General features: G+C 66.9%; 54 protein-coding genes (2 of these 54 running past the window's edge). 35 read left to right on the forward strand and 19 right to left on the reverse strand.

What is annotated here, in order from left to right:
- Together AC5P5V_RS01155 and AC5P5V_RS01160 are read right to left on the reverse strand one after the other, a co-directional pair.
- Positions 1-263: the beginning of an ABC transporter ATP-binding protein gene (locus AC5P5V_RS01155; RefSeq protein ID WP_134969312.1), read on the reverse strand. The gene continues 661 nt to the left of window position 1, outside the view; only the first 263 of its 924 coding nucleotides appear in the window; its start codon is at positions 261-263; the stop codon falls past the left edge of the window.
- A gap of 20 nt (positions 264-283) precedes the next feature.
- Positions 284-1240: an HlyD family secretion protein gene (locus AC5P5V_RS01160; RefSeq protein WP_231352645.1), complete on the reverse strand. Its 957-nt coding sequence runs from the start codon at positions 1238-1240 to the stop codon at positions 284-286.
- A 441-nt stretch (positions 1241-1681) separates the two neighbouring features.
- Here AC5P5V_RS01160 and AC5P5V_RS01165 point away from each other — a divergent pair, with 441 nt between their 5' ends.
- The 6 genes from AC5P5V_RS01165 (at position 1682) to AC5P5V_RS01190 (ending at position 7052) form a co-directional block, all read left to right on the forward strand.
- The gene (locus tag AC5P5V_RS01165) at positions 1682-2668 is read left to right on the forward strand and encodes a PhoH family protein (protein ID WP_005415936.1); all 987 of its coding nucleotides are present in this window, start codon (positions 1682-1684) and stop codon (positions 2666-2668) included.
- A complete protein-coding gene (gene ybeY / locus AC5P5V_RS01170; protein ID WP_049412052.1) occupies positions 2665-3150 on the forward strand; it encodes an rRNA maturation RNase YbeY in 486 nt (161 codons plus the stop codon). Before AC5P5V_RS01165 ends, ybeY begins: the two co-directional genes overlap by 4 nt.
- Positions 3151-3257: 107 nt before the next feature.
- Positions 3258-3824 carry a hypothetical protein gene (locus AC5P5V_RS01175; RefSeq protein ID WP_265329936.1) on the forward strand — a complete coding sequence of 189 codons (567 nt, stop codon included), beginning with the start codon at positions 3258-3260 and terminating at the stop codon, positions 3822-3824.
- 64 nt (positions 3825-3888) lie between these two features.
- On the forward strand, positions 3889-4770 hold the full coding sequence (locus tag AC5P5V_RS01180; RefSeq protein ID WP_005408827.1) for a CorC family transporter: 882 nt from the start codon (positions 3889-3891) through the stop codon (positions 4768-4770).
- Positions 4767-6023, forward strand: a complete 1257-nt coding sequence (locus tag AC5P5V_RS01185) for a lipoprotein N-acyltransferase Lnb domain-containing protein (RefSeq protein ID WP_231352644.1) — start codon at positions 4767-4769, stop codon at positions 6021-6023. Before AC5P5V_RS01180 ends, AC5P5V_RS01185 begins: the two co-directional genes overlap by 4 nt.
- A gap of 6 nt (positions 6024-6029) precedes the next feature.
- Complete coding sequence (locus tag AC5P5V_RS01190; RefSeq protein WP_061478513.1) at positions 6030-7052, forward strand: magnesium and cobalt transport protein CorA; 1023 nt, start codon at positions 6030-6032, stop codon at positions 7050-7052.
- 173 nt (positions 7053-7225) lie between these two features.
- On the opposite strand, the gene AC5P5V_RS01195 is transcribed toward AC5P5V_RS01190, so the two are convergent.
- The 4 genes from AC5P5V_RS01195 to AC5P5V_RS01210 form a co-directional block, all read right to left on the reverse strand.
- A complete protein-coding gene (locus tag AC5P5V_RS01195; protein WP_134968426.1) occupies positions 7226-8590 on the reverse strand; it encodes an NAD-dependent succinate-semialdehyde dehydrogenase in 1365 nt (454 codons plus the stop codon).
- An 83-nt stretch (positions 8591-8673) separates the two neighbouring features.
- The gene (locus tag AC5P5V_RS01200) at positions 8674-9516 is read right to left on the reverse strand and encodes an ABC transporter permease subunit (RefSeq protein WP_021203562.1); all 843 of its coding nucleotides are present in this window, start codon (positions 9514-9516) and stop codon (positions 8674-8676) included.
- Entirely contained in the window at positions 9513-10445 is a 933-nt protein-coding gene (locus AC5P5V_RS01205; protein WP_061478516.1) for an ABC transporter permease subunit, read from the reverse strand. Before AC5P5V_RS01205 ends, AC5P5V_RS01200 begins: the two co-directional genes overlap by 4 nt.
- Positions 10442-11578, reverse strand: coding sequence for an ABC transporter ATP-binding protein (locus tag AC5P5V_RS01210; RefSeq protein WP_005415926.1), 1137 nt, complete (start codon positions 11576-11578; stop codon positions 10442-10444). Before AC5P5V_RS01210 ends, AC5P5V_RS01205 begins: the two co-directional genes overlap by 4 nt.
- A gap of 291 nt (positions 11579-11869) precedes the next feature.
- Here AC5P5V_RS01210 and AC5P5V_RS01215 point away from each other — a divergent pair, with 291 nt between their 5' ends.
- Complete coding sequence (locus AC5P5V_RS01215) at positions 11870-13258, forward strand: flavin-containing monooxygenase (protein WP_231352643.1); 1389 nt, start codon at positions 11870-11872, stop codon at positions 13256-13258.
- A 43-nt stretch (positions 13259-13301) separates the two neighbouring features.
- On the opposite strand, the gene AC5P5V_RS01220 is transcribed toward AC5P5V_RS01215, so the two are convergent.
- The 3 genes from AC5P5V_RS01220 to AC5P5V_RS01230 all read right to left on the reverse strand — a co-directional run bounded on the left by AC5P5V_RS01220 (position 13302) and on the right by AC5P5V_RS01230 (position 16658).
- Complete coding sequence (locus AC5P5V_RS01220; protein WP_134968425.1) at positions 13302-14411, reverse strand: polyamine ABC transporter substrate-binding protein; 1110 nt, start codon at positions 14409-14411, stop codon at positions 13302-13304.
- 91 nt (positions 14412-14502) lie between these two features.
- The gene (locus AC5P5V_RS01225; RefSeq protein ID WP_049416306.1) at positions 14503-15900 is read right to left on the reverse strand and encodes a glutamine synthetase family protein; all 1398 of its coding nucleotides are present in this window, start codon (positions 15898-15900) and stop codon (positions 14503-14505) included.
- On the reverse strand, positions 15897-16658 hold the full coding sequence (locus AC5P5V_RS01230; RefSeq protein WP_061478518.1) for a gamma-glutamyl-gamma-aminobutyrate hydrolase family protein: 762 nt from the start codon (positions 16656-16658) through the stop codon (positions 15897-15899). The genes AC5P5V_RS01225 and AC5P5V_RS01230 overlap by 4 nt, the downstream gene beginning before the upstream one ends.
- A gap of 161 nt (positions 16659-16819) precedes the next feature.
- Between AC5P5V_RS01230 and AC5P5V_RS01235 the strand changes: the two genes are divergently transcribed.
- Both AC5P5V_RS01235 and AC5P5V_RS01240 read left to right on the forward strand, forming a co-directional pair.
- A complete protein-coding gene (locus AC5P5V_RS01235) occupies positions 16820-18097 on the forward strand; it encodes an NAD(P)/FAD-dependent oxidoreductase (RefSeq protein ID WP_111202175.1) in 1278 nt (425 codons plus the stop codon).
- A 225-nt stretch (positions 18098-18322) separates the two neighbouring features.
- Positions 18323-19915, forward strand: a complete 1593-nt coding sequence (locus tag AC5P5V_RS01240; protein ID WP_134968424.1) for an MASE1 domain-containing protein — start codon at positions 18323-18325, stop codon at positions 19913-19915.
- Positions 19916-20073: 158 nt separating this feature from the next.
- Here the strand turns inward: AC5P5V_RS01240 and AC5P5V_RS01245 are convergent, their stop codons facing one another.
- Positions 20074-20460 carry a hypothetical protein gene (locus tag AC5P5V_RS01245; RefSeq protein ID WP_229298531.1) on the reverse strand — a complete coding sequence of 129 codons (387 nt, stop codon included), beginning with the start codon at positions 20458-20460 and terminating at the stop codon, positions 20074-20076.
- A 562-nt stretch (positions 20461-21022) separates the two neighbouring features.
- Between AC5P5V_RS01245 and AC5P5V_RS01250 the strand changes: the two genes are divergently transcribed.
- The 3 genes from AC5P5V_RS01250 (at position 21023) to AC5P5V_RS01260 (ending at position 24571) form a co-directional block, all read left to right on the forward strand.
- Complete coding sequence (locus tag AC5P5V_RS01250; protein ID WP_134968423.1) at positions 21023-22585, forward strand: MASE1 domain-containing protein; 1563 nt, start codon at positions 21023-21025, stop codon at positions 22583-22585.
- A 95-nt stretch (positions 22586-22680) separates the two neighbouring features.
- A complete protein-coding gene (locus AC5P5V_RS01255; protein ID WP_049416322.1) occupies positions 22681-24024 on the forward strand; it encodes a diguanylate cyclase in 1344 nt (447 codons plus the stop codon).
- A gap of 85 nt (positions 24025-24109) precedes the next feature.
- Positions 24110-24571 carry a bacteriohemerythrin gene (locus tag AC5P5V_RS01260; protein ID WP_049416324.1) on the forward strand — a complete coding sequence of 154 codons (462 nt, stop codon included), beginning with the start codon at positions 24110-24112 and terminating at the stop codon, positions 24569-24571.
- On the opposite strand, the gene AC5P5V_RS01265 is transcribed toward AC5P5V_RS01260, so the two are convergent.
- Positions 24552-25853, reverse strand: coding sequence for an MFS transporter (locus AC5P5V_RS01265; protein WP_134968430.1), 1302 nt, complete (start codon positions 25851-25853; stop codon positions 24552-24554). The genes AC5P5V_RS01260 and AC5P5V_RS01265 overlap by 20 nt on opposite strands.
- A 236-nt stretch (positions 25854-26089) precedes the next feature.
- Positions 26090-27586 carry an aldehyde dehydrogenase gene (locus tag AC5P5V_RS01270; protein WP_231352642.1) on the reverse strand — a complete coding sequence of 499 codons (1497 nt, stop codon included), beginning with the start codon at positions 27584-27586 and terminating at the stop codon, positions 26090-26092.
- A 104-nt stretch (positions 27587-27690) separates the two neighbouring features.
- On the opposite strand from AC5P5V_RS01270, the gene aptA reads away from it, so the two are divergent.
- From aptA to AC5P5V_RS01305, 7 genes are all read left to right on the forward strand, one after another.
- Positions 27691-29043: an omega-aminotransferase AptA gene (aptA, locus tag AC5P5V_RS01275; protein ID WP_134969128.1), complete on the forward strand. Its 1353-nt coding sequence runs from the start codon at positions 27691-27693 to the stop codon at positions 29041-29043.
- Positions 29044-29106: 63 nt separating this feature from the next.
- Positions 29107-29985 (forward strand): hypothetical protein, encoded by an 879-nt coding sequence (locus AC5P5V_RS01280; protein WP_061478525.1) that lies wholly within the window; start codon positions 29107-29109, stop codon positions 29983-29985.
- Positions 29986-30109: 124 nt separating this feature from the next.
- A complete protein-coding gene (locus AC5P5V_RS01285) occupies positions 30110-31396 on the forward strand; it encodes a DUF445 domain-containing protein (protein WP_134969127.1) in 1287 nt (428 codons plus the stop codon).
- Between the two features lie 243 nt (positions 31397-31639).
- Positions 31640-31954, forward strand: coding sequence for a DUF3649 domain-containing protein (locus AC5P5V_RS01290; RefSeq protein WP_053498676.1), 315 nt, complete (start codon positions 31640-31642; stop codon positions 31952-31954).
- Positions 31951-33588, forward strand: a complete 1638-nt coding sequence (locus tag AC5P5V_RS01295; RefSeq protein WP_231352641.1) for a PepSY-associated TM helix domain-containing protein — start codon at positions 31951-31953, stop codon at positions 33586-33588. The genes AC5P5V_RS01290 and AC5P5V_RS01295 overlap by 4 nt, the downstream gene beginning before the upstream one ends.
- Positions 33585-33914, forward strand: a complete 330-nt coding sequence (locus AC5P5V_RS01300; protein WP_134969126.1) for a DUF3325 domain-containing protein — start codon at positions 33585-33587, stop codon at positions 33912-33914. Before AC5P5V_RS01295 ends, AC5P5V_RS01300 begins: the two co-directional genes overlap by 4 nt.
- Positions 33915-33943: 29 nt before the next feature.
- Positions 33944-34417, forward strand: coding sequence for a hypothetical protein (locus AC5P5V_RS01305; RefSeq protein ID WP_231352640.1), 474 nt, complete (start codon positions 33944-33946; stop codon positions 34415-34417).
- Between the two features lie 121 nt (positions 34418-34538).
- Here the strand turns inward: AC5P5V_RS01305 and rlmKL are convergent, their stop codons facing one another.
- Complete coding sequence (rlmKL, locus tag AC5P5V_RS01310) at positions 34539-36677, reverse strand: bifunctional 23S rRNA (guanine(2069)-N(7))-methyltransferase RlmK/23S rRNA (guanine(2445)-N(2))-methyltransferase RlmL (RefSeq protein ID WP_061478530.1); 2139 nt, start codon at positions 36675-36677, stop codon at positions 34539-34541.
- A gap of 145 nt (positions 36678-36822) precedes the next feature.
- Positions 36823-37350, reverse strand: coding sequence for an alpha/beta hydrolase (locus AC5P5V_RS01315; protein WP_024958728.1), 528 nt, complete (start codon positions 37348-37350; stop codon positions 36823-36825).
- Between the two features lie 72 nt (positions 37351-37422).
- On the opposite strand from AC5P5V_RS01315, the gene AC5P5V_RS01320 reads away from it, so the two are divergent.
- A complete protein-coding gene (locus AC5P5V_RS01320; protein ID WP_061478531.1) occupies positions 37423-37989 on the forward strand; it encodes an N-acetylmuramoyl-L-alanine amidase in 567 nt (188 codons plus the stop codon).
- 303 nt (positions 37990-38292) lie between these two features.
- Here AC5P5V_RS01320 and AC5P5V_RS01325 read toward each other — a convergent pair whose 3' ends face one another.
- From AC5P5V_RS01325 to AC5P5V_RS01335, 3 genes are all read right to left on the reverse strand, one after another.
- Entirely contained in the window at positions 38293-39195 is a 903-nt protein-coding gene (locus tag AC5P5V_RS01325) for a sulfurtransferase (protein ID WP_134969350.1), read from the reverse strand.
- Entirely contained in the window at positions 39192-39995 is an 804-nt protein-coding gene (locus AC5P5V_RS01330) for a CoA pyrophosphatase (protein WP_134969349.1), read from the reverse strand. The genes AC5P5V_RS01325 and AC5P5V_RS01330 overlap by 4 nt, the downstream gene beginning before the upstream one ends.
- 144 nt (positions 39996-40139) lie before the next feature.
- Positions 40140-40841, reverse strand: a complete 702-nt coding sequence (locus tag AC5P5V_RS01335; protein ID WP_495215795.1) for an FKBP-type peptidyl-prolyl cis-trans isomerase — start codon at positions 40839-40841, stop codon at positions 40140-40142.
- Between the two features lie 167 nt (positions 40842-41008).
- On the opposite strand from AC5P5V_RS01335, the gene AC5P5V_RS01340 reads away from it, so the two are divergent.
- The 15 genes from AC5P5V_RS01340 (at position 41009) to rnt (ending at position 54093) form a co-directional block, all read left to right on the forward strand.
- Positions 41009-41791 carry an enoyl-CoA hydratase/isomerase family protein gene (locus AC5P5V_RS01340; protein WP_231352639.1) on the forward strand — a complete coding sequence of 261 codons (783 nt, stop codon included), beginning with the start codon at positions 41009-41011 and terminating at the stop codon, positions 41789-41791.
- Positions 41792-41795: 4 nt separating this feature from the next.
- Positions 41796-42155, forward strand: coding sequence for a hypothetical protein (locus AC5P5V_RS01345; RefSeq protein ID WP_231352638.1), 360 nt, complete (start codon positions 41796-41798; stop codon positions 42153-42155).
- Positions 42155-42844 carry an endonuclease III gene (nth, locus tag AC5P5V_RS01350; RefSeq protein WP_134969226.1) on the forward strand — a complete coding sequence of 230 codons (690 nt, stop codon included), beginning with the start codon at positions 42155-42157 and terminating at the stop codon, positions 42842-42844. Before AC5P5V_RS01345 ends, nth begins: the two co-directional genes overlap by 1 nt.
- A gap of 196 nt (positions 42845-43040) precedes the next feature.
- Positions 43041-44252, forward strand: a complete 1212-nt coding sequence (locus AC5P5V_RS01355; RefSeq protein WP_049411264.1) for an OprO/OprP family phosphate-selective porin — start codon at positions 43041-43043, stop codon at positions 44250-44252.
- A 222-nt stretch (positions 44253-44474) separates the two neighbouring features.
- Positions 44475-45491, forward strand: a complete 1017-nt coding sequence (pstS, locus tag AC5P5V_RS01360) for a phosphate ABC transporter substrate-binding protein PstS (protein ID WP_005415897.1) — start codon at positions 44475-44477, stop codon at positions 45489-45491.
- Positions 45492-45899: 408 nt separating this feature from the next.
- Positions 45900-46988 carry a phosphate ABC transporter substrate-binding protein PstS gene (pstS, locus tag AC5P5V_RS01365; RefSeq protein ID WP_061478537.1) on the forward strand — a complete coding sequence of 363 codons (1089 nt, stop codon included), beginning with the start codon at positions 45900-45902 and terminating at the stop codon, positions 46986-46988.
- Positions 46989-47070: 82 nt separating this feature from the next.
- A complete protein-coding gene (pstC, locus tag AC5P5V_RS01370; RefSeq protein WP_134969225.1) occupies positions 47071-48039 on the forward strand; it encodes a phosphate ABC transporter permease subunit PstC in 969 nt (322 codons plus the stop codon).
- Positions 48039-48902 (forward strand): phosphate ABC transporter permease PstA, encoded by an 864-nt coding sequence (pstA, locus tag AC5P5V_RS01375; RefSeq protein ID WP_005415894.1) that lies wholly within the window; start codon positions 48039-48041, stop codon positions 48900-48902. Before pstC ends, pstA begins: the two co-directional genes overlap by 1 nt.
- Before the next feature lie 19 nt (positions 48903-48921).
- Complete coding sequence (gene pstB, locus AC5P5V_RS01380) at positions 48922-49752, forward strand: phosphate ABC transporter ATP-binding protein PstB (protein ID WP_049411272.1); 831 nt, start codon at positions 48922-48924, stop codon at positions 49750-49752.
- A 58-nt stretch (positions 49753-49810) separates the two neighbouring features.
- Positions 49811-50524: a phosphate signaling complex protein PhoU gene (phoU, locus tag AC5P5V_RS01385; RefSeq protein ID WP_231352637.1), complete on the forward strand. Its 714-nt coding sequence runs from the start codon at positions 49811-49813 to the stop codon at positions 50522-50524.
- Between the two features lie 237 nt (positions 50525-50761).
- Complete coding sequence (locus AC5P5V_RS01390) at positions 50762-51121, forward strand: HvfA family oxazolone/thioamide-modified RiPP metallophore (RefSeq protein ID WP_057498351.1); 360 nt, start codon at positions 50762-50764, stop codon at positions 51119-51121.
- Positions 51108-51983 (forward strand): HvfB family MNIO-type RiPP peptide maturase, encoded by an 876-nt coding sequence (locus tag AC5P5V_RS01395; RefSeq protein ID WP_061478539.1) that lies wholly within the window; start codon positions 51108-51110, stop codon positions 51981-51983. Before AC5P5V_RS01390 ends, AC5P5V_RS01395 begins: the two co-directional genes overlap by 14 nt.
- Positions 51976-52731, forward strand: coding sequence for an HvfC family RiPP maturation protein (locus AC5P5V_RS01400; RefSeq protein ID WP_061478540.1), 756 nt, complete (start codon positions 51976-51978; stop codon positions 52729-52731). The genes AC5P5V_RS01395 and AC5P5V_RS01400 overlap by 8 nt, the downstream gene beginning before the upstream one ends.
- A 25-nt stretch (positions 52732-52756) precedes the next feature.
- Positions 52757-53278, forward strand: coding sequence for an HvfX family Cu-binding RiPP maturation protein (locus AC5P5V_RS01405; RefSeq protein WP_134969211.1), 522 nt, complete (start codon positions 52757-52759; stop codon positions 53276-53278).
- A 230-nt stretch (positions 53279-53508) separates the two neighbouring features.
- Complete coding sequence (gene rnt, locus AC5P5V_RS01410) at positions 53509-54093, forward strand: ribonuclease T (protein ID WP_005408782.1); 585 nt, start codon at positions 53509-53511, stop codon at positions 54091-54093.
- An 80-nt stretch (positions 54094-54173) separates the two neighbouring features.
- Here rnt and AC5P5V_RS01415 read toward each other — a convergent pair whose 3' ends face one another.
- Positions 54174-54311 (reverse strand): hypothetical protein, encoded by a 138-nt coding sequence (locus tag AC5P5V_RS01415; protein WP_181357917.1) that lies wholly within the window; start codon positions 54309-54311, stop codon positions 54174-54176.
- 12 nt (positions 54312-54323) lie between these two features.
- A protein-coding gene (locus AC5P5V_RS01420) for a ligand-binding sensor domain-containing diguanylate cyclase (RefSeq protein ID WP_134969212.1) crosses the window boundary here: on the reverse strand, positions 54324-56191 show its 3' portion. Its footprint extends 1159 nt past the window's final position; the window shows 1868 of its 3027 coding nt (coding positions 1160-3027); its start codon lies off the right edge, out of view; its stop codon occupies positions 54324-54326.

Consider the following 56191-nt stretch of genomic DNA (forward strand, 5'->3'; position numbering starts at 1 on the left):
AGGTCTTCGTACAGCGAGAAGCGCTGGGTCATGTAGCCGATGCGCCGGCGCAGTGCTTCGGCCTGCTCGGGAACCGCCAGGCCCAGCACCTCGATCTGCCCCGCACTGGGTTCCAGCAGGCCGCACAGCATGCGGATGGTGGTCGACTTGCCTGACCCGTTCGGGCCCAGGAAGCCGTACACCTGCCCGCGCGGGACGGTCAGGTCGACCGTGTCCACGGCCAGCAGTTCACCGAAGCGGCGGGTCAGGCCCTGCGCATGCACCGCGATGTCCGCACCGGTGTTCAGAAGCGCACCTGCACCGGCAGTCCGGCCGGAAGCGTCTGCATGTCGCTGGCTGCATCCACTTCGATCTCGGCGAGGTAGCTCAGGCGCTCGACGTCATCGCCGGTCAGTGCGTAGTACGGGGTGAATGAAGGCTCGCTGCGGATCGCGCGCACATGGCCCTTCAGTACGGTGCCCCCTCCCTCCAGCTGTATCTGCGCCGGCTGACCGACCTTGACCTGCAGGCGCAGCGGCTGCGGCAGGTAGACGCGCGCATAGGGGCGCTCGCCGACCAGCATCACCGCCAGCGGCGCCCCGATCGGTGCCTGGTCACCCTGCCGGTAGGGCAAGGCATCGATCACGCCATCGCGCGGTGCGCGCAGCTGCAGCTTCTGCAGGTTGACGCCCTGCACCACCTGCTGCGCCTGTGCGGCGTCGGCGGCCGCCTGGCCCTGGGCGATGTCCTGCGCGCGACTGCCGTGCACCCGTTCCAGCCAGGCCTGCTCGGCGGCACGCACGCTGGCCGCGGCATTGCCGGCGGCCGCCCGTGCACGGTCCAGCTCGGCGGCGGCGATCAGGCGCTGGCGTGCCAATGGTTGCACCCGACGATAGTAGGCAGTGGCTTCAGCAGACTGCGCGCGCAACGCGGCCAGTTGTGCCCGGGCCTGTGCTATCTGTTCCTGGCGCGGGCCGAGCTTCAGCTCTTCCAGCTGGGCCTGCGCGCGCGCCGTGTCGGCCTGCGCCGCCGCGAACTGCGCGTCGCCGCGGGCGGGATCGAGCTGCATCAGCACGGCCCCGGCCTTGACCCGCTGGCCCTCGCGCACCTCCACCGTGGCGATCACCTCGGCCGCCGGCGCCGGCACCGTGATCCGGTCCCACTCCAGCGTGCCCAGCGCCGTTGGCGTTGACTGCCCACAGCCCGCCAGCAGGCCGATGCCCGCCAGTCCGAGTCCACGCATCCCGTTGCCGATGCCCATGCCATCCCCTCCTGCGACGGCGACACGGTGCCACCTGCCCCGTGCACCTTCAATGATTCCGATCAGCCCTGACGGTTTTTTCGCCACGCGCGGGCAAGCCTTTTGCTGCAAGGTTCCTCGCCACCTATCCACAGCTTGATTCAGCATCATTCCACAGCCGGTGTGGAGAACCGGACGGGGGCGGCCGTACTGGCTGCCTGGCAACGGAAGATGCGCTGCCGTCACAGGCGCCGGCCGACCGTGACGGTTTTTTCACCACCACCTCATACGCCTTGTGGCACAAGCACTGCGAAGGCCTATCCACAGCTTTTCGCGCCCCCCGTCCACACCGGGTGTGGAAAACCGCGTATCGGCCCGCCGCTGGCCGCATGCCCGGTACGCGCGTAACCTTGTCACCCCGAGTCCATCGCGGTGGACGGCGACCCCGCCCCACCCCAAGCAATGAAAAGCATCGATCATCGAGACTTCACCCTGTCGCCGGAAGACAACGAGCGACTGGCCAACCTGTGCGGCCCCTTCGATGGGCACCTGCGCCAGATCGAGCTGAAGCTCGGCGTGGAGATCGCCAATCGTGGCTTCGTGTTCCGCATCAGCGGGCCCAACGAAGCCATCGTCGAGGCGCAGAAGCTGGTTGAAGCGCTGTACGCCGAAGCCGGCGAAACCACCTTCGACAACCACGCCATCCACCTGCGCCTGGCGCAGGCCAACGTCGAGCAGATCGCCGAACGCTCCTACGAAGCGCAGGACGTGGCGATCAAGGTCAAGCGCGGCACGGTACGTGGCCGCGGCGCCAACCAGGGCCGCTACCTGCACCAGATCGCCACGCATGACATCAACTTCGGCATCGGCCCGGCCGGAACCGGCAAGACCTTCCTGGCCGTGGCCAGCGCGGTCGAAGCACTGAACGAGTCGCGGGTGCAGCGCCTGATCCTGGTGCGCCCGGCGGTGGAAGCCGGCGAGAAGCTGGGCTTCCTGCCCGGCGACCTGAGCCAGAAGGTCGACCCTTACCTGCGACCGCTGTACGACGCCCTGTACGAGATGATGGGCGTGGAGAAGGTGGTCAAGCTGCTGGAGAAGAACGTCATCGAGATCGCGCCGCTGGCCTACATGCGCGGCCGCACGCTCAACGATGCGTTCGTGATCCTGGACGAGGCGCAGAACACCACCATCGAGCAGATGAAGATGTTCCTGACCCGCCTGGGCTACGGCTCCACCGCGGTGGTCACCGGTGACCTGACCCAGACCGACCTGCCCAAGCACGTGAAATCCGGCCTGCGCGATGCCATCGATGTGCTGCGCGAGGTCGAGGGCGTCAGCTTCACCTTCTTCGAATCCCGCGACGTGGTCCGGCATCCGCTGGTGGCGCGCATCGTCAGCGCCTACGACCGCCGCGACCTGCATCAGATCCAGCCTGGAGCAACGCCATGACCCGTGGTCCCGTGCGACTGGACGTCGCCGTCAGTTATGCCCTGCCGCGTACCGGGCTGCCGGCGGCAGTGAGCTTCCGCAAGTGGGTGGCCGCTGCGTTGAAGGGCCGCATCCGCGAGGCCGACCTGGCCATCCGCGTGGTCGATGCCAAGGAGGGGCAATCGCTGAACCGCCATTACCGCGGCAAGGATTACGCCACCAACGTGCTCAGCTTCCCGGCCGAAGTGCCCGAAGGCCTGCCCAAGGGCGTCAAGTTCCCGCTGCTGGGTGACCTGGTGATCTGCGCACCGGTGGTGGCGCGCGAAGCCGACGAACAGGGCAAGGCGCTCAACGCCCATTACGCGCACCTGACCGTGCACGGCGTGCTGCACCTGCTTGGCTGGGACCACGAGGACGACAAGGAGGCCGAGGCGATGGAACAGCTGGAACGGGAGATCCTGGCCGAGCTCGGCATCGCCGATCCCTACGCCGGCGAGCGCTGACGGCCTATGCAGCCGCGCCTACGCTCGGCTCCAATGCATCGCCCCCGCAAACCTGACCGAAATGCAGCCGAGCATGGGCTCGGCTCTACAACGGGAATTTCCTTGTGCTGCTGCGTATTGCCGTGCCCCTGCTGCTCGTCGCGTCCGCCCCGGCCGCTGCCTTGGATCTGCCGGCCCTGATCGAATGCCGCCAGGGTGTGGCCGAGCAGGCCGCGCTGGCGCCCCTGCTGGCTGATCCACTGAAAGCCGTCGCCCACGGCCTGCAGCCGCTGCCCCAGGGCAACCAGTTCATGAGCGAGTACCGCCTGGCCCAGCCGATCAGCGTGTTCGGCGTGACCACCGAACGGGTGGCGGTGGCCGGCGCCAGCATCATGGCCGTCCTCGACCAGGCCGACCCACGCCCGCTGGCCAAGCGCCTGGCGCTGGAGACCGGCTACGACCAGGACGGCAAGTTCATGGCCGGCCGCGAGCTGGTCAGCCGCGACGTGACCGACCCGAAGACCGGCGAGGCCCAGATCGAGTCGATCATCCTCAGCGTGTCCACCGTGACCTCCCATCCGGGGAAAACGCTGGCCGGCTGTACCTACAGCCTGGACCTGCCTGAAGAAGAAGCCCCTGCCCGGCCTGAACTGGCCCCGCCGCCGATCACCGGACCGGGCAGCGACGGTCACTGACAGGCCGCCACATCCTGCTAGACTTGGGCCAACGCCCGGCCTGCCGGGTGCCTTTTTTCCAGAGATGTCAGAAGACGACAGTAGTAGCTCCCCTGCGGAGCACAGTGAAAAGAAGCGCGGTTGGCTTGAACGCCTGACCTCGGCCTTCTCCGGCGAACCCCACACCCGCGACGAGCTGGTCGCTGTCCTGCACACCGCGCAGGAAGAGGGTCTGATCGCCGCCGATACCCTGAAGATGATGGAAGGCGCCATTTCGGTGGCCGAGCTGACCGTGGGCGACGTGATGATCTCGCGCTCGCAGATGGTCTCGCTGCCGGTCGAAGCGCCCTTCCTGGAACTGATGAAGCAGGTGGTCGAATCGGGCCATTCGCGCTTCCCGGTGCACGGCGAGAACAAGGACGACATCCTTGGCATCCTGCTGGCCAAGGACCTGCTGCGCGGCGTGGTCGCCGACAACGGCCCGGCCAACGTACGCGAGCTGCTGCGCCCGGCGGTGCTGATCCCGGAGGCGAAGAAGCTGAACGTGCTCCTGAAGGAGTTCCGCCTGTCGCGCAACCACATGGCCATCGTGGTCGACGAGTACGGCGGTGTCGCCGGCCTGGTCACCATCGAGGACGTCCTGGAGCAGATCGTCGGCGAGATCGACGACGAGCACGACGAGGCCGAGGATCCGTCCGCGCAGATCGCCATCCAGTCCGACGGCCAGTACGTGGTCGACGCGCTGACCCCGATCGGCGACTTCAACGAGCGCTTCGGCGCGACGTTCTCCGACGAGGACTACGACACCATCGGTGGCCTGGTCACCGAGGCCGTGGGCCATCTGCCGGAAGTCGGCGATGAGCTGGCGCTGGACCGCTTCATGTTCCGCGTGGCCCGCGCCGATGCGCGCCGGGTGCAGGCCTTCCACGTGACCGTGCTGCCGCCGGACGCGCAGGACGACGCTTGAAGCGCCGCGGTCTGATCCTCACGGCGTGGCTGGCACTGTGTGTGCTGGCCATGACCATGGCCCTGCCACTGGCCGCCTTCGCGCAGCCGGCGGCAGCCGTGCCCGCACCTGCCACCGCCAACGCCGAGGCCCCGGTCCCGCGTATCGGCGTGGTGACCATGCAGCCGGGCACCGTGTTCTTCGAACGCTTCGGGCATGACGCCATCGTCGTGGTCGATCCGGCCAGTGGCGAAGCGACATCGTACAACTTCGGCTACTTCGATCCGTCCGAGGACGACTTCATCAGCCGCTTCGTGCGCGGCGACATGATGTATTACCTGGTGGCGCTACCGCTGCAGCAGGACCTGTCGTACTACGACGAGACCGGCCGCGGTGCCAGCGTGCAGTGGCTGGACCTGCGCCCCGACCAGGCGCGTGCCCTGGCCGCTGACCTGGCCGAGCGGGCCAAGCCGGAAAACGCGCGCTACCACTACGACTACTACACCGCCAACTGCGCCACGATGGTACGCGACACGGTGGACAAGGCGCTGGGCGGCGGCCTGCAGTCGCAGCTGTCGGGGCGTTCGCGCGGCAACACCTACCGCAGCGAGTCGGTGCGCCTGGCCTCGCCCGCCCCGTGGATGTGGCTGGGCTTCGATGTCGGCCTGGGGCCGTTCGCCGACCAGCCGCTGTCGCGCTGGCAGGAAGCGTTCGTGCCGATGCGCCTGGCCGATGCGCTGCGCCAGGCACGCAACAGTGATGGCCGGCCGCTGGTGCAGTCCGAACAGGAACTGCTGCCGCACCGCATCGATCCGGAGCCGAAGGAGTTCGCGCGTCGCTGGTGGCCGTGGCTGCTGCTTGGTCTGGCCGTGGCCGGCGGCGTGCTGGTGCTGCGCAACCGCCCGCGCCTGCTGGCCGGGCTGGCCCTGCCGTTCTGGCTGTTGTGCGCCATCGCCGGCAGCCTGCTGGTGTTCCTCTGGGGCTTCAGCACCCACTACGCCGCCTGGGCCAACCGCAATCTGCTGCTGCTTTCGCCGGTGGCCGTGCTGCTGCTGCCCGGAGCAATCCGCCTGCTGCGCCGGCGCGTGCCGGGCCGCATGTTCAGGGTCGTGCTGTGGCTGCTGGCAGTGCAGGCCGTGGCGGCACTGGTGCTGCACTGGCTGAGCCTGCAGGCGCAGTACAACGTGCAGTGGATCGTGCTGCTGCTGCCCGTCCACGTCGCGCTGGCGTGGGTACTGGGGCGCCATCCTCACTTGTCCGAAACACGGCGCTGACGCACGATGGCGGGCATGTCATTGCCCGCCTCCGCTTCCGCCCCGGCTTCAGCCAACCCCGCCTGCGTCATCAACTGCGTCCACTACGATGACGAGGGCAAACGCCACGACATCACCCTGGACGCCATCAGCGATGTCATTGCCAGTGGCAATGGCTTCGTCTGGGTCGGCCTGTACGACCCCAACGACGATGTGCTGCTGAAACTGCAGGAGGAATTCTGCCTGCACGACCTGGCCATCGAGGATGCGCGCAACGCGCACCAGCGGCCCAAGGTCGAGACCTACGGCAATTCGATGTTCGTGGTGGTGACCACCGCGCAGATGGTCGACGAGCGCATCCAGTATGGCGAAACCCATGCCTTCCTCGGCCCGCGCTTCCTGGTAACGGTGCGCCACGGCGCCTCGCTGTCCTACGCGCCGGTACGTGCTCGGGTCGAGCGTGAGCCGCAGCTGCTGAAGATGGGCCCGTCGTACTGCCTGTACGCGGTGACCGACTTCGTGGTCGACAATTACCTGCCGATCGTGCACCGCTTCCGCGACACCCTGGACCTGCTGGAAAAGGACATCTTCGCCGAGAACTACAAGCGCAGCACCGTGGTGCGCCTGTACGAGCTCAAGCGCGAACTGAACAAGATGCGGATGGCGGTGGCGCCGCTGCAGGATGTGCTGGCCCAGCTGCGCCGTTACCAGGGCGAGCTGGTTCCGGACGAAGTGAAGCTGTACATCCGTGACGTGCACGACCACGCGGTACGCATCAGCGATGTGATCGACACCCTGCGCGAGATGCTGGGCACCGCGCTCAGCGTGAACCTGTCGCTGGTGACGCTGGCGCAGGGCGAGACGGTCAAGCGCCTCGGTGCGTGGGCTGCGCTGCTGGCGGCACCGACGCTGATCACCAGCTGGTACGGGATGAACTTCAGCCACATGCCGGAGCTGAGCCAACCGTGGGCCTACCCACTGATGATCGTTGGCGTGGGCGGCGTCTGCGTGGGCCTGTACCGGTTGTTCAAGCGTTCGGGCTGGCTGTAGCGCGTACGCAACCCTCTTCTTGTAGAGCCGAGCCCATGCTCGGCTGGCTGTTTGGCGCATTCCGTAGAGTCGAGCTTTTTCGACTGATGCCGGCGAGAGCAGCCGAGCATGGGCTCGGCTCTACAAGAGCGACGAGCAGTCGGGCATGGCTCGACTCTACAGAAGGAGGGGAATCAGGCCACGTAAACGGTCTTGATGTTCATGAACTCATGGATGCCGTGGTCGGCCAGTTCCCGGCCAAACCCAGACTGCTTGCTGCCGCCGAACGGCAGCCGCGCATCGCTCTTGACGATCGCGTTGACGAACGCGGCGCCGCACTCCATGCGTTGCGCGAAGGCTTCGCCGCGCACCGGATCGCGCGTCCACACGCTGCCGCCCAGGCCGAAGGGGGTGTCGTTGGCCACGCGCAGTGCCTCGCTCTCATCAGCGACCCGGATCACCGCAGCCACCGGACCGAACAGTTCCTCCTCGTAGGCCGGCATGCCCGGGCCGACCTGGTCGAGCACCGTGGCCGGATAGCCGGCGTGGGTGCCGGCAATCGGCTCGCCGCCTATCAGCACCCGCGCACCCTTGGCCACGCTGGCCTGTACCTGCTTGTGCAGTTCATCGCGCAGGTCGGCACGGGCCATCGGCGCCAGCGTGGTGCCCCGCTCATCGGGATCGCCGTACTGGCGCTCGGCCGCAGCTTCAACGAAGCGACGGGTGAATTCATCGGCCACCGCCTCGACCACGATGAAGCGCTTGGCCGCGATGCAGGTCTGCCCGCTGTTGTCGAAGCGCGACTTCACTGCTGCCGCAACCGTCTTGTCGAGGTCGGCATCGTCGAGCACCACGAAGGCATCGCTGCCACCCAGCTCCATCACCGACTTCTTCAACTGGCTGCCGGCGTTGGAGGCGATCGAGCGCCCTGCCCGCTCGCTGCCGGTCAGCGTCACCGCCTTCACCCGTGCGTCGCGCAGCACGTCGGCGGCCTGGTCGTTGTCGATGTGCAGCACGTCGAACACGCCGTCCGGCAGGCCGCCATCACGGCACACCGCCAGGATCAGGTCGGCACACTGCGGCACGTTGCTGGCGTGCTTGAGCAGGGCCACGTTGCCGGCCATGAACGCCGGTGCGAGGAAGCGGAACACCTGCCAGATCGGGAAATTCCACGGCATCACCGCGAACACGCAGCCGATCGGCTCGTAGCGCACATAGCTGCGCTGCGCTTCGGTGTCGATCAGCTGCGGCTTGAGATAGTCGGCCGCATGGTCGGCGTAGTACTCGCAGGCCGCCGCGCACTTGTCGACCTCGGCCAGCGCTTCGGCCTTGAGCTTGCCCATCTCGTGGGTCATCGCCTGCTGCAGGTCGTCGCGGCGCGTGCGCAGCTGCGCCGCGATCTGGCGCAGGATCGCGCCGCGCTCCTGCAGCGAACGCTCGGCCCAGCCGGGGAACGCATCGGCGGCGGCCTGCAGGCGCTGCTCGATGTCGGCAGCGCCCATCAGTTCATGGCGGTAGGTCACCTGGCCGGTGGCCGGGTCGACGATCTCGACGGTCATGGGGGATCTCCATCTGGAAGACCCCCATTGTGCGCCGCCGGCCGTGAGCCGGGCGTTGCCGGCACAGTCGACGGATCGTGTACTCAGCCGTTGTCCTGCCGCGCCAGCTGCAGGTCGCGCTGGCGCCGCTTCTCGGCACGGGCATTGATGTACCAGCCGATCACCGCGGCGATCGATACCGCCGACACCAGCAGCGTGGCCAGTGCATTGATCTTCGGGCTGATGCCCATGCGCACCGACGCGAACACCTTCATCGGCAGCGTGGTCGAGCCCGGCGTGGCGACGAAGCTGGCCACCACCACGTCATCCAGCGACAGGGTGAACGCCAGCAGCCAGCCCGCCACCAGCGCCGGCGCGATGATCGGCAGGGTGATGCGGGTGAACACGGTCAGCCGGCTGGCGCCCAGGTCCATCGCCGCCTCTTCCAGCGACAGGTCCATTTCCTGCAGCCGCGAAGACACCACCACGGTGACGAAGCACAGGGTGAAGGTGACGTGCGCGATCCAGATGGTGGCCAGGCCGCGCGCCGGGAAGCCCGGAATCGCGCCCATCGAGGCCAGCAGCGCCATCAGCGAGAAGCCCAGGATCACATCCGGCATCACCAGCGGCGCGGTGACCAGCGCACCGAACAGCGGCTTGCCACGGAAGCGCTTGAAGCGGGTCATCACCATCGCCGCCAGCGTGCCCAGCACGGTGGCGGTACAGGCGGTCCAGAACGCCACCACCAGGCTGGTCCACATCGCCTCCATCAGCGCGCGGTCGGCGAACAGGTCACTGTAGGCGCGGGTGGAGAACCCGGCCCAGACCATCGCCAGCCGCGAGCTGTTGAACGAATAGAACATCAACAGCAGGATCGGCAGGTACAGGAAGGCGAAGCCGAGCAGCAGCACGCCCAGCCCCAGGCCCTTGGCGGTACGCGGGCTCATGCCTGCTTCCCTTCCAGCAGGCGCTGCTGGGATCGGTTGAACAGCAGGATCGGCACCAGCAGCAACAGGATCATCGCCACCGCCATCGCCGAGGCACCCGGCCAGTTGCGGTTGTTGAAGAACTCGTTCCACAGCTGACGGCCGACCATCAGCGTCTCCGAGCCCCCCAGCATTTCCGGAATCACGAATTCACCCACTGCCGGGATCATCACCAGCATGCAGCCGGCGATGATGCCGGCCTTCGACAGCGGCAGGGTGATGCGCAGGAAGGCCTGCCATGGCCTGGCACCCAGGTCGTAGGCCGCTTCCAGCAGGCGGTGGTCATGCTTGACCAGGTTGGCGTACAGCGGCAGCACCATGAACGGCAGGTAGCAGTAGACGATGCCGATGTAGGCGGCGGTCGGCGTATCGATCAACTGCAGTTTCGGCAGGCCCGTCGACGTCATCAGCGCCTGCAGGCCGGTGAACTGCAGGAACTGGTCAAGCAGGCCGTTGCGGTCCAGGATCGCCTTCCACGCATACACGCGGATCAGGAACGAGGTCCACGACGGCAGCACCACCAGCATCATCGCCACGTTGCGTGCGGCCGGCGACAGGCGGGCGATGGCATAAGCCATCGGGTAGCCGATCAGCAGGGTCAGGAAGGTGGAGATGGCCGCGATCCTGATCGAGCTCAGGAAGGCCTGCGCATAGATCGAATCGCGGAACAGCGCCAGGTAATTCTCCAGGTTCAGCTTCAGCGAGAACCCGCCGTCCCCGTACTGCAGCAGCCAGGTATACGGCGGCGAGCCGACCCGGCTGAGCGAGAAACTGATCATCAGCACGATCAGGAACGGCACTGCGAAGAACAGCAGCAGCCACAGGTACGGAATGCCGATCACCGTGGCACGCAGCCCCGGCAGCCAGCGCTTCAGGCCGGCGACGCTCATGAGGTGAGCACCACGCCGTCGTTGTCGCGCCAGTGCACCCACACCTCGTCGCCCCAGGTGAAGCCATCACTGGCCCAGCGCTGCGAGTTGGCGAAGTTGGCCAGCACCTTGGCGCCGCTGGGCAGGCGCACGTGATACACCGAGTGGCTGCCGAAGTAGGCGATGTCCTCGATCACGCCCTGCGCCTTGTTGGTGTGCCCTTCCGGCTCGTCCTTGCCGATCATCACCTTCTCCGGGCGCAGCGCGAATGCGACCGGCTGCCCTTCGTAACAGGTGATGCCATGGGCGATGTAGATCGGCGCCGGGAACAGCGGCGAGCGCACGGTCACGTACTCGGGCAGATCCTCGTCGATCACCCCGTCAAACAGGTTGACCGAACCGATGAACTCGGCGACGAAGCGGTTGGCCGGCTGCTCGTAGACCTCGTCCGGCTTGCCGACCTGCTGGATCCAGCCGGCATCCATCACCGCGATGCGGGTGGCCATGGTCATCGCTTCTTCCTGGTCGTGGGTGACCATCACGCAGGTCACGCCCGACGATTCGATGATGCTGACCAGTTCCAGCTGCATCTGCGAGCGCAGCTTCTTGTCCAGCGCGCCCATCGGTTCGTCCAGCAGCAGGAGCTTCGGTCCCTTGGCCAGCGACCGCGCCAGCGCCACGCGCTGCTGCTGGCCACCGGACAGCTGGTGCGGCTTGCGCTTGCCCAGGTGGCCCATCTGCACCAGGTCGAGCATCTCGCCGACGCGCTTGCTGATCGCATCCTTGCCCAGGCCATCCTGCTTCAGGCCGAAGGCGATGTTCTGCTCGACCGTCATGTGCGGGAACAGGGCATAGGACTGGAACATCATGTTGACCGGCCGCTGGTACGGCGGCAGCGCATCCAGGCGTTGGCCATCGACGGTGATGCTGCCCTTGGTGGGCGTCTCGAAGCCGCCCAGGCAGCGCAGCAGGGTCGATTTACCACTGCCGGAGCCACCGAGCAGGGCAAAGATCTCGCCCTTGCGCACGTCCAGGTTGACGTCGTCGACGGCGACGAAACCGTCGAATTCCTTGCGCAGATCACGAATGGAGAGATAGCCGGGCGCACCGGTCGTGTCGACGACGGCGGCTACCGGCTGGGCTTCAACGGGCATGGGGGCTCCGGGAGCGGGCGGTGGACAGCGGCGGTCATTCTAACGGCCGGGGGCCGAAGGGGATATGACGGGAGTGGGTGGAAGCGGCCGCTGGCCCGCCCAGGGCCCCCGAGGGCGTGTCGGTTTCCCCCGCGATGGTGGCCTGTCCGCCCCAAGGCCCGGGCTCCCCTGGACGACCCTGCAGCCGTCCCGGCCAGACACTGCGGGCGGCAGCCCGATCTGCAACATTTTTCAGAACGGGATCCATTGAAAGCCCCGGACATTCCCCGCGCAATGTCCCGCATCTAGGCCTTGCATGGACCGCCCCTGGTGATTTCCCCGGACAGCCCCTCCCCTTTCCCGCCCCGCCTGCCGGGCTGCCTGCCTGCACGGCTGCCGCTGGTCATCATCGGCGCCGGCCAGGCCGGGTTGTCCCTCAGCGCGCTCCTGCAGGAGGTCCGCGTCGAGCATCGCGTGCTGGAGGCCGAAACCGTGGGCGCCAGCTGGCGGCGGCGCTGGGATTCGTTCCAGACCAACACCGCCAACGCGACGATGGCCCTGCATGGCCATGCCTATGCCGGGGATGACCCGGAAGGGTTCATGGGGGCCCCGGAAGTGATCCGACGGCTGCGCGACTATGCCGACGAGCGCGCGTTGCCGATCAGCGAGGGGTGCGTGGTCCATCGGGTCGGGCCGGAGTCCGGTGGCTATGCCATCGACAGCAGCCGGGGGCTGATCCATGCCCAGGCGGTGGTGGTCGCCACCGGTGAATACCGCCGGGCGCGGTTGCCCCGGGCCCCTTTCGCGCCCGCAACAGGCCTCACCGTGCTGCACTCCAGCGACTACCGCAGTCCCGGCCAGCTACCCGAGGGCGCGGTGCTGGTCATCGGCGGCGGCCAGTCCGGCGCGCAGATCGCCCAGGACCTGCGCGACGGTGGTCGCAGCGTGTACTGGTCATTGGCCGATCGTCATTCGCACACCCGTCGGCTGCGCGGCAAGGACTCGATGACCTGGTGGGACATGGCCGGGCGCATCCATCAACACGTAAGCCAATCGGCGGCCGTACTGGCAGGCGAGCCGGACGCGCTGCGCAAGGCCCGCACCGCGGAGTTCCCCCTGATTTCCGGCAAGGGACGCGCCGGCCTGGGCAGTTCGATCAGCCTGCTGGCGATGCACCGCGCAGGGATCAGGTTGCTGGGCCGGTTGCAGGAATTCAATGGAAACACCGCCCGCTTCGCCGATGTCCGCCCGCAACTTCGCACCGCGATCGAGGCGACGCGCGCCGAGTACGCCTATCTCGATTCGCTGGCCAGCGCGTACTACGCCACGCGGCCCGAGCCGCGCACCGACGATGCCCGCTACATTCCCGAAGAGGTCTATCTGCACTGGGAGCCGGACATAGCCCCGGATGAACTGGATCTGCAGACGGCAGGCATCCGCTCGGTGGTGCTGGCCACCGGTTTCGTCGCCGAATGGCCCTGGCTCGATGTGCAGGGCGCGCTGGATGCCCACGGCTATCCGCTGGGCGAGTTTGGCGTTTCCCCGCAACCGGGCTTGTTCTTCATCGGCATGCACAACCTGCAGCGGATGAGTTCGTCGTTCCTGTGCAACGGCGGCCGCGATGCACGCGACCTGCTGCCGGCCATCCTGAGGCACCTTGACCAGGCCGACGGTACCGATTCCGGCACGGTGAAGCGGTGAAGCAAGGCGGCCGCCGGGCAAGGCCCGGCGCCGCCAGACCGGCTTAACGGCCGGTCTTCACCTCGGTCCACAGCCGGGTGTAGAGCTTGTCGGTCTCCGGCGTGTTGATCGAGTAGGTGAACATCTTCTCGGCCACGTCGGCCGGCGGGTAGATCGTCGGGTCGGTGCGGATCGCCTCGTCCACCAGCGGTGTCGCGGTCGGGATCGGGTTGGCGTAGTGGATGAAGTTGGTGTTGGCCGCGGCGACCTTCGGTTCCAGCAGATAGTTGATGAACCTGTAAGCCGCTTCCGGGTGCTTGGCGTCCTTCGGGATCGCCAGCATATCGAACCACTGCGGCGCACCTTCCTTCGGGATCGAATAAGCCACGTGCACGCCATTGCTGGCTTCCTCGGCGCGGTCGCGGGCCTGGATGATGTCACCCGACCAGCCGACCACCAGGCAGGTGCCGCCATTGGCCAGCGAGCCGACGTACTGCGAGGAGTGGAAATTCTGCACGTACGGGCGGATCGACTTCAGCAGGTCGGCCGCCTTCTGCAGTTCGGCCGGGTCGCCGCTGTGCGGATCCAGGCCCAGGTAATGCAGCGCGATCGGGATCATGTCGGCCGGCGTGTCCAGGATGGTCACGCCGCAGTCCTTCATCTTGCTGATGTTCTCCGGCTTGAACACCAGGTCCCAGCTGTTGGCGACATCGGTGCTGCCGCCGAAGCGCTGCTTCAGCATGTCCACGTTGTAGCCGATGCCGGTGGTGCCGATCATGTACGGCACGCCGTACTGGTTGCCCGGGTCCTGGGTAGCGATGCGCTTCATCACCGCCGGATCGAGGTTGTCCAGGTTCGGGATCTTGCTCTTGTCCAGCGGCAGGAACACGCCGGCCTGGATCTGGCGGCCGAAGAAGTTCAGGGTCGGCACCACCACGTCGTAGCCGCTGTTGCCGGCCAGCAGCTTGGTCTCGACCATCTCATCGCTGTCGAACACATCGTAGGTCACCTTGATGCCGCTCTCCTTCTCGAAGGTCGGAATGGTGTCCTCGGCGATGTAATCGCTGTAGTTGTAGACGTTCAGGACCTGGCTGTCCTGCGCGCCGCCGTTGCCACCGCCACAGGCGGCAAGCATGGCGGAGGCCAGGCCGAGCGTGAGGATACGCAGCTTCATCGGGTGCTCCAGAATGCGGGAAGGGGGGCCGGCGGAGCCGGCGACGGGTGCCAGCCTACCCCCCGGCGGCGGATTTTTCTATTCCAGATGCTCAGACGTTCAGCAGCAGGAACTCGCGCTCCCACGAGCTGATGACGCGGAAAAAGGTCTCGTATTCCTTGCGCTTGACCGAGATGTAGGCGCGGCAGAAACGCTCGCCCAGCAGGGCCTGGAGCTCGCTGCACTGCTCCAACCCGTCCAGCGCCTCGCCCAGCGAGCGCGGCAGGTTGTAGCCCAGTTCCTTCGCGCTGCCGGTCACCGGCGCGTCCGGCGCCAGCCGCTCGCGGATGCCGAGCAGGCCGCAGGCCAGGGTGGCCGCCATTGCCAGGTACGGATTGGCGTCGGAACCGGCGAAACGACTCTCCACGCGCATGTTTTCCGGCGTATCCAGCGGCACGCGCAGGCCGCAGGTACGGTTGTCGAAGCCCCAGTGCACGTTGCTCGGCGAGACTTCGCCGAACACCAGGCGCCGGTAGGAATTCACGTTCGGCGCGAAGAACGCCATCGCCTGCGGCGCGTACTTCTGCAGGCCGCCCAGGTAGTGGCCGAACACCGGGCTGAACTCGCCCTCGGCATCGGTCTCGCCAGCGAACACATTGCTGCCATCGCTCACCCGCACCAGGCTCTGGTGGATGTGCATGGCACTACCGGGCTCGTTCTCCATGGGCTTGGCCAGGAACGTGGCGTACACCCCGTGGCGCATCGCCGCCTCGCGCATGGTGCGCTTGAACAGGAACACCTGGTCGGCCAGGTCCATCGCATCGGCATGGGTGAAGTTCACCTCCAGCTGTGCTGCGCCGGATTCGTGGATCAGCGTGTCCACGTCCAGCTTCATCGCATCGGCGTAGTCGTACATCAGGTCGAGGATCGGGTCGAACTCGTTGACCGCGTCGATCGAGTACGACTGCCGCGCGGTCTCCGGGCGCCCCGAGCGACCGGCCGGTGGCAGCAGCGGGAAGTCCGGGTCGGTGTTCTTCTGCACCAGGAAGAACTCCAGCTCCGGCGCCACCACCGGGCGCAGGCCCAGTTCCGCATAAGCCGCCAGTACGCGGCGCAGCACGTTGCGCGGCGCAAGCTCGTGCGGTTCGCCGCTCTTGGTGTAGCAATCGTGGATGACCTGCGCGGTGGCATCGGCCGCCCACGGCACCATGCGCACCGTATCCGGGTCAGGGCGCAGCATCATGTCCGAGTCCGACGGCGAGGTCAGCTCGTAGTAGTCGTCAGGGAACTCGCCGGTGACGGTGGTGGCGAAGATGCCTTCCGGCAGGCGCGTGCCGTAGTCGTGCGAGAACTTGTCGGCAGGAATGATCTTGCCGCGGGCGTTGCCGGTGATGTCCGGCACCAGGCATTCCACCTCGGTGATGCGCCGCTCCTTCAGCCAGCGCAGCAGGCTGCTTTCCTGCGGTGCGGGGGGCGTGGCCGTCTTGCGCGGGCGCGTTCGGGAACTCATCGGGAATCCAGTCGGTTCTGTTGGTGCTGCCGGCAAGCTTGGCCGAACGCACGGAAAATAGCGTGATAGAACGGCGTCTGCGTGACACGCCACTCCGGATGCCACTGTACGCCGAGCACAAATCCATGGTGCAGGCTGCGCGCTGCCTCGACCAGTCCGTCATCGGCCATGGCCTCGACCTCCAGGCCCTGCGCGAGGCGGGCGATGCCCTGTCCGTGCACCGAATTGACCTGCGCGCGGCCACTGCCGTGCCACTGCGCCAGCCAGCCGTCGGCGGCCAGGGTCACCGCATGGGCCGGCCCATACTGCACGTCCACCGGCGCCTGCGGGTCTTCGCGATGGTCGGCCAGGCCGGGCACCGCATGCACCTGCGGATGCAGGCTGCCGCCCAGTGCGACGTTCAACTCCTGGAAGCCCCGGCAGATCGCCAGCACTGGCAGGTCCAGCGCCAGCGCCTCGTGCAGCAGCGCGAAGGCATTGGCATCGCGGGCAGGGTCATGCGGATTGCCTGGCCAGCTGCGGCCGCCTTCGTAGTGCTGCGGTTCGATATTGCTGACCGCGCCGGTCAACAGCAGGCCATCGAGCCCAAGCAGCCAGTCGCTGGCCGGCAACGGTGGCTGCAGGCTCGGCAACACCACCGGGGTCACCTCGGCCGCCTCGGCCAGCGCGCGCACGTACTTCTCGCCGGCCACCGCGAAACGGTGGTGGCCGAGCACGGTGCTGTCGGTGGGCAGGCCCACCCAGGGCAGGCGGCGCATGGGAAGACTCCTTGGCGTGCCGACACGTTACCCGTCGCCTGGCAACGGCGGCAAGTCGCTGCCGTCACACCGCAGCTGCCACGCATCGGCGAAACTACCGGGGTGAACGCTGATCGACCTGCCCTGCTCCGCCCTCCCGCACTGCACCCGCGAGGCCTGCAGTGAGCGCCGCCTTTCCGCCCAGCTGGTATGCCTCCAGCCTGCCCGAACCGCCCGCACTGCCCGCGTTGCAGGGGCAGGTGCAGGCCGACGTTGCGGTGCTGGGCGCCGGCTATACCGGCCTGACCGCCGCACTGGAACTGGCCGTGCGTGGCCAACGCGTGGTGGTGCTGGACGCACAGCGGATCGGCTGGGGCGCGTCCGGCCGCAATGGTGGCCAGGCGCTGGTCGGCTATGGCTGCGAGGTGGACGAACTGGAGCGTCAGCTCGGCCGTAACGATGCGCGCCACCTGTTCGACTGGTCGCGCGACGCAGTACAGGCGATGCGCAGGCGCATCGACCGCCATGGTATCGACTGCCATTGGGTGGAGGGCCACGCCAGCGTCGCCATCCGCGAGCGCCATGAGCGCGACCTGCGCGCCAACTGCGAGCATCTTCAGCGCCACTACGACTACCCGATGCAGTGGTGGGACCGTGATGCCCTGCGCGCACAGCTGGACAGCCCGCGCTACCGCGCCGCGATGTTCGATCCGCACAGCGCGCACCTGCACCCGCTGGCCTATGCGCGTGGCCTGGCCGATGCGGCACGTGCGGCCGGCGTGGTGATCCACGAGAACTCCGCAGTGACCCGCGTGCAGCGCGGACCGCAGCCCACCCTGCATACCGCGCAGGGAAGCGTGCGCGCTGCGCATCTGGTGGTGGCCGGCAATGCCTGGCTGCAGGGCCTGCTGCCCGACCTGGAACGCCGGATCATGCCGGTCGGCACCTATATCGGCGCCAGCGCGCCGCTGGGGGCCGAGCGCGCCCGCGCCCTGATCGGCAACAACATGGCCGTGGCCGACACCGCGTGGGCACTGGACTATTTCCGCCTCAGCCACGACCACCGGCTGCTGTTCGGCGGCCGCGCCAGTTACTCGGCGCTGCCCCCACCCGGCCTGCGCGGGGTGATGCAGCGGCGCATGCACCAGGTGTTTCCACAACTGGCCGATGTGCCGCTGGAGCAGGTCTGGGGCGGTTACGTGGACATCACCCGCAACCGCGCTCCACATTGGGGCCGGCTGGACGGCAACCTGTACTTCGCGCAGGGGTTCTCCGGCCATGGGGTGGCCGCCGCCGGGCTGGCCGGCGAGGTGATCGCCGCCGCCATTGCAGGCCAGAGTGAGCGCCTGGACGTGTTCCAGCGCCTGCGGCATGCGCCTTTCCCCGGCGGCCGGCTGCTGCGCACGCCGCTGCTGGTGGCGGCGATGTCCTGGTACAAGCTGCGGGATGCGTTGTGGTGAAGATTCTGCATCTCCACCTGTATTGAACGTTCTGACAAGCGCACCGCAGCGCTGATCGTGCTGCACACGTCACAGATTTTCACGCAACATGTGTGATGGATGGTTGGTCAATTACCTAAATGCGCCGCTGTGCAATTGCATAATCGTTCGCAGACCGATAACGTCCTGAGAAACCGGGCCTCGCGGCGAATGGAAGCTGACAGGGGACACGCAGGAGAGGGGGACGTGCGATTGGACTGGTGGAAAGAAGGATTGTTGCTGAAGGTGCGCATTCGTCCGGCTGGCCTGATGCTTGCCTTGCTTTATGCAGTTGCCTATTGGGCAACCCGACAGCTGTCGCTGGATCAGTTCTATTTGCCAGCCGGCATCCGGGTGGCGGCCGTACTGTTGTGCCCGCCGCGCCTGTGGCCGTATCTGCTGCTGGGCGAATATGCGTACTTTGCACAGTCCCGCGTGCCAATGATCGAGAAGTACGGCCTGGCATGGGTCATTGTTGCCTCCGCGTTCCTCATGCCCGCAGTGATGTTGATTGTGAAGCTGCAACGGCGACTGATGGCGGAGTCGCAGACGATCGGCCTTTTGTTGATTGCCGCCGCTTCCAGCGTCGTAGTTACGCTGCTGAACCTCAGCTTTTCCCATCTGCTCTGGCCAACACCCCCTTCCACGCCCTTCCTGACCAGTGCGGCGCGTTACAGCGTGGGCGACTTCATCGGCATTCTGACGGTGGCCCCCATCGCCATGCTGTGGGCGCGACAGGACGTGGGGCAGGAGTGGAACGCTGGACGAAAGACCCCGATGCTGGCGGCACTTTCATCGATGCTCCTGATCGGGATAGCAGCAACTCAACTGCCCGCAGACGGGGTTGCGCTGAAGGCAACGCTCCTGCTGCTGTTGGCACTCCCCGCGGCCGCACTTACCTGCCTGTATGGCTGGAAGGGTGCCGCCCTTGCAGTACCGGTGCTCAACATGGTCATCGGTCTGACCACGCCCAACACCCATCCCAGCGCATTCGATCCCGCGGCCTTCATCACCCAGCAGATCATGGCGATCAGCGGCATCGTATTGCTGTTGCTCGGATCACGCATCACCCACTTCTACCATCGTTACAGGCTGCGCGAGATGGGGGAAAGGGACGCCATCCATCTTGCGAGGAGCTCGCAATTGGCCAGCGAGATGGAGCTGCGTGAGCGTGCCCTGCACCTTCGCAAGCTCGGCGACGGCATTGATACGTCACTGGTGGAACTGGCCGACTGGCTCAAGGCCCAGGGACATCACGCAGTGGCCAGCAGCCTTCTGCATACCTCGAATGTACATTCGAGGCTCTTTCGCGAACAGACAAGCATGGTCTATCCCTCGGGCCTGGAGCATCTTGGTCTTTACGTGGCTTTGCAGGCTGGTGGCATCCGTGAGTCGTGGAAGCTGACGGAGCGCGTTCTCCGCCCTGATCTGAAAGGCGACCCCTGCAACCTGAGCGTGGAACTGCAGTTGGCCGCTTACCGGACACTCATTGATGCGGTCTCCATTCTTCTCAAGCATGAAGGTGGACAGATTCGCATTCGTGCAAGATGCGGCAGAATGGGCTCCAGGCGCGGAATTCTCATGGTCGTGTCGCTGCTGGAGTCGCGTCGGCGCCTTTCCCAGCAGACAACCATGGCAGCGTTCGAGCGGCTGACCGGGCGAACCCTGCCCTATGACGGGACCGTTGACTGCTATCGCAACCGGGTCAGGATCCTGTTCCTCGACCGTGAAACAAAACTTGAGACACAGCCCAGTACTCCATCACGGTACAGCTGCCCTGCACCCTCTGCGCTGCAGTAGTGCATTCACAGTCAAGCGATCGGATCGAACCAACGCAGCGGTATCGCATAAACGTCCCGCTCATCCGCTGGCCAAAGGCGTCATGGGCACCCGGCGAACATCCGGGTGCCCATGCGGTCTGACACTGAAGCTCTCCGATATCCCGGCAACAGGCGGTATCAGGGTGCCTCTACCGCCCACAAGACATCAGCTCCGCTTGCATATCTGACCAGTGTGAATGCGGGGGACCGATAGACAACCGTCCTGGTGGCTTTGGCGGGAACAGGCAGGCGCTGCTCAGGCAACGACACCTTCGCAGATGGGTCACCTGCCGGCAGTACCCAGAACGTGCCCGCAGCATTGCCGATCACGATGTGCACGTGGCCCGCGAGATCGTTTACCTGGAAATAATCCATGCCATCGCGCTCGAACCCATAGACCAACCAGCCGGGATCCACGCTCAGGTCCTGTGCCTGCGGAATCGACTGGCCGAGTCCTTGGCCGGCCATCTTGATTCCATGGTCGTCACTCGGGGCAAAAGCAAAAACGGATACCGGCACCAACATCAATGCACCAGCACATGCATGAATTCGGAAACTTCTCACACTAACCTCCAGGTTGGATGCAATACGGATCAAGAAGGATGCTACCGCCAATCACGTCAGCATATACCGGGCAGACTCCGCAGTGCCTGTCGGACATAATCCACTGGATCGATACAAACCCATGCCACGCCGAAGCTGCGGCCGAAATCGCCAATACCCGTAGCGAAACCCGCCCACGGTGCGGGTCAGCTGCATCTGCGACAAATGACCTGGACAGGCGCGTGTAACAGCAGGACATTGTCGATTGCGCGATAGTGAACACAGTGGACAGCATCAACTGCCGAACGTAGCAGGTGCAACGGCTGCAACGTGATCGAACCGAGGACGCGCTGATTGTGGATGATTCACCGTCCGCTGGTGGCTATGCCGACGCACTGCTGACCGTGTAGGGCCACGAAGCGCAGGAAGCCGGCAATTGCAGCACAAGGGGAAGCCACGCACCTCGATTGCGCCCTTCTCCGACTGTCGATAATGTCTACGGAAGTGGCCAGTCATCATTGGCCGGGAGACGAGAGGCGCGGGCTTGGAGCGATTCAATGAATCGATTGAACTGAGCTTCCGGATACGACCCGTCGGAATCGCACTCGCGGCCGTCTACGCCCTGAGCTGCCTTTCCTTGCGTCAGTACTCGCTGGATCAGTTCTTCCTGCCTGCGGGCATCCGGGCAGCGGCACTACTGATCGTCCCGACCCGCCTGTGGCCCTACCTGCTGCTTGGCGAGTACGCCTACTTCGCAACCCTGCGCATCCCCATGATCGACAGCTACGGCCTGGCCTGGGTCATCCTGGCCTCGACGCTGCTGATGCCGATGGCGATGCTGGTGGTCCACCTGCACCGCATGAGAATGCCATCGGAGTCCGCCGCCGGCCTCTGGCTGCTGTCGCTGACCTTCTGCACGGCGTTGTTCGTCCCGGCTCTCAATATGGGCATTTCATTCGCCCTGTGGTCGAACCCGCCGCCGAGCAACCTGCTTGGCGCAGTTGATCGCACGATCTTTGGCCACTTCGCCGCCATCATTACCCTCGTGCCACTGGCATTCCTCTGGTCGCGACGAGACGCGGCTCCCAATTGGACGCGCCGCTTTGCTGCACCTACGGTCACGGCCATCCTGGTGATGCTGGTCCTGGCCCTGTGCATGCAGCTTACGGCCATCAGCGCCCACACCACACGCACCCACCTGGTGCTGCTGTCCTCCCTACCGGCGATCGCCCTGACCTTCATGCATGGGTGGCGTGGCGCTGCCATCGCGATTCCGCTGTTGAACCTTCCACTCCATTTCGCCACTCCCAGCACCGGCCTACCGTCCTCGTTCGACCTGGGCACCTTCGCCACCCAGCAGAACATGGCCGTGATGAGTGTCGCACTGCTCGCCCTGGGATCCAGCATCAGCTATCACCACGAGCGTGCACGGTCCCGTGGACTGGCTGAGGAAACCACATTGCGCTTGGCACGTAGTTCGCATCAGATCCGTGAGCGTGAACTTCGCGAGCGCGCCTCCCATCTCAAGCAACTCGGCGAAGGCATGGACAGCTCGCTCGGCGAGATGGTCAGCTGGCTGAAGGCGCAGGGGCATCACGCGGTGGCCAACAGCCTGCAGCACGCCTCATCCGTGCACTCGCGGCTGTTCCGTGAACAGGCCAGTCTGGTCTACCCCACGGGGCTGGAGCAGGTTGGGCTGTATATCGCGCTGCGCGTTGGCGGCGCATGCGAGAACTGGGACAACTCCCATCGCGTGATACCGCCTCGGCTGGAGGGCAACCCCTGCCTGCTGACTGTTGACCTGCAGCTCGCCATCTATCGCTCGCTGATCGAGGCGGTGTCGCTGCTGCTGGAGCTGGAGTCGGGACAGGTCAGCGTGCGCGCCCGCAGCGGCCAGGCTGGCGACCGCCGCGGCATTGTGGTGGTCGTGGGCCTGCTTGACCGCAGTTGCACGCTGTCGAGTGGGACCGTTCAGCAGGCCACGGAGCGTCTGGCCGGCCGGATAATGGCCTACGGCGGTACGGTGCATTGCCGTGGCAACCGGCTCCGGCTCGTCCTGCACGAATCCATTGCGGGCACAGCGGCGTCATTCGCATCGCCCGCCTGATCGCCGAACGACACGCAGGGCATACTGCCCCGCTAAAGTTACACCCGAAACCGCCGCTATCCGTGCCGAGTCCCTCCCTCGTGAGCCACCGCATCATGCCCGTGCTGCCGCAGGCCGCCGTCGATGGCGACCTGGCCGATCCGCTGCCGCAGCGGATCCTGCTGGTCGAAAACTCCCGTGCGTTCACCGGCATGCTGCGCGAAGCCATCGAGCAGCGCCTGGAACTGCCGGTGGTGATCGCCTCCACCCTGGCCGAGGCCGACCGGCTGCTCAGCGAAGGCGGAGGCTGGTTCCTGGTGCTGACCGGACTGGTGCTGGCCGACGGCGACCGCGATGCAGTGGTCGAATTCTTCCTCAAGCGCGACCTGCCGACGGTGGTGGTCAGCGGCGTTTACGACGAGGACCTGCGCAAGCGCGTGCTGCAGCAGCAGATCATCGACTACGTGCTGAAGAACACCCCCGGCAGCATCGACTACCTGGTATGGCTGGTGCAGCGGCTGGAACGCAACCGGCGCATCGCCGCGCTGGTGGTGGACGATTCGCCGTCCGCGCGTGGCTATGCCGCCGCCCTGCTGCGGATGTATGGGCATGAGGTGCACGAAGCCGCCGACGGCAACGAGGGCCTGGCTGCTATCGAGGCGCATCCGGCGATCCGCCTGGCGGTGGTCGACCAGGAAATGCCCGGCATGCAAGGCGTGGAATTCACCCGTCGCCTCCGCACCCTGCGCTCGCGCGACAAGGTGGCGGTGATCGGCATCTCCGGCAATACCGACGCCTCATTGATCCCGCGCTTCCTGAAGAACGGCGCCAACGATTTCCTGCGCAAGCCGTTCTCGCGCGAGGAGTTCTTCTGCCGCGTCTCGCAGAACGTGGACCAGCTGGAACTGATCGGCACCCTGCAGGACCTGGCCACCCGCGACTTCCTCACCGGCCTGCCCAACCGCCGCTTCTTCCTGGAGCAGAGCCAGCGCCAGCTGCCGCAGCTGCAGCTGCACGGCCAATGCGTGGCGGTGGCGATGATCGACATCGACCACTTCAAGCACATCAACGACACCCATGGCCACGAAGCAGGCGACGACGCGCTGCGCGCGGTGGCCGGCGCGGTGACCGCGCATGCACGCAGCCACGACCTGATCGCGCGCTTCGGCGGCGAGGAGTTCTGCCTGCTGGTGCCAGACATGGAACAGGACGAGGCGCTGCTGTACTTCGAGGAGCTGCGCCAGCGCATCGCCGCACTGGAGGTGGACATCGGCACCGCTACCCTGCGCATGACGGTCAGCATCGGCCTGTGCTGCCTGCGCCCGCAGCGCGATGCGCTGCACCGGCTGATCTCCGAGGCCGACCGCCAGCTGTACCTGGCCAAGGCCGGTGGCCGCAACCGGGTCAGCTGCACCACGGTGGCCAGCCCGCTGCGTCCACGCGAGCCTGCGCTGACCTGACCGGCTCGCTTTGATCCAGATCAACGCCGTTCCCGCACGGCAGCTCTACAGTCGGCCCCGACATACGCATGAAGGGGAGCCGGGGATGGCACTACTTGTCTGGCAGGACGATCTGAACATCGGCATCGATGTGATCGACCAACAACACCGCCGCATCATCGAGATGCTCAACCACCTGCACGTGGCGCAGACCAGCCTGCAGCGTGCAGCGGTGGGTGAAGTGATCGACGAAGTCGTCGACTACACCATGTCGCACTTCGCGTTCGAGGAAGAGCTGATGGAGGAGGCGGGCTACCCGTTCTGTGCAGCGCACAAGCGCGTGCATGAGATCTTCATCAAGCGCGTGGCCGAGTACCGGTTGCGCTTCCAGGCCGGCGAGGACATCAGCGACGAACTGCGCACCATGCTCTCGCGCTGGTTGTTCAACCACATCCGCGGCGATGATCAGGCCTATGCCGAACAGGTCAAGGCGCACCTGAACCAGTTCACCCGCGAGCACCAGGGCGGTGGCTGGCTGGGACGCACGCTCAAGCGCTTCTTTGGCTGAACCGCTGTGCGCGCCGGTGCAGTGCCACCAGCGCGCACAGCGTCGCTGCCGCAGTCAGGCACAGGTAGTAGCCGACCGCGACCAGGCCGAAGCGTTCGGCCAGCCAGGTGGCCAGGTACGGCGCCGGTGCCGCACCCAGAATGCCGGCCAGGTTGAATGACAGCGATGCGCCGGTGTAGCGCACCTCCACCGGGTAGATCTCGGCGAGGAAGGTACCGCAGGGGCCATAGGTCAGGCCCATCAGGAACAGGCCCAGGCACAGGAAGGCGGTGACCAGCCACGGGCTGTGCGGCTGGAACAGCGGCGCGAACAGCACGCCGAAACCGATGATCAGCACGCTGGCCACGATCATCGTGCGGCGCGTCCCCCAGCGGTCGCCATAGCGCGCCGACAGCGGGATGCCCAGCGCGAAGAACAGCATGCCGGCCATCTGCATCAGCAGGAACTGCTCGCGGCTGTAACCCAGCACCGCGGTGCCGTGGCCGAGGCTGAACACGGTCATCAGGTAGAACAGCACGAAGGTGGCGAACGCGCCCAGGGTACCCAGCAGCATCGGCACCGGGTGGTCACGCAGCACCGTCCACATCGGCAGCCGCACCGGCGCCTTGCGCTCCAGCGCCTGCTTGAAGTCGGGGGTCTCGTGGATGTTCAACCGCACCCACAGGCCGAGGCCGACCAGCAGCGCGCTGGCCACGAACGGAATGCGCCAGCCCCACTGCAGGAAGTCGGCCTGGCTCAGGCAACGGCCGAGCACCAGGAAGATGCCGGCCGACAGCAGGAAGCCGAGCGGTGCACCCAGCTGCGGGAACATGCCGTACCAGGCACGCTTGCCCGGCGGTGCGTTCTCGGTGGCCAGCAGCACTGCCCCGCCCCACTCCCCGCCCAGACCCAGGCCCTGGCCGAAACGGCACAGCGCCAGAAGCGCCGGCGCCCACAGACCGATCTGTGCGTGCGTCGGCAGCAGGCCGATCAGCACCGTGGACAGCCCCATGGTCAGCAGCGCAGCCACCAGGGTGGCCTTGCGGCCGATGCGATCGCCGAAATGGCCGAACACTGCCGAGCCAACCGGGCGTGCGATGAAGGCCACCGCGAAGGTTGCCAGCGACTGCAGCAGGGCTGCCTGTTCGCTGCTGTCCGGGAAGAACAGGTGCGGGAACACCAGCACCGCGGCCGTGGCGTAGATGTAGAAGTCGAAGAACTCGATCGTGGTACCGATCAGGCTGGCCAGCAGCACACGACGGGGGGAATTCACGGGCGGCGCGGCAGCGGTGATCGAGGACATCGGCAACATGGGAAATGGCAGATCGCCCGATTCTGCCACGGGCTGGCGGCGGTACGGCACGATGGTTTCAGCCGACACCGATGCCAACGAGGCGGCAGGCGCCTGTAACGTCGAGCCATGCTCGACGGTTCTTCGCGAGATGCAGCCGAGCATGGCTCGGCTCCACGGAAGAACGAACGGCAGTCGAGCATCGCTCGACTCTACAGAGAGCGAACAGCCGTCCAGCAATCGCGTCGTTACAACTGGATCCAGGTGGCCTTGATCTCGCTGTACTTGTCGAACGCATGCAGCGATTTGTCGCGCCCGTTGCCGGACTGCTTGTAGCCACCGAACGGAGCGGTCATGTCCCCGCCATCCCAGCCGTTCACCCAGATGCTGCCGGCGCGCAGCTGGCGCGCGACGCGGTGGGCCCGCCCCAGGTCCCGCGTCCACAGGCCGGCGGCCAGGCCGTAGCGGCTGTCATTGGCCACGCGCACCGCTTCGGCCTCGTCTTCGAACCCCAGCACGGCCAGCACCGGCCCGAACACTTCCTCGCGCGCCAGTGCCTGCTCCGGGCGCACCTGGTCGAACACGGTGGGCTGGACGTAGCTGCCGCCGGCTTCCACTTCGGCGCGCCGCCCACCCAGCAGCAACCGGGCGCCCTCGCCTTCGGCGCGCGCGATATCGTCCATCACCTTGTCCAGGTGCGCGGCATCCACCAGCGCGCCCATCGGCGCATCGGGGTCCAATGGATGGCGGGGGTGCATGTGCTGGCCATAGGCAACCACCTGATTCACGAAATCCTCGCGGATCGAACGCTGTACCAGAAGCCGCGAACCTGCGGTACAGACCTCGCCCTGGTTGAAGAAGATACCCTGTGCCACCGCCTTCGCGGCGGCGTCCAGATCAGGGGCGTCGGCGAACACCACATGCGGGCTCTTGCCGCCACACTCCAGCCAGACCCGCTTGAGGTTGGATCGCCCTGAACACTGCAGCAGCTTCGCGCCCGTGGCGGTGGAGCCGGTGAAGGCGAGCACGTCCACATCCATGTGCAGGGCCAACGGCTCACCGACGCGCGCACCGTACCCCGGCAGCACGTTCAGCACGCCCTCTGGCAGGCCCGCCTCGGCCGCAAGTGCGGCCAGCCGCAGCGCACTCAGCGGTGACCGCTCGGACGGCTTGAGCACCACCGAGTTGCCCATGGCCAATGCAGGCGCGATCTTCCAGCAGGCCATCAGCAGCGGAAAGTTCCACGGAACGATCGCGGCCACGACCCCGGCGGCCTCGCGCGTGACCAGTCCCAGTTCGTGCGGGCCGGTCGGCGCGATCTCGCCGTACAGCTTGTCCACGGCCTCGGCGGTCCAGCGCAGGCAGCGCACCGCGCCTGGCAGGTCGATGCGGCGCGCATCACGCACCGGCTTGCCCATGTCCAGGGTTTCCAGCAGGGCCAGCTCGTCGGCGTGCTTTTCCACCAACGCCGCCAAGGCCAGCAGCACGCGTTTGCGATGGGACGGGCTTGCCTGCGACCAGTGCCCCGCCTCGAAGCTGCGCCGCGCGGCCATTACCGCGCGCTCCACGTCCTGCGCGTCGCAGTCGGCGACCGCCCCCAGTACGCGACCGTCGATCGGGCTGACGCAGTCGAAACGGGCGCCGCTGGCTGCATCGACATAGCGGCCATCGATGAAGGCCTGGCCTGGCATCGACAGCTGGAGGGCCAGCACCTGCCAATGGCTGCGGTCGGGAAAATCGACCATGGGAAGCTCCAGCATTCAACGAACCTTGGTTATACCGGGGTCACCGCGACTCCGCCGTGACGTGGCTGCGCTACATTCATCGCATCGGACCCGATGGAGCTGGCATGAAGCGTTCCGCGAGCGACCTGCACGACCTGGCCACACAGCGCCCCGAGTCACTGGACGCTTACTGGATGCCATTCACCGCCAATCGCCAGTACAAGGCGGCACCACGCATGCTGGTCCGCGCCGAAGGCATGCACTACGAAGACATCGATGGCCGACAGATCCTTGACGGCACCGCCGGCCTGTGGTGCTGCAACGCCGGCCACGCGCGACCGCGCATCGTCGAGGCCATCGCCGGGCAGGCACGCACGCTCGACTACTCGCCCGCTTTCCAGATGGGCTCGCCGCCGGCCTTCGCGCTTGCACAGCGGCTGGCCGCACTGGCTCCGGCCCCGCTCAACCATGTGTTCTTCACCAGCTCCGGCTCGGAGGCGGTGGATACCGCGATGAAGATCGTGCTGGCTTACCACCGCCAGCGTGGCGAGGGCCAGCGCACGCGCTTCATCAGCCGCGAGAAGGCGTATCACGGCGTCGGTTTCGGTGGCATGGCACTGGGCGGTCTGCCCAGCAACCACAGGGCGTTCGGCCTGCAGCTGGGGGGCGTGGACTATCTGCGCCACACCCTGGACCTGCAGCGCAACGCGTTCAGCAAGGGCCTGCCGCGCCAGGGCGCGGAGCTGGCCGACGACCTGGAACGGCTGATCGCGCTGCATGACGCCTCGACGATTGCCGCCGTCTTCGTCGAGCCCATCGCCGGCTCCGCCGGGGTGATCCTGCCCGCGCCCGGATACCTGCAGCGCCTGCGCGAATTGTGCGACCACCACGGCATCCTGCTGGTGTTCGATGAGGTCATCACCGGTTTCGGCCGGGTCGGCATGCCCTTCGCCGCACAGCGCTTCGGGGTCACCCCGGACCTGCTGACCTTTGCCAAGGCGGTCAGCAACGGCGCGGTGCCGCTGGGCGGCGTGCTGGCCAGCGACGCCGTGCATGCCACGCTGATGCAGGCCCCGCCGCAGGCCATCGAGCTGTTCCACGGCTATACCTACTCGGGGCACCCGCTGGCCTGCGCCGCAGCGCTGGCAACACTGGACGTCTACGCCGAGGAGCGCCTGTTCGAGCGCGCCATCGAACTGGGCGAGTACTGGCAGGAACGGCTGCACGCGCTGCAGGGCCTGCCCAACGTGATCGACATCCGCAACTTCGGCCTGGTCGGTGCGGTCGAGCTGGCGCCGCGCCGCGATGCACCTGGCAGCCGCGGCTACGAGGTGTTCCGGCGCTGCTTCCACGACGGCCGGCTGCTGGTGCGCTGTACCGGTGACATCATCGCGCTGTCGCCGCCGCTGATCGTGGACAAGGCACAGATCGACCAGATCACCGGCACCCTGGGTGAGATGATCGGGGCCACCGCCTGAGCCCGGGCCGGTGGTGGCGAGCGGGTACAATGGGCGGTTCCGCTCCTGCTCGCTGCCGTGCCCATGGATATCGTCGTCAAAGAAGAACTCAAGGCCTACATCGACCCGCTGACCGCGGACGAACATGACGCGCTGGAGCGCAGCATCCTGGCCGAAGGCTGCCGCGATGCGCTGGTGCTGTGGGGTAATGTGCTGGTCGATGGTCACAACCGTTTCGGCATCTGCCAGAAGCATGGCCTGCCCTTCAACACCGTGCAGAACACGCGCTTCCAGAGCATGGAAGACGTGCACCTGTGGATGATCGAGCAGCATCTGGGCCGCCGCAGCGTGTCCGATTTCCAGCGCGGTGTGCTGGCGCTGCGCAAGCGCGACATCCTGGCCGCCCGCAAGCAGGTCGAGCAGGCGCAGCTGCAGCGCGAGAGCGACGGTACCGCCGAGATTGCCGATGAGGCGGGCGAAGACAGCCCGCCGTGGGAGCCGGCACCGAAGCTCAGCCGCGCCGAGCTGGCCCGCGAAGCCAAGCTGAGTACCAGCCAGGTCGGCATGATCGAGCGCATCCACGCCCAGGCTGCCCCCGAAGTGGTGGAGGCAGTGAAGGCCGGCGTGATCTCGATCAGCGCCGCTGCAGCCGTGGCCGACCTGCCCGAAGAGGAGCAGCGCGCCGCCGCCGCCGGTGGCAAGGACGAGCTGAAGCAGGCGGCCAAGCGCGTGCGCGAATCCAAACGCAAGCCGCGCGCGCCGAAGCCGGACGCGGCCGAGATGGACTTCGAGGAGCCCAGCGAGGACGAGATCGCCAGCCGCGACGCCGAAGTGCTGTTGGCGCTGGAACAGCTGGGCGAGGATGCCCCGGCCCTACGCCGCCGCGTGGTCGCGTTGACCCGCGAGAACGACACCCTGCGCGCCCAGCTGGCCGCGCTGCGCAAGCAACTGGAAGCGCTTTAAAAAGGCGCGAACCTCTCATGTAGAGCCGGGCCCATGCCCGGCTGCGGTTTGCCGCACGCAAGGCAGCCGAGCATGGGCTCGGCTCTACAGGCAGGCATCACCGGGCTGCGGTTAGACTCGTGCAATGACGCCTGCCCACGATCCGCGCCGCGCCCAGCTGCGGCGCCTGAAAGCCCTCGCACTGGGCCTGCTGCTGTTGATGCTGGCCGGATTCGCGGTCAGCCATTGGCACGGCGAACGCGGCATCTGGGCCTGGGTTTCGGCCTTCTGCGAGGCCGCTGCGGTCGGCGCGCTGGCCGACTGGTTCGCAGTCGTTGCGCTGTTCCGGCGGCCAATGGGCCTGCCGATTCCGCACACCGCGATCATCCCGCGCAGCAAGGAGCGCATCGGCGACAGCCTGGCGCTGTTCGTGCGCGACCAGTTCCTGGAGCCAGGTGTGCTGCTGGCCAAGCTGCAGGTGTTCGATCCGGCCAGCCGTCTCGGCAGCTGGCTGTCCGACCCGGCACGCTCGCGGATGCTGGCCGACATGGCCCGCAGCTGGGCGCTGCAGGCACTGGATTTCTTCGACGAAACCGCGGTACGCCGGCAACTGCACGCCTTCGTGGTGCAGCAGCTGCGGCAGTGGAATGCCGCTGCCACCGCCGGTGAACTGCTGGCCCTGCTGACCGCCGATGGACGCCACCAGCGCGTGCTGGACGAGGGCCTGCAGCGGCTGGGGCGCTGGCTGGAGCAGCCGGAGGTGAAGGAACGCGCCTCGCAGCTGATCGTGCGCTACATCCAGCGCGAATGGCCGACGCTGTCGAGCACGGTGAACTGGGTCAAGCCGATCGACGAGATCGGCGACAGCCTGGCCGAGCGCCTGGCGCGGGCGGTGCTGGAAGAACTGCAACAGGTGCTGGCCGAGCCGCAGCATCCGCTGCGCCAGGACTATGAGACCTGGCTGCAGAACTACGTGCAGCGCCTGCGCGAAGACCCGGCGCTGGCCGAGCGCATCGAACAGCTCAAGCAGGACATGATCGACCACCCCGCCCTGCAGGACTACGTGCAGGGGCTGTGGGCGCGCATCCATGCCAGCCTGCGCGCCGACCTGCAACGCGAGGACTCGGCACTGGTCGGCCACCTGCAGCGCAGCCTGGCGTCGCTGGGCAGCAGCCTGCAGGCCGACCCGGCCCTGCGCGAGGCCCTCAACCAGCACCTGCTGGAAGGTGCGCAGCGCCTGACCGGGCGCCTGCGCGAGGGCGTGACCACGCATATCGCGCAGACCGTGAAGGGCTGGGACGAGCGGCACCTGGTCGAGCAACTGGAACTGAGCGTGGGTCGCGACCTGCAGTTCATCCGCTTCAACGGCACCCTGGTGGGCGGGTTGATCGGCCTGCTGCTGCATGCGGCAACCGTGGTGTTCAGGTTCTAGCCCCGGCCAACGCCCACGATCAGCACGCTTGATTCATAAAATGCGAATACATATCATTTACTGATCGGTTGTACGCTTAGCCAAACGGGCACGAAGACGTGCCCATCGCCCGTGTACTGCCCCGACTTCTGGGCTGCCCGTCTGCGCGGGCAGTGCTTCGTCGATGGGACACGCTGGGCGACATGCGCAGGGCGCAAGGGGGCCGCGGACGCGTTCCATCCCTTCTCCTACCTCAGGAACGCCGTGGACCGCTCGCCCACCCCCGCCAGCCCCCGCACCTTGTTCTCCAACCCGCGCTGGGGCGTGCTGTCACGCGCTTTGGCCGCGATTTTCGGCGGCTATGCGCTGGCCTCGATGACCAGCGTGTTCTGCGCGGTGGCGTTGCCCGGCGCGCGCGGCCAGACCGTGCTGACCGGCATGCTGCTGGCCATTGTGGTGGCTGCCTGCGCGGCGCTGTGGGCCTTCGCCACCCGCAGCGCGCTGCGGGCCTGGGTCGGCATCCTCGCCCCCGCCCTGCTGATGGCGGCGGTCGCACGCCTGTTGGGAGCCTGGGCATGAAGAACGGATTCCGCCAGTCGATGGCCTGGCTGCATACCTGGACGGGCCTGCTGGTCGGCTGGTTGCTGCTGCTGATCTTCATGGCCGGCACGGCCAGCTACTACCGCGAGGAAATCAGTCGCTGGATGCGCCCGGAGCTGCCGTCCAGCAACGTCAGCATCGACGTGGCCGCGCAGCGCGCGGTGGCCTACCTGCAGGCCAATGCGAGCCACGCCGAGAACTGGTTCGTCACCCTGCCGCAGCCGCGCAACCCGGCCATGCAGCTGTTCTGGCGGCTGCCACCGGAACTGGCCGACCCCAGTCGTGGCCGTCGCGGTGGCTTCGGCGACGCCACGCTCGACCCGAACACCGGCCAGGCATTGAAGGCGCGCGAGACCCGTGGCGGCGACTTCTTCTACCGCCTGCACTTCGACCTGCACTACATCCCGGTGTACTGGGCGCGCTACCTGGTCGGGTTCTGCGCGATGTTCATGCTGGTGGCGATCATCACCGGCGTCATCACCCACAAGAAAATCTTCAAGGACTTCTTCACCTTCCGCAAGGACAAGGGCCTGCGGTCCTGGCTGGATTTCCACAACGTCAGCGCGGTGATGGCCCTGCCGTACCACGCGATGATCACCTACACCGGCATCGTCACTCTGATGATCATGTACCTGCCGTGGGGGGTGAAAGTCGCCTACCCGCAGGACGAGGACAAGTTCTTCAGCGAAGCCTTCGGCGGCATGCCAGAGGTGACCGCGCCGGCACAAGGCCGCGCCACGCCGCTGCCGATCGCACAGCTGCTGGACAGCGCGCGTGCACACTGGCACGGCGTGGAAGTGGCCGGCTTCACCGTGTCCAACCCGGGCGCTGCCAATGCGGTGATCGACATCCGCCAACGCGACGGCAGGCGTTTGTCCACCGACACCCCGGCGCTGCGCTACAACATGGTCAACGGTGCGCTGCTGGAAGAGACGCCGCCGTCCGGCGGCGCCACCGCCACCCGTGGCGTGCTGTATGGCCTGCACCTGGCGCGCTTCGCCGACTGGGGCCTGCGCGCACTGTTCTTCCTGTCCGGCCTGGTCGGCTGCCTGATGGTCGCCAGCGGCGTGGTGCTGTGGGCGGTGAAGGAGCGTCCCAGGCATGCCAAGAACGGGCGTACCGGATTCGGCCTGCGCCTGGTCGATGCGCTGAACATCGGCACCGTGGCCGGCCTGCCGATCGCCTTCGCGGCGTACTTCTGGGGCAACCGCCTGCTGCCGCTGCAGATCGCCGAGCGCTCCAGTGCCGAGGCCAACGTGTTCTTCTACGCCTGGGGCGGCGCGCTGCTGGCCGCCTTCATCTGGCCGAAGCGGATGATGTGGGCGTGGCAGCTGTACCTGGGTGCGGCCGCGTTCGCACTGGTGCCGGTGGTCAATGCGCTGACCACGCACGCGCATCTGGGCATCACACTGCGCAGCGGCGACTGGGTACTGGCCGGCATCGATCTTTCGATGATCGCGTTCGGCGCGATGCTGGCGCTGTGCGGCTGGCGCATGCAGCGCTGGACGCCACCGCTGAGTGCGGCCGAGAAGAAGAAACGTGCGGCCGCTGCGGCTGCGCCGAAGGCATCGGTGAACACTGCAGAAGCGGCCGAAGCGGAGGCCAGCGCATGATGCTGCTGGCACTGGCGCTGTCGTTCTCTGCGTTCACCGCGCTGTCGCTGTCGATGGAAAAGCACCAGCACGACCTGCATGGCAAGGCCGCGGCCGCACCCGCACGGCGGATGCAGTGGCGGGTGCTGGGCTGGGCGCTGCTGGCGGCGGCGTTCGCACTGTGCGTGGCCGACCAAGGCTGGGCGATGGGCCCGGTGCTGTGGCTGGGGGCAATGACCCTGGCCGGCGTGACGCTGTCGTTCGGGTTGTATCCGTATCGTCCAACATGGATTGCGCCGCTGGCGATCGCGCTGCCGGTGCTGGGGTTGGTGCTGGAATTGCTGTAGCCGCAGGACGGGGACAGCGGCATCCTCGCATGGCGTGGATCTACAATGCCCGTATGGATAGCATGCTGCAGCGGATGTCTGGAATCGGCTTTTTTTCCCGGTTGGGTGAAACACTGCCCATAACGGCCGGCGTCGTCGCCGTTCGGTCGCTGGCCGAAGCACTGCGGACCATCGATACCGATGGTTTCGAATGGATGCCCACGACACTGGGCGATTCGGATCCGTTTCACGCCGCCCTGCCCCATCCCGCCGAACTCGCCGACGCCCGACGCGAACTCAACCGCACGTTGATGCGCGCGGTTTCGGCACTGGATCTGCCGGCACTGCGCTGTGGTGCACATGACCTGCAGCTGGTGGCGCGCGATGGGGCGATGTTCGCCTTCCGGCAACGCCTGCTGGAGATGCATCTCGGCCTGCCGGCACACTGGGAGCCTGTGCTTGCGCTGTACGAACAGGGCCATTGGCCCCTGGCCCATGCGCCGGGGCGATTGTTGGTGCTTTAGGCCGATCCACGCATGGCGTGGATCTACGGACCAGATGCGGTAATGCCGGTCGCTGGCCGGCATCCCGCAGACCTTCCACGGTTCTGACGCAGTTGCCGGCCAGCGGCCGGCACTACCGGGCTTACCCCAACCGCTTCAGTTCCCACGCGCGGTGGATGCGCGCGTTGCGCTCGAAGTCCGGACCAATCGTGCGTGCGGTGATCTCGCGGCACTGGGCGAACTCGGCGATGGCGTTCTCTTCCAGCTTGAAGCGGCGGAAGTTGTTGGAGAAGTACAGCACGCCACCCGGTGCCAGCCGCGCCACCGCCGCACGCAGCAGCTTCAGTTGTTCGCGCTGCACGTCGAAGTCGTCGGCGCGTGCGGAGTTGGAGAAAGTCGGCGGGTCACAGAAGATCACGTCGTACTGGCCACGGTCGCCTTCCAGCCAGGCCATCGCGTCGGCCTGGACCAGCAGGTGCTGGTTGCCCCCCTGTCCGTTCAACGCCAGGTTGTCGTAGCACCATTGCAGGTAGGTAGCCGACAGGTCGACGCTGGTCGTGCTGGCGGCACCCGCCACGGCGGCCTGCACGCTGGCCACGCCGGTGTAGCAGAACAGGTTCAGGAAACGCTTGCCACGCACCTGCTCGGCCATCATCCGGCGCAGCGGGCGGTGGTCAAGGAACAGGCCGGTATCGAGGTAGTCGAACAGGTTCACCTGCAGCAGCGCGTTGTTCTCTCGCACCACGATGAACTCGTCGCGCTGCTCGAAGCGGCCGTACTTGCTGCCGCCCTTGCCGCGCTCGCGCGATTTCATCGACACCTGCTCCGGCGGCACGCCGAATACTTCGCGCGCGGCGGCCAGCAGCTCATTGCGGCGGCGGCGCACGTCGTTCTCGGGAATCGCCGCCGGTGCCGCATATTCCTGCACATGCAGGAAGGTACGCCGCCTGCCACCCTCTTCCTCGTAGACGTCGATGGCCGCCGCGTACTCCGGCAGGTCGGCGTCGTAGGCGCGGAAGCAGGTGATGTCCTCGCGGGCACGCCAGCTCTTGAACTTCTTCAGGTTCTTGCGCAGGCGGTTGGCCACCATCTGCGCGCCTTCGCTCAGCTCGCGGGGCTGTGCCGGATCACGGCCTGGCACAGCGATCGGATCGCAGACGATCAGCGCGCATTCCAGCGCACCGTTGAACATCTGGTACTTCTTGCTGGCGCGCAGGCCGGTGGCAAAGGCCAGTTCGTCATTGCCACACAGCAGGCTGGCGCGCCACTGCGGCACCGCCTTCTGCAAGGCATTGCCCAGTGCACGATACAACGCCGGATCGGCGGCCAGGCGCTCGTCGTACGGCGGGTTGCAGACCACCGCACCGATCTCCTGTTCCGGCGCGGCCAGGTCGGCGACATCGGCGCGGGTGAAACGGATCGCGTGGGCGACGCCGGCGACCTCGGCATTCTCGCGGGCCGCCTGGATCGCAGCCGGGTCGATGTCGCTGCCGTGGATGACCGGCTTCAGCGCGGCCAGGCCGGCCGCTTCGCGCTCACGTGCTTCGCTCTGGATGGACTTCCAGGCCGCCTTGTCGAAGCCCAGCCAACGGCTCGGCGGCAGGCTGCCATGCCGCATCAGGCCTGGAGCAACGTCGGCGGCCATCAGCGCGCCTTCGATCAGCAGCGTGCCGCTGCCACACATCGGGTCCAGCAGCCCACCGCCGGCGGCATGCAGGCGCGGCCATTGCGCGCGCAGCAGCAGCGCGGCGGCCAGGTTTTCCTTCAGCGGCGCCTCGTGGGCGGCACCGCGCCAGCCGCGGCGATGCAGCGGGCCACCGCCGAGGTCGATCGACAGCGAGGCGCGGCCCTTGCGCAGCGAGAGGTTGACGCGCACGTCGGGCAGATCGGTATTGACCGAGGGCCGCTCCAGGCCTTCGTCGCGCATGCGGTCGACGATCGCATCCTTGATCCGCTGCGCGGCGAAGCGTGCATGGGTGATCTTGTCGCCGGACACGTGCGCATCCACCGCCAGGGTCATCTCCGGCGAGATGTGCTCGTGCCACGGCAGTGCACGCACGCCGTCATACAGGGCCTGCTCGTCCGGGCAGTCGAACTCGTCGATCGGCCACAGCACCCGGCTGGCCAGGCGCGACCACATCACGATCCGCAGCGCCTGCGCCAGTTCGCCGTCGGCGTTGACGCCGGCAATGGTGGCGGTGGCCTTGCCAAGGCCCAGGGCCGACAGTTCATCGGCAAGCAGGTATTCCAGGCCCTTGGCGCAGGAGACGAAGAATTTCACGGGATCGGTTCGCAGGTGGTCGGGCGCGGCACAGGGGCCGGGCCGGTCGGAAAGGAGGGCCGTAGGCACGGCCGGCAGGCCCGCGCCGGGGGCGGCGGGGCTGCCATTGTATTCAATGCGGGCGGGCGCGCCGTGCGCCCTGGCTTCACAGTTGCCGCAGCAGGCGCTCGAAGGCCTGCGCGGAGGCCTCCACGTGGCGCTCCAGGCGGTGACCGTCGTCAACCAGCAGCAACTGCGCCGAACGCGCCTGCGCCCAGGCAATCACGCCGGCAGCCGGTACCACATCGTCATGCCAGGCCTGCACCACCGTGGTCGGCACCGCAGCGGCGTCCAGCGCCGGCATCGGGCCCATGGTGGTCGGTGGCACCATCAGGAACAGGCCGGCTACCGGCACCTGCAGCGAGGCGATGGCGGAGATGTAGGCGCCCAGGCTGGAGCCGGCCAGCACCACCGGCCCCTGACGGGCCGCGATGGCGGCGCGTTCAACCAGACGGCGCAGGCGGGTCGGCACGTCGCCCACCCGGCTGACCTCGCTCATCGCGTCCAGGTCGGTGTAGTCGGGGCGCTCGTGGGTCCAGCCCAGGCGTTGCGCCACCTCGGCCAGCGCGGTGACCTTGGTCGCCTCCGGGCCGCTCTCGAAGCCATGGGAGAGGATGCAGTGGCCGCGGCTCATGCGCGTGCTCCGTGGGCGCGGGCCGGCGAGGAAAAGGAAGGCAGGTTCATGCCGCAATGCTAGCATCGCCGGATGCCCAACCCGCTCCTGCCCGGCCTGCAGCTGCAGCCCCTGCCCTATCACGACCGACTGCCGCTGCGGGATCCCGCCTCGCTGGAAATGGTAGTGATCCACTGCACCGAGCTGCCCGATCTGGCGATGGCCCGCGAGTACGGCGAGCGCGTGCTGTACGACAGCGGCGCCGGCAACAGCGGGCACTTCTACATCGACCGCGATGGCAGCGTGGTGCAGTACGTGGCGCCGGAACGCGTGGCCCATCACGTGCGCGGCATGAACGCGCATACGCTGGGCATCGAGCTGGTCAACCGCGGGCGCTATCCGGACTGGTTCGACAGCCGCCACCAGGCAATGGATGAGGCCTACACCGAGCCACAGCTGGAAGCGCTGGAGCGGCTGCTGCTGGCGCTGGTGGCGCGCTATCCGTCGCTGCGGCGGATTGCCGGGCACGACCAGCTGGATCTGGAGCAAATGCCGGCCAGCGATGATCCGACGCTGAGGGTGGCACGCAAGCGCGATCCGGGGCCCTTGTTCCCGTGGGCGCGGGTGCTGGCGAAGGTGCCGCTGCAGGGGTTGGAGTAAGCAGCAGGGCTGCGCCCTGCACCTGCAGAGGCAACGTCAACGTCAAGAGCTGGCATTCCGAGGGATGGCGGGGTGGATCCGATTGCGGGGGACGCCGTAAAGCCATCCATGGCGGCTTGGCCGCGGCATCCATGCCGCGGACACCCCCGCAACCGGACCCACCCCGCCTTCGACAGATCTCCGCGATCCTTCGAATCGACACGGGGTCGGCTCCCGTTGCTGCGCAACGGGCTCTGACCCCGATTTTCGGTTGATGGGGTCAGAGCCGTTTTCCGTTGGAAAACGGATCCGCCCCCGCGCGGCTCAGGCGCCGGTCGCCACCGGGCGGCTGCTGTCGCTCACCCAACCACTCCAGGAATCGGCATAGATGCGTGCGCCGCTCAGGCCGGCCGTTTCCATCGCCAGCAGCAGGTGGCAGGCGGTCACGCCGGAACCGCACATCAGCACCACCTGCTGCGGATCGCGGTTGCCGATCACGCCCTGCAGTTCGGCGCGCAGCTCCTGTGCGTCGCGCAGGCGGCCGTCGAGTACGTTCAATGCGAACGGGCGGTTGACCGCGCCCGGCACATGCCCGGCCACCGGGTCCAGCGGCTCCACTTCACCACGGAAGCGTTCACCCGCGCGCGCGTCGACCAGCCAGCCCGGTGCATGCTTCAGCCGCGCGGTGATTTCATCGGCGTTGGCGATCTGGGTGGTGTCGAAACGGCCTGGGTAATCAGGCAACGCGTTCACCCCAGCCTGGCCGCTTTCCAACGCGTGGCCGGCGGCCTGCCACGCGGCGATGCCGCCGTCGAGTACGGCCACCTTGCTGTGACCGATCAGGCGCAGCAGCCACCACAGGCGCGAGGCGGCCATGCTGCCGTCGCTGCCATCGTAGACCACGACCTGGGTGTCGGGGCCGATGCCCCACTGCCCCAGCTTCGCAGCAAAGGCATCGCTGTCCGGCAATGGATGGCGACCATGGCCGACGCGGCTGAGATCGGACAGATCACGGTTGAGATCGGCATGCACCGCAGTCGGGATATGCCCTGCCAGGTACTGGCCGCCCGCAGCCTGCGGGTCGGCCAGCGAAGCACGCGCATCGACCACGCGCACGGCGGTACTGGCGGTGGCGCGCGCGTCGACCACCCGCACGCCGTCGCCCAGCGCAGCGGCAAGGGTGGCGACATCGACCAGGGTGGTCCACGGCGGATCGATCGGCTTCATTGCACTTGCTCCAGGCGGCGACGCAGGTTGTAGAGAATGGCGGCGGTCGCGCCCCAGATGCGCTGGCCCGGCCAGCCATACTCAAGGACGTGGCGAACCCGGCCGCGATGATTGATTTCGACCTGGCGCAGGCTGTCGGGCGCCATCAGGTAATCCAGTGGCACCTCGAATACCTCGGCCACTTCACTGGGCTGCGGCACCGGCACGAACTCCGGATCGACCACCGCCACCACCGGCGTGACCCGGTAGCCGGTGATCGTCACGAAGGGATCGAGATACCCCAGCGCCTGCACCTGGCCGGGCGCCAATGCGATTTCTTCCTGGCTCTCGCGCAGCGCGGCCGCCAGCGCGTCGCGGTCATCGGGTTCGGTGCGGCCACCGGGGAATCCGACCTGGCCACCATGGGTGCGCAGTGTTTCGGTGCGACGGGTGAGGATCACCTGTGCGCCGTTGGCGCGCGGCACGATGCCGGCCAGCACCGCAGCCTCCACCGGAGGCCCGGGCGGCAGCAGGTCGGACAGCTCACTGCGGTTCCAGCCGTCGCCCGCAGGTGGTTGGGCCAAGGGGTGCAGCGCGCGCATCAGTCGCTCGTGGTCGGCCAGCGAGCCACGCAGCGATTGCTGCAGTTGTTCGCGCAGGGGCTGCACGCGATGCAGGATGCGGCTGCGTTCCTCGTTGCTCATCGACGACCACCGCACGATCTCATCGATATGCCGCCCGCAGCCGGTGCATTGCCGGTGCGGATCCAGCGTGCACACTCCGATGCAGGGACTTGCGACAACACGCGCCGTTTCTTCCATTGTTTGCACCCGCCAACAGTAGCGCGATCGGGCTGAATTTGCGCGGGACGATACGACGCCCATGGCGCAGCGCTACAGGTCGCGCACTGCGCAAACAAAAACGCGCCGGTGGGGTCACCGGCGCGTTTGGTTTGCTGCTTCGATTTACTTGACGCTGACCAGCTTGATCTCGAACTGCACAGCCACGTTCGGCGGGAGCGGGGTGCGCGGATCGGCACCGTAGGCCTGGTCCGGCGGCAGGGTGACTTCCCACTTCGAGCCTGCCGGCATCTGCAGCAGGGTCTCGCGCATGGCCTTCATTTCGACTTCGCTGACCTTGATCGACGGGATCTGCTGGGCCGGGCGCGCTTCGGTCGGGCGCTGGCCGTACGGGAACGGACCGGCCACTTCCAGCTGCACGGTGCTGGCCTGGGTCGGCTTGGCGCCCTTGCCGGCCTCGATCACGCGGTACTGGACGCCGCTCGGCAGGGACTGCACGCCGGCCTTGGCCTTGTTCGCCGCGATGAACTGGTCGCTCTTGGTCTTGTTTTCGGCAGCCGCCTTTTCGTACTCGGCCTTGGCGGCCTGGGCACGGCCCTGCTCGCGCTTCTGGAACGCTTCAACGGCCGGCTTCAGCTGCTCGGCGGTGATCGCCGGCTGCTTCTTGGCGTAGGCATCCTGCAGGCCCTTCACCACCGAGTTGATGTCCAGCTGCTCACCACGACCGGTCAGCTCCGCCAGGTTGTTGCCGTAGTCGTAACCGAAGTAGTAGCTCAGCTTGCCCTTTTCGGACGAGACGTCCTGGGCGAAGGCATTGCCCGTCAGGGCCAGGGCCGCGACGGCGACCGCGATAGAACGCAACTTCATCAAACAGTTCTCCAGGGGTGGTAACTCAGGGACGTTCTGCGCCGCCCTGAGGCGACGGGTTAGGATAACGGGCGCAACGTGTAACCGCTACTCACGATGCAGGCTATGACCCGTCTGCGTTTGCAGAGTTCAATATCACTTTTTTTTAACGTTCCAGGAGTTTCCCCGTGGCCGATGCCCTGATCGCTGTCGCTGACGACGGCGCCATCCGCACCGTGACCGTCCAGCGCCCGGACAAGCTCAATGCCCTCAACGCCGCGACCCTGCAGGCCCTGGCCGGCGCTTTCAGCGACGCCGCCGCCGATCCGGAGGTGCGCGTCGTGGTATTGACCGGGGCGGGCCCCAAGGCGTTCGTGGCCGGTGCCGACATCGCGGAAATGAACACTCTCAGCGCCGTTCAGGGACGTGATTTCTCGCTGCTGGGCCAGGCCCTGATGCGCCAGATCGAGCGCATGCCCAAGCCGGTCATCGCACGCGTGAATGGTTTCGCACTGGGCGGTGGCCTGGAACTGGCGATGGCCTGCCACCTGCGCATCGCCGCAGATACCGCCAAGGTCGGCCAACCGGAAATCAACCTCGGCCTGATCCCCGGCTTCGGCGGCAGCCAGCGCCTGCTGCGCCTGTGCGGCCGCGCCGCTACCCTGGAGCTGTGCCTGCTGGGAGCGCCGATCAACGCCGCGCGAGCGCTGGAACTGGGCATCGTCAACGAGGTCGTGCCGGCCGACGCGCTGGACGACCGCGTGCAGGACGTCGCCCGCCAGCTGGCGCGCTCGGCGCCGCTGGCCCTGCGTGGCCTGCTCGACGCGGTGCACGTGGGCGGCGAATGCAGCCTGGAGGCCGGGCTGGAATACGAAAGTGCGCAGTTCGGCCTGCTGTTCGCCACCGAGGACATGCGCGAAGGCACCAGCGCCTTCCTGCAACGCCGCGCGCCGGCCTTCCAGAACCGCTGACGCCATGGCATCCCGACCCAACCCCGCGCAGTTGTTCGCCCGGGTCCAGGCAGACGATCTCGATGGCGCCCTGCAGGCCGGGCTGATGGACTACGTCGTCCGTGCCGGCGACGACCGGTTGCTGCCCGACCACCCCGACCTTCCGCAACGCCTGTGCCAGGCCCAGCAGCAACTGCGCGCGGCCTGGGCTGCACGCGAACGCCACCGCGCCCGTGCGGTGCGCCTGGCCCGCCGCGAGGCCGAGCGCGATGCACGCCGCACCCCGGCACCCGCCCCGGACGTGAAGCCCGCCCTGCCCGCTGCGGCAGCCGCGATTCTGGCCCGGGCCAAGGCCCGCGCCCGCGCCCGCGGCAAGGAACAGTAATGGCCACCACGAAGAAGACCGCACGCGCCCCGGCGCGGCGTGGCGGCACGATGCCACGCGCCGACGTGGTGGAGATGTTCACCCGCCTGCGCGAACTCAACCCGCACCCGAAGACCGAACTGGAGTACAGCTCGCCGTTTGAGCTGCTGGTAGCGGTGGCCTTGTCGGCGCAGGCCACCGACGTCGGCGTCAACAAGGCCACGCGCCGCCTGTTCCCGGTCGCCAACACGCCGGCGAAGATCCTTGCGCTCGGCGAGGATGGCCTGAAGCAGTACATCGCCACCATCGGGCTGTTCAACGCCAAGGCAAAGAACGTGATCGCTACCTGCGCGATCCTGCTGGAGAAGCATGGCGGTGAAGTGCCGCGCGATCGCGACGCGCTGGAAGCACTGCCGGGTGTCGGGCGCAAGACCGCCAACGTGGTGCTCAACACCGCGTTCGGCGAGCCGGTGATGGCGGTGGACACGCATATCTTCCGCGTCGCCAACCGCACAGGACTGGCGCCGGGCCGGAACGTGCGCGAAGTGGAAGACAAGCTGGTGAAGGTGATTCCGGCCGAGTTCCTGCTCGACGCGCATCACTGGCTGATCCTGCACGGACGTTATGTGTGCAAGGCGCGCAAGCCGGATTGCCCGGGCTGCGTGATCGCCGACCTGTGCCGGTTCAAGGAAAAGACCACGGCCGAGTGACGCCAGCATCCACGCAGGGCGTGGATCTACTGCAACCGGGTCGCAATCCGGGCGTCATACGCAAGCGGTTTCAATGGCAGGCCCTGCCGTGACGGGGCCTGCGGCGGATGTCTGCCGCGCGTGAACTGTCACATTTACGCAATCTTTACCTTCTAGCCTGCGCGCATCTTCCCACCTGCCTGCAAGGCTCCTCTCCATGAAACTGCATCACCAACTCCTGACGGTGGCCGTGGCTGCTGCGCTCTATGTGCCGGCTGCACACGCCGAAGTCGCCATCGACGTGATCGGCGGTTCGGAAATCACCTTCGAAGGCCTGGTCCAGGCCGACGGCAACTGGTTCCACAACGATGTGGTCGACCTCAACGGTGGCGACGCCGGCAACGGCAAGAACAGCGAATTCGAACTGCGTCGCGCCGAGCTGGTGCTGAAGGGCAAGGGCCCGGGCAACGTGGAGTGGGTGGTCGGCTATGACGCCAAGGCCGACAAGTTCCTCGACACCAACGTGAAGTACAAGCTGCTGGGCAACGCCAACCACTTCCTGCAGCTGGGCCAGTTCAAGCAGCCCAACAGCCTGGAAGAACTGTCCAGCACCAAGAACAACGATTTCATTTCCAAGGCAGCGGTCACCAATACCTATGCCATCGCCCGCCGCCTGGGCGGCGCGTACAGCTACGGCCAGGACAACTGGTCGGTGACCGCCAGCGCCTTCGGTCGCGAGCTGACCCGCAACCTGGCCCACGGCAGCGGCTACGGCGCGCGTGGCACCTGGGCCCCGATCAATGAAAAGGGCCAGGTCCTGCACTTCGGTCTGAGCTACGTCAACTACGACGCCGACGCCGACACCCTGCGCGTGCGCGCGCGTCCGAATGCCGACCTCGCCACTGCCCGCCTGGTCGACAGCGGCAACCTGACCGACACCGACCGCGTCAGCACCATCGGTGCCGAAGCGATGTACTTCCAGGGCCCGTTCAAGGCCCAGGCCGAGTACTACACCAGCAAGGCCAAGCGCTACGACCACGACAACTACACCAGCGACGGCTACTACATCAGCGGCGTGTGGAACGTCACCGGCGAGACCTGGAGCTACAAGGGCGGCACTCCGGGCACCGGCCTGCCGAACAACCCGGCCGGCGGCCAGTGGCAGCTGGGCGTGCGCTACGACCACATGGACCTCAATGACGGCAACCTCGCCGCCAATCCGGTCGCCGGTCGCCCGCCGATCGTCGATGGCGTGCTGGGTGGCAAGATGGACATCTGGACCGTGGGCGCCAACTGGTACCTGCGTTCCAACTTCAAGCTGATGCTCAACTACGTGATGGTTGACAGCAAGAAGTACAGCTCCACGGCGCGCGGTTTCGTCAACGACGATCCCAACATCCTGGAAGCCCGCGCGCAGTTCTTCTGGTAAGTCCAGCCACCTGCATTGAACCGCGAAGGCACGGCCCCGGCCGTGCCTTCGTCGTTGCAGCGGTACGCGTGCCGCCCTGCCGGCACAGCGGACGTGACATCCCTCATGACGCGTGTCACGCCCGCGTCATATGACAGACGCGGACGTGTCACGCAACCGTTATGGAATGTGCACCGAAACGTCGGGCAACCGCCCTTCGACCACCACCCCAGGAGTCTCCCCGTGATCCACGCCTTCAAATCGCGCGCCGCTGTCGCCATCCTGGCTGCATCGTCCGTGTTCGCCGCCAACGCCGCCGACATCACCGGCGCGGGTGCATCGTTCATCTACCCGGTCATGTCCAAGTGGTCGGCCGACTACAGCGCCGCAACCGGCAACAAGGTCAACTACCAGTCCATCGGTTCCGGCGGCGGTATTGCCCAGATCAAGGCCAAGACCGTTGATTTCGGCTCTTCCGACGCGCCGCTGAAGCCGGAAGACCTGGCTGCTGCAGGCCTGGCGCAGTTCCCGTCGGTGATCGGTGGCGTGGTGCCGGTAGTCAACGTGGCCGGCATCGCTCCGGGCGCCCTGAAGCTGGACGGCGCCGTGCTGGCCAACATCTTCCTGGGCAAGATCAAGACCTGGAACGACCCGGCCATCGCCGCACTGAACCCGGGCGTGACCCTGCCCAACGCCAAGGTCACCGTCGTGCATCGTTCGGACGGCTCGGGCACCACCTTCAACTTCGTCAACTACCTGTCCAAGGTCAGCCCGGAGTGGAAGAGCTCGGTCGGTGAAGGCACCTCGGTGCAGTGGCCGGCCGGCATCGGCGGCAAGGGCAACGAAGGTGTTGCCGCCTACGTGAAGCAGATCAAGGGCGGCATCGGCTATGTCGAACTGTCCTACGCGCTGCAGAACAAGCTCTCCTACACGGCGATGAAGAATGCCGCCGGCAAGTTCGTGCAGCCGAGCGACACCTCGTTCGCTGCCGCCGCTGCCAGCGCCGACTGGGCCAACGCCCGCGACTTCTACCTGGTGATGACCAATGCGCCGGGCGCCGAGTCCTGGCCGATCACCGCCACCAACTTCATCCTGGTGCAGAAGACGCCGAAGAATGCTGCCAATGGCAAGGCGACCCAGGAGTTCTTCCGCTGGGTCTACAAGAACGGCGACGCCCAGGCCCGCCAGCTGGACTACGTGCCGCTGCCGGACAGCCTGGTGCGCCAGATCGAGACCTACTGGTCGCAGAACCTGAAGTAAGCGCGTTCCCCCGCAGGAACGGGGGCGGCGGGTCCTCTCTCCCCCGCCGCTCCCACCCGGGCGCGAGATCCTCGAGATCTCGCGCTCTTCTTGTTTTCGGGGATGCACCTGCCTCTGTAGAGCCGAGCCGACGCTCGGCTGCGCTCTGGAGCGTGCGGACCAACGGTCCGCACCTACCGTGGGCAGGGAGCTGTCGCGCATTGACACTGCAAGGACCAACCCGCCGTCATATCGGTGCGCAGATCCGGGGTTTCCGGGCCCCGGCCGGATCGGCGCCAGCCCTGTGAAACCCTTGTCAGAACGTGATCCAGTACACCTCTGTCATGGTCGTAATACGGCTGTAACAAAAACATCATTTCATAGCCGCATCCGCCGACCGCGTCGGCTCTTCCCCGCTATGGAGTGACCATGAAACTGCACTCGGCCGGCCTTGCCGCCCTTTCCCTGGCCATCGCCCTGGGCCTGTCGGCCTGCGGTGGCGACAAGCAGGCCGCGCAGCAGCCGGCTACCGACGGTACCGCCGCTCCGGCCGCCGCCGGTGCCAAGGTGACCGCCGAAGTGTCCGGCGCGGGCGCGTCCTTCATCTTCCCGCTGGTCTCCAAGTGGTCGGCTGACTACAACGCCAGCACCGGCGCCAAGATCAACTACCAGTCGATCGGCTCCGGCGGCGGCATCGCCCAGATCAAGGCCGGGACCGTCGACTTCGGTTCGTCCGACAAGCCGCTGAGCAGCGAAGAGCTGGCCCAGGCCGGCCTGGCGCAGTTCCCGTCGGCCATCGGCGGCGTGGTGCCGGTGGTCAACATCGAAGGCCTGGAAGCCGGCAAGCTGCGCCTGAGCGGCGCCCTGCTGGCCGACATCTTCCTGGGCAAGGTCAAGACCTGGAACGACCCGGCGATCGTCGCCGCCAACCCGGGCGTGAAGCTGCCGGACGGCAAGATCACCCTGGTCCACCGTTCGGACGGTTCGGGCACCACCTTCAACTTCTCCAACTACCTGTCCAAGGTCAGCCCGGAGTGGAAGAGCAAGGTCGGCGAAGGCACCTCGGTGCAGTGGCCGGACGGCGTCGGTGGCAAGGGCAATGAAGGCGTTGCCTCCTACGTGAAGCAGATCAAGGGCTCGATCGGCTACGTCGAACTGGCCTATGCCCTGCAGAACGGCATGCCGTACACCGCCATGCAGAACGCCGCCGGCAACTGGGTCGAGCCGAGCGCGGAAACCTTCGCCGCTGCGGCCGCCAGCGCCGACTGGGCCAGCGCCAAGGACTTCAACCTGGTCATCACCAACGCCCCGGGCGAGCAGGCGTGGCCGATCACCGCCACCAACTTCATGCTGATGCAGAAGCAGCCGAAGGACGCCAAGCGCAACCAGGACACCCTGGCCTTCTTCAAGTGGGCCTTCGAGAACGGCCAGGCCCAGGCCAACGAGCTTCACTACGTGCCGCTGCCGGCCGAACTGGTCAAGCAGATCGAGGCCTACTGGGCGACCGACCTGAAGTGATGGACTCGACGGTGCCCGCCCCGCGCGGGCACCGCTTGTTCCACGCCGTGCCGCCCCGCCCCTTCCTGGCCCAGCCGTCCCCATGAATGCCATCGCCCAGCCTGTAGCCGCCCCGTCCACGCGTGATACGCGTGATGCCCGCAACGACACACTGTTCCGATGGGTGCTGGTCGGCACCGTCATCTTCGTACTGATCGCCCTGGCCTGCGCCGCGCTGTCGATGCTGTGGGGCGGTCGCCATGCCCTGCAGATGCAGGGGCTGAGCTTCTTCTTCTCCGCCGACTGGAATCCGGTCGAAAACAAGTTCGGCGCCCTCGCCCCGATCTACGGCACCCTGGTCACCGCCGTCATCGCGATGGTCATCGCCGTGCCGGTCAGCTTCGGCATCGCCTTCTTCCTCACCGAAGTCGCGCCGCGCTGGCTGCGTGGCCCGGTCGGTACCGCCATCGAACTGCTGGCCGGCATCCCCTCGATCATCTACGGCATGTGGGGCCTGTTCGTGCTGGTGCCGGTGATGACCGAGTACGTCACCCCGTTCCTCAACGAGACCCTGGGCGAATGGCCGGTCATCGGCCCGATGTTCCAGGGCCCGCCGCTGGGCATCGGCATGCTCACCGCCGGTTTCGTGCTGGCCATCATGGTCATTCCGTTCATTTCCTCGGTGATGCGCGAGGTGTTCCTGACCGTGCCCACCCGCCTGAAGGAATCGGCCTATGCGTTGGGCTCCACCAAGTGGGAAGTGAGCTGGGACATCGTCCTGCCCTACACCCGCTCGGCGGTCATCGGCGGCATCTTCCTCGGCCTGGGCCGCGCGCTGGGCGAAACGATGGCGGTGGCCTTCGTGATCGGCAACAGCGTGCGCCTGTCGCCGTCGCTGCTGGAACCGGGCACCACCATCGCCGCGCTGATCGCCAATGATTTCGGCGAAGCCACTGAAACCTACCGTTCGGCCCTGCTGCTGCTCGGCTTCGTCCTCTTCATCGTCACCTTCGTGGTGCTGGCCATCGCCCGCCTGATGCTGATGCGCCTGTCCCGCAAGGAGGGCAACTGATGTCCACCACCGCTGATTCGCTGTACCTGCGCCGCCGCATCGGCAACGTCGTTGCGATCACTGCGTCCTGCGCCACCGCCCTGTTCGGCCTGTTCTTCCTGGGCTGGATCCTGTTCACCCTGGCGGCCAAGGGCCTGGCCGGCATCAACTGGGATCTGTTCACCAAGATGACCCCGCCGCCGATGCAGGACGGCGGCCTCGCCAACGCCTTCTTCGGCAGTGCCGTGATGTGTGCACTGGCCATCGGCATCGGCACCCCGCTGGGCGTGCTGGCCGGTACCTGGCTGGCCGAGTATGGCAACGCCCGCAAGGCCGGCACCGTGGTCCGCTTCGTCAACGACATCCTGCTGTCGGCCCCGTCCATCGTGCTGGGCCTGTTCGTCTACACGCTGTACGTGATGCAGACCGGGGGCAACTTCTCGGCATTCGCCGGCGCCCTGTCGCTGGCCTTCATCGTGCTGCCGGTGGTGGTACGCACCACCGACGAGATGCTGCGCCTGGTGCCCTCGCAGATGCGCGAAGCGGCCCTGTCGCTGGGCATCCCGCAGTGGAAGGTGATCGTGCAGGTGCTGTACCGCAGTGCCTCGGCCGGCATCATCACCGGCATCCTGCTGGCGCTGGCCCGCATCTCCGGCGAGACCGCTCCGCTGCTGTTCACCGCCTTCGGCAACCAGTACTGGAACAACAACATTTTCCAGCCGATGGCTTCGGTGCCGGTGGTGATGAACCAGTTCGCCGGCAGCCCGTATGAATCCTGGCAGGTACTGGCCTGGGCCGGTGCCCTGGTGCTGACTGTCTTCGTGCTGCTGGTCAGCCTCGCCGCCCGCGGCATCCTGCTGCGCAACCGTATCTCCCATGACTGACCTTTCCGTGGATAACGCCATGAACGACCTTTCCAACGCCGTGCCGATGCAGCGCATCGCCGTGCCGTCCTCGCACGAGAGCCTGCACACCCCGGCTCCGGTCAAGCTTGCCGCGCGCGGACTGGACTTCTACTACGACAAGTTCCACGCCCTGAAGGGCATCAACCTGGAAATCCCGGAGAAGCGCGTGACCGCGCTGATCGGTCCTTCCGGTTGCGGCAAATCGACCCTGCTGCGCATCTTCAACCGCATCTACGCGCTGTACCCGAAGCTGGAAGCGCGCGGTGAGGTGCTGCTGGACGGCGAGAACATCCTGTCGCCGAAGTACCCGATGAACCGCCTGCGCAGCAAGGTCGGCATGGTGTTCCAGAAGCCGGTGCCGTTCCCGATGACCATCTTCGAGAACGTGGCCTACGGCATCCGCCACCACGAGAAGCTGAGCAAGGCCGACATGGCCGACCGCGTCGAGCAGGCGCTGCGCCAGGGCGCGCTGTGGGACGAAGTGAAGGACAAGCTGGGGCAGAGCGCACTGGGCCTGTCCGGTGGCCAGCAGCAGCGCCTGTGCATCGCCCGTGCCGTGGCCCTGCGCCCGTCGGTGCTGCTGCTGGACGAGCCGACCTCGGCGCTGGACCCGATCTCGACCAGCCGCATCGAGCAGCTGGTGGAAGAACTCAAGCACGAGTACACGATCGTGATCGTCACCCACAACATGCAGCAGGCTGCGCGCGTGTCCGACTACACCGCCTTCATGTACCTGGGCGACCTGATCGAGCACGACCGCACCGAAGTGATCTTCTCGCAGCCGTCGCAGCGGCAGACCGAGGACTACATCACCGGTCGCTTCGGCTGAAACCTCAGTCGAGTTACATCTAACGTCAGTCGAGCATGGCTCGACTCTACAGAGTGGAATGAACATGAATCTTCCCAACGACCACATCGTCAAGAGCTACGACGAAGAGCAGCAGCGCCTGGTGGCCGAAATCGTGCGCATGGGCGAGATGGCCGTCGCCCAGCTCGAAGCGGCGATGGACGTGATCGAGAAGCGCGACGAGAACGCCGCCCATCGCATCATCGCCAACGACGAAGCGATCGATGCGCTGGAGCAGCAGATCAGCCACGACGTGATGCGCCTGGCGCTGCGTGGGCCGATGGCGCGCGACCTGCGCGAGATCCTCGCAGGCCTGCGCATCCCGGCCGACATCGAGCGCATCGGCGACTATGCAGCGAACGTGGCCAAGCGCTCGATCGCGCTGGGCAAGGTGCCGCCGCTGCCGCAGATCCAGGGCCTGCGCGCGCTGGGCCGCCTGGCCGCGCAGCAGGTGCGCCGTGCCATCGCCGCCTACCGCGACAACGATGCCGAGGCCGCACTGGCATTGCGCGAGGACGACGCCCGCCTGGACGCCCAGTACACGGCGCTGTTCCGCGAGCTGCTCACCTACATGATGGAAGACCCGCGCAACATCACCCCGTGCACCCACCTGCTGTTCATGGCCAAGAACCTGGAGCGCGTGGGCGACCACGCCACCAACATCGCCGAGAACGTGTGGTTCCTGGTGCACGGCGAGCAGCCGCTGCCACCGCGTGAGAAGCGTGACGAGACCTCCAGCACCGGCCAGCCCTGACGCTGCACTGCAACACCGGAGTCGACTCCAAGGTGGCCGCTGTCCTGTGACAGCGGCCTTCCTTTTTTGCGGTGTTCCGCCCGCGTTGTGGGCGCCGTGCTTGCCCGGCGCAGACCTTCCGGATGCCTCTGTAACAAATCTCACGAAAATTTGAGTTCTTGGCGAGGATTCGTTGAGTAGGATCGCTGCACCATCGTTTCACCCCGGGCACCTGCCCACCACCCAGGAGTAAGACCGATGAGCAGTTCCAACAAGACCCTGTCCCTGCTGACCGCTACCGCCCTGGCCGCCGGCCTGGGCATGACCGCCAGCGCCTCGGCCCTGAGCATGAGCGACCTCGCCCAGGGTTACCTGGTGGCGGGCCAGGCGGCAAAGGCTGCCGATGCCAAGCACGCCGAAGGCAAGTGCGGCGCCGACGGCAAGACCGCTGAAGGCAAGTGCGGCGGTGACAAGGGCAAGGCTGCCGAAGGCAAGTGCGGCGAAGGCAAGTGTGGCGCCGACAAGGGCAAGGCCGCTGGTGCAGCGGCTGCCAAGACCGGCGACAAGAAGTCGGCTGAAGGCAAGTGCGGCGAAGGCAAGTGCGGTGGCAAGCACTGACGCCCGCGCCAGCCTCGTCCACCCGCGGTCGCCGCTTCGTGCGGCGGCCGCCGGGTTGGGCCTGCGCCGGGCGCTGCTGCAGGACCTGCGTGACGCCCCGGAAGGCGACTTCGACTTCCTCGAATGCGCACCGGAGAACTGGATCCATGTCGGCGGCCCGGCCGGTGATGCCCTGGCCGAACTGGCGCAGCGCCATCCGCTGAGCTGCCACGGCCTGTCGCTGTCGCTGGGCGGCAGTGCACCGCTGGATACCCAGCTGCTGGAACAGGTCGGCCGGTTCCTGGAGAAGCACCGCGTGCCGCTGTACAGCGAGCACCTGAGCTACTGCAGCGACGACGGCCACCTGTACGACCTGCTGCCGATTCCCTTCACCGACGAAGCCGTGCGCCATACCGCGCAGCGCATCAGCCGCGTGCAGGACCTGCTGGGCCGCCGTATCGCGGTGGAGAACGTGTCCTACTACCTGGCACCGGAACCGGCGATGGACGAGCTGGCGTTCACCAATGCGGTGCTTGCCGAAGCCGACTGCGACCTGCTGCTGGACGTCAACAACGTCTACGTCAACGCCTGCAACCACGGCTACGATGCCGATGCCTTCATCGCCGGCCTGCCTGCACGGCGCATCGTCTGCCTGCATGTGGCCGGTCATCTGGATGAAGCCCCGGACCTGAAAATCGATACCCACGGCAGCGCGGTGATCGATCCGGTCTGGGCGCTGCTGGCGCGTACCTATGCACGGATCGGCCCGCGCCCCACCCTGCTCGAACGCGATTTCAATTTCCCGCCGTATGCGGAACTGCAGGGCGAACTGCAGACCATCCGCCGCCTGCAGGCCACGCACGCCGGGATGGCACATGATTGATTCCGCCAACACCCTGCGCGCGCAGCAGCACGCGTTCACCGCACACCTGCGCGACCCGCAGGCGGTACCTGCGCCGGCCGGCCTGGATCCACGCCGGGTCGCGGTATACCGGCACCTGCTGTTCAACAACCTGCTCGGCCTGTTGAGCAACGGTTTCCCGGTCTGCGTGCGCCTGCTTGGCGAACCGGCCTGGAGCGCCCTGGTGCACCACTACTTCGCCACGCATCGCTGCCAGACACCGCTGTTCACCGAATTGGCCGCTGAATTTGTGCAGTGGCTGCAGGCGCAGCCACAGCTGCCCCACCCGGCATTGGCCGAACTGGCGCACTACGAGTGGGTGGAAACCGCGCTGTACCAGCTGCAGGCCGAACCGCTTCCTGCGCCTGGCGATACTGATCCACTTCGGGTGCCGCTGCGGCGTTCGCCGCTGGCGTGGCCGCTGCTGTACCAATGGCCGGTGCACCGTCTCGGTGCAGAGGATGCGCCGACCCAGCCCCTTCCAGAACCCACCGGCCTGCTGGTCCGCCGCGAAGCCGACGGTGAAGTGCGATTCGCCGCGCTCAGCCCGCTGGCGGTACACCTGCTGGCCAGCATCGGCGAACGGCCCGGCCTGGAAGGACAGACGTACCTGCAGCAGCTGGCCACCTCGCACGGCCTGGCCGAAGACGCACTGGCCGAGCCCGGTGCTGCACTGCTGCTGCAGTTCCTGCAGGCCGGCGTGATCGGCCCGCTCGCACCCCCGCCCTGACGCCTCTTCCACTGGAGATCCAACGATGAACCTGCCGCTCCTGGCCGCCGCGCGCGGCCGGCTGGACCGTCTCGCCCCCTGGTTGGCGCCGCTGGGCCTGCGCCTGCTGCTCGCCTGGGAATACTTCGAATCCGGCCGTGAGAAGCTGCACGGCCAGAACTGGTTCGCCGACCTGCAGGACGCCTTCCCGTTCCCGTTCAACCAACTGCCAGCTGCCCTGAACTGGCAGCTGGCCACCTGGTTCGAACTGGTTGGCGCGGCCTGCCTGCTGTTTGGTTTCGGTACCCGCTTCGCCGCCGCCAGCCTGCTGGTGCTGACCGTGGTGGCGACCTATGCGGTGCATTGGCCGATGCAATGGAATTCGCTGGGTGACCTCGCGATGGGGTATGCCATCAGCGACCAGGGCTACGGCAACTTCAAGCTGCCGGTGCTGTTCATGGCCATGCTGCTGCCGCTGATCTTCACTGGCGCCGGCAAGCTGAGCGTGGACGCCTGGTTGGCCCGGTGGCAGCCATCGGTCACGACGGCACGGCCTGCGGTGCGCTAGATGCCGGCCATGGTCGGTGCGCCGTGTGCCAACCAAGGTTGGCACCGGAATCCTGAGCGTGCGGTGCCCGGTAGGTGTCGACCTTGGTCGACACACGCCCACGCAGGGAACCCATGCGCAGAAGGCTGGCCGGGCGCTCAGGGTCGCTCTGCTAGAATTCACGCATGACTGACTCCCCCTCCGCACCTGCCGCCGCTCCCGATTCCGCAGTACCCCAGGCGCAGCGCGCGATGTCACAACGCTTCCGCGGCTTCCTGCCGGTGGTGGTGGATGTGGAAACCGGTGGCTTCGACAGCCAGCGCAATGCGCTGCTGGAGATCGCCGCGGTGCCGATCGAGATGGACGAGAACGGCCTGCTCTACCCCGGCCAGACCGCCAGTGCCCACGTGGTCCCAGCCGAGGGCCTGGAAATCGATCCGAAGTCGCTGGAAGTGACCGGCATCATCCTCGACCACCCGTTCCGGCTGGCCAAGGAAGAAAAAGCGGCGTTGGACCACATCTTCACTCCGGTGCGTGCGGCGATGAAGAAGTACGGCTGCCAGCGCGCGATCCTGGTGGGCCACAACGCGCATTTCGACCTCGGCTTCGTCAACGCGGCCGTGGCCCGCACCGGCCACAAGCGCAACCCGTTCCATCCGTTCAGCGTGTTCGACACGGTCACCCTGGCCGGTATCGCCTACGGCCAGACCGTGCTGGCGCGTGCGGCCACCGCCGCCGGGCTGGGTTGGGATGCCAACGAGGCACACAGCGCGGTGTATGACACCGAGCAGACCGCGCGGCTGTTCTGCACCATCGCCAACGCCTGGCCGCGCTGAAGCGGCCAACGGCGGAGCCCCTCGTGGCGTGAAGCGAATCATCAGTTGGGCCGGACACGTTGCTGGGTGCCCCGGAAAGATCAGAAAAGCAGGAGCAACAGCGGATCGCTGCGCTCGTCGGGGCTGCCGACGACCTCTGTGGTGGGTACTCCTTTGGTGGGTGCCGACCATTGGTCGGCACCGCCGGTTGGTGCGGCACTCCAGTAGATCCACGTCATGCGTGGATGCGATCAACCGATGCTCGTGCGATCGCGGCCGTCGCTCTTGGCGCGGTACAGCGCGCGGTCGGCGCGCTGGTACAGCAGCGCCGGGGTGCGGTCGTCGGCATCCAGCTCTACCAGGCCCGCGCTGAAGGTGACACGCAGGCCCGCCACGCCGCCCCAATCGGGATGATCATGGAACAGGCCGCGCAGGCGCGCGCACAGCTGTGCGGCTTCCTCCAGGCGGGTGTCGTTGAGCAGCAGCGCGAACTCTTCGCCGCCGGTGCGCGCCGGCAGGTCGGAGTCGCGGCAGGCCGCTGCGATCAATGACGCCACCTGCACCAGCACGGCATCGCCGATGCTGTGGCTGTGGCGGTCGTTGACCTCCTTGAAGTGATCGATGTCGAGCACCACCAGGCACAGCGGATGACCACTGCGCTGTGACCGGGCGAAGTCACGCGCCAGCGTTTCGTCGAAGGCGCGGCGATTGGCCAGGCCGGTCAGTGCATCCTCGCGGGCCTGCCGCTCGAAGGCTTCGGCCTGGCGCGCCAGGCGCTCGGCCAGTTCGGTCTTTTCCTGGTTCAGCGCCTGCAGGTGCACCGTCTTGGCCTGCAGATCGAAGGTCGCTTCGTCCACCCGCCGTGCCAGGCGCAGGTTGCTGGCCTTCAGCTGCTGCAGCAGCAGCCGGTACAGCGCCACCAGTCCAGCCAGCAGCAGCATCCCCGCCAGCACCTGCACGCTGCGGCGCTGCCACCAGAACGGCTCCACGGTGAAGCTCCACACCGCCTCCTGCTGGCCCCAGCTGCCGCCGGGATGGGCGGCCGCCACATGCAGGGTGTAGTCGCCCGGCGGCAGGCCGACGAACTCAACGCTGCGCTGCGGGCCGCGCTCGACCCAGCCGGCATCCAGCCCGTCCAGCCGCGTGCGGTAGCGGATCCGGTCGGACATCAGGTAGCTCAGGCCGACATAACTCACCGCCAACCGGCGCCCCCCTGGAATATGGTTGCGATCCGGCCCTTCCCAATGCACCGGCGCGCCATCCACCTGCACGCTCTCGATCGCGGCCGGCGGCGATGGCCGCTCGCGGAAACGCTGCAGGCGCTGCGGGTCGACCGTGCTCAGGCCGCCTGCGGTGACCACCCAGAACGTGCCGTCCTGGCGCAGGATCGCCGATGGGCTGGAGCTGCCGTTGGCCTGTGCATTGGCCATGCCGTCGATCTCGTTGTAACGCTCCACCCCCACCCGCGGCGTGCGGCCATCGGCCACGGCGTTGAGGGTGGCCATATCGGTGCGCAGCACGCCGCGATTGCTGCTGATCCACACATTGCCAAGGCGATCCGGCACCAGCTGGAACACCGCATCCACCGGCATGCCCTGCTCGAGCCCCACCCGCGCCAGCCTGCCGTTGCGCCAGCGATACAGCCCGCGATCACTGCTGATCCACATCGCGTCGCCCAGCTGGTGGAAGCCGAACACGCTGCGGCCACCGCCCAGCGGCGCCAGGTCGATCGACTGCACGTGGTCGCCGCGCAGCACGCGGATGCCTTCGATGGTGCCGATCCACAGGTTGCCCTGATGGTCATGCTCAAGCGCGGTGATCAGGCCGCCGGGCATGCCCGGCACGTTCGAGACCTGCACTTGGTCGCCGTCGATGCGCACCACGCCCTTCTGCGTGCCGGCCCAGACCACGCCCTGCGAATCAACGCTGATCGCACGGATGTTGCCACCCGGCATGCCGTCGGCTGCCGCGTAGTTGTGGCGCAGGTGGCCGTCGCGGCCGAGCCGGTAGACCCCGTCGCCGAAGGTGCCCGCCCACAGGTCACCGTCCGGCCCCTGCGCCAGGCTCAGGACGGACGGTGCCTTGCCACCGCGGTTGTGCAGCGGCACGGCACGGAACC

The organism is Stenotrophomonas sp. YJH_SMC_130 (assembly GCF_059369035.1).

Excerpts from the sequence above, each read along its gene's own strand:
- AC5P5V_RS01160 (WP_231352645.1), bottom strand. The coding sequence starts at position 1,240 with ATGGGCATCGGCAACGGGATGCGTGGACTCGGACTGGCGGGCATCGGC.
- AC5P5V_RS01165 (WP_005415936.1), top strand. The coding sequence starts at position 1,682 with ATGAAAAGCATCGATCATCGAGACTTCACCCTGTCGCCGGAAGACAAC.
- ybeY (WP_049412052.1), top strand. The coding sequence starts at position 2,665 with ATGACCCGTGGTCCCGTGCGACTGGACGTCGCCGTCAGTTATGCCCTG.
- AC5P5V_RS01180 (WP_005408827.1), top strand. The coding sequence starts at position 3,889 with ATGTCAGAAGACGACAGTAGTAGCTCCCCTGCGGAGCACAGTGAAAAG.
- AC5P5V_RS01190 (WP_061478513.1), top strand. The coding sequence starts at position 6,030 with ATGGCGGGCATGTCATTGCCCGCCTCCGCTTCCGCCCCGGCTTCAGCC.
- AC5P5V_RS01195 (WP_134968426.1), bottom strand. The coding sequence starts at position 8,590 with ATGACCGTCGAGATCGTCGACCCGGCCACCGGCCAGGTGACCTACCGC.
- AC5P5V_RS01200 (WP_021203562.1), bottom strand. The coding sequence starts at position 9,516 with ATGAGCCCGCGTACCGCCAAGGGCCTGGGGCTGGGCGTGCTGCTGCTC.
- AC5P5V_RS01205 (WP_061478516.1), bottom strand. The coding sequence starts at position 10,445 with ATGAGCGTCGCCGGCCTGAAGCGCTGGCTGCCGGGGCTGCGTGCCACG.
- AC5P5V_RS01210 (WP_005415926.1), bottom strand. The coding sequence starts at position 11,578 with ATGCCCGTTGAAGCCCAGCCGGTAGCCGCCGTCGTCGACACGACCGGT.
- AC5P5V_RS01220 (WP_134968425.1), bottom strand. The coding sequence starts at position 14,411 with ATGAAGCTGCGTATCCTCACGCTCGGCCTGGCCTCCGCCATGCTTGCC.
- AC5P5V_RS01225 (WP_049416306.1), bottom strand. The coding sequence starts at position 15,900 with ATGAGTTCCCGAACGCGCCCGCGCAAGACGGCCACGCCCCCCGCACCG.
- AC5P5V_RS01230 (WP_061478518.1), bottom strand. The coding sequence starts at position 16,658 with ATGCGCCGCCTGCCCTGGGTGGGCCTGCCCACCGACAGCACCGTGCTC.
- AC5P5V_RS01245 (WP_229298531.1), bottom strand. The coding sequence starts at position 20,460 with ATGTTGGTGCCGGTATCCGTTTTTGCTTTTGCCCCGAGTGACGACCAT.
- AC5P5V_RS01255 (WP_049416322.1), top strand. The coding sequence starts at position 22,681 with ATGCCCGTGCTGCCGCAGGCCGCCGTCGATGGCGACCTGGCCGATCCG.
- AC5P5V_RS01260 (WP_049416324.1), top strand. The coding sequence starts at position 24,110 with ATGGCACTACTTGTCTGGCAGGACGATCTGAACATCGGCATCGATGTG.
- AC5P5V_RS01265 (WP_134968430.1), bottom strand. The coding sequence starts at position 25,853 with ATGTCCTCGATCACCGCTGCCGCGCCGCCCGTGAATTCCCCCCGTCGT.
- AC5P5V_RS01270 (WP_231352642.1), bottom strand. The coding sequence starts at position 27,586 with ATGGTCGATTTTCCCGACCGCAGCCATTGGCAGGTGCTGGCCCTCCAG.
- aptA (WP_134969128.1), top strand. The coding sequence starts at position 27,691 with ATGAAGCGTTCCGCGAGCGACCTGCACGACCTGGCCACACAGCGCCCC.
- AC5P5V_RS01280 (WP_061478525.1), top strand. The coding sequence starts at position 29,107 with ATGGATATCGTCGTCAAAGAAGAACTCAAGGCCTACATCGACCCGCTG.
- AC5P5V_RS01285 (WP_134969127.1), top strand. The coding sequence starts at position 30,110 with ATGACGCCTGCCCACGATCCGCGCCGCGCCCAGCTGCGGCGCCTGAAA.
- AC5P5V_RS01295 (WP_231352641.1), top strand. The coding sequence starts at position 31,951 with ATGAAGAACGGATTCCGCCAGTCGATGGCCTGGCTGCATACCTGGACG.
- AC5P5V_RS01300 (WP_134969126.1), top strand. The coding sequence starts at position 33,585 with ATGATGCTGCTGGCACTGGCGCTGTCGTTCTCTGCGTTCACCGCGCTG.
- AC5P5V_RS01305 (WP_231352640.1), top strand. The coding sequence starts at position 33,944 with ATGGCGTGGATCTACAATGCCCGTATGGATAGCATGCTGCAGCGGATG.
- AC5P5V_RS01315 (WP_024958728.1), bottom strand. The coding sequence starts at position 37,350 with ATGAGCCGCGGCCACTGCATCCTCTCCCATGGCTTCGAGAGCGGCCCG.
- AC5P5V_RS01320 (WP_061478531.1), top strand. The coding sequence starts at position 37,423 with ATGCCCAACCCGCTCCTGCCCGGCCTGCAGCTGCAGCCCCTGCCCTAT.
- AC5P5V_RS01325 (WP_134969350.1), bottom strand. The coding sequence starts at position 39,195 with ATGAAGCCGATCGATCCGCCGTGGACCACCCTGGTCGATGTCGCCACC.
- AC5P5V_RS01330 (WP_134969349.1), bottom strand. The coding sequence starts at position 39,995 with ATGGAAGAAACGGCGCGTGTTGTCGCAAGTCCCTGCATCGGAGTGTGC.
- AC5P5V_RS01335 (WP_495215795.1), bottom strand. The coding sequence starts at position 40,841 with ATGAAGTTGCGTTCTATCGCGGTCGCCGTCGCGGCCCTGGCCCTGACG.
- AC5P5V_RS01345 (WP_231352638.1), top strand. The coding sequence starts at position 41,796 with ATGGCATCCCGACCCAACCCCGCGCAGTTGTTCGCCCGGGTCCAGGCA.
- nth (WP_134969226.1), top strand. The coding sequence starts at position 42,155 with ATGGCCACCACGAAGAAGACCGCACGCGCCCCGGCGCGGCGTGGCGGC.
- AC5P5V_RS01355 (WP_049411264.1), top strand. The coding sequence starts at position 43,041 with ATGAAACTGCATCACCAACTCCTGACGGTGGCCGTGGCTGCTGCGCTC.
- pstS (WP_061478537.1), top strand. The coding sequence starts at position 45,900 with ATGAAACTGCACTCGGCCGGCCTTGCCGCCCTTTCCCTGGCCATCGCC.
- pstC (WP_134969225.1), top strand. The coding sequence starts at position 47,071 with ATGAATGCCATCGCCCAGCCTGTAGCCGCCCCGTCCACGCGTGATACG.
- pstA (WP_005415894.1), top strand. The coding sequence starts at position 48,039 with ATGTCCACCACCGCTGATTCGCTGTACCTGCGCCGCCGCATCGGCAAC.
- pstB (WP_049411272.1), top strand. The coding sequence starts at position 48,922 with ATGAACGACCTTTCCAACGCCGTGCCGATGCAGCGCATCGCCGTGCCG.
- phoU (WP_231352637.1), top strand. The coding sequence starts at position 49,811 with ATGAACATGAATCTTCCCAACGACCACATCGTCAAGAGCTACGACGAA.
- AC5P5V_RS01390 (WP_057498351.1), top strand. The coding sequence starts at position 50,762 with ATGAGCAGTTCCAACAAGACCCTGTCCCTGCTGACCGCTACCGCCCTG.
- AC5P5V_RS01400 (WP_061478540.1), top strand. The coding sequence starts at position 51,976 with ATGATTGATTCCGCCAACACCCTGCGCGCGCAGCAGCACGCGTTCACC.
- AC5P5V_RS01405 (WP_134969211.1), top strand. The coding sequence starts at position 52,757 with ATGAACCTGCCGCTCCTGGCCGCCGCGCGCGGCCGGCTGGACCGTCTC.
- rnt (WP_005408782.1), top strand. The coding sequence starts at position 53,509 with ATGTCACAACGCTTCCGCGGCTTCCTGCCGGTGGTGGTGGATGTGGAA.
- AC5P5V_RS01415 (WP_181357917.1), bottom strand. The coding sequence starts at position 54,311 with ATGACGTGGATCTACTGGAGTGCCGCACCAACCGGCGGTGCCGACCAA.